Genomic DNA, 47983 nt, shown 5'->3' on the forward strand with positions numbered 1-47983 from the left:
GTGGCTCAATTAGTCTCACAGTAATTAGTTCGGATATGGTGATTCTTAGAATCTTCCCATTAGTTCGGATATGTGTAAATAATTCTGCATGGCTACTTATTGGCTTGGGTATCGCTCTTGATTGGGGTGATCACAAGAATGTCAAGAAAATTTTCACTTCTCTGATATACCCCGCAAAGATAGAATAAGTATCACAAGAAGATAAGCAATCTATTTCTCAATGGCAGTACCAGATTATCAAAGTCTCATGTTACCTCTGCTCAAGTATGCAGGAACTCATAATGGCGAGGTAACTACAAGTGAGGCAGTTGAGGTTTTAGCGCAAGAATTAAATTTATCAGAGGAAGACCTGAGAGAAATGCTGCCTAGTGGTACTCAGTCCACCTTTGGTAACCGAGTCGGTTGGGCTGCAACGCATATTAAAAAAGCTGGACTTCTAGAACCTACTCGCAGAGGGTACTACCAAATCACAACAAGAGGACGTGAACTTCTCGCCAAGCAGCCCAAGGTCTTAAATGTCAAATTCCTTGAAAAATATCCTGAATTTCTTGAATTTAAGAAATTAAAAGGCACAAGGACGAGAAATGGCAAAGGCAATACTGAAAACAAATCAATACCTGACATCTCGGTTGCTACTCCCTCCGAAGCTTTAGAAGCCGCCTATGAAAATCTTCGGGATGAATTAGCAGATGAGTTACTTGCCAAACTCAAGACAACCTCACCCGCATTTTTTGAGCGCGTAGTCGTCGAACTCTTGGTGAAAATGGGTTATGGCGGCTCTCGCACTGACGCTGGAAGAGCGATCGGGAAAAGTGGAGATGGCGGTATCGACGGCATTATCAAAGAGGATAAGCTTGGTCTTGACGTTGTTTATATTCAGGCAAAGCGCTGGGGTAGCACGTCTGTAGGTAGACCTGACGTAATGCAATTTGCTGGCGCACTGCAAGCCCAGAGAGCTAATAAGGGGATTTTTATCACTACATCCCGATTTACGGAAGAGGCAAGAAATTATGTATCTCAAATTGGCAGCAAAATTGTCTTGATTGATGGTGAGCAGTTAACCAGTTTAATGATCGAAAACGACGTTGGCGTTTCAACGATATCCCTCTATCCAGTTAAGAAGATAGACAGCGATTACTTTGATGAAAGCATCTAATCTCAAAAAGTGCCGCGCTACTTGCATCGCACAAAGCGCTGTATTGGGAGAAGATACAATGTAAATCTATCGTCTTGTTGATGGCAAATATTAATAGGCTAAGCTCATGACACAGACATTATTAGTTGAGCAACATTTATCCGACCTGTACGATCGTGACTTTAATTTGTGGCTTGTCATGACCGTAGAATTACTACGCCAAGGCAGGCTTGCGGAATTGGATGTGGCGAATCTATTAGAAGAGATTGAGACGATGGGTCGGAGTGAAAAATCAGCGCTAAAAAGCAACTTAGTTGTGGTTTTGTGGCATTTATTAAAGTGGAAATATCAACCAGAAAAGCGCTCAACCAGTTGGGAATTAACCATTGCCGAACATCGCCGTCGTCTCCGTGATGCCTTTGAGGACAGCCCTAGCCTTAAGCGATATTTTCATCAATATTTTGAGCAATGCTATCAAGACGCAAGGAGACAAGCCAAAATTGAAACACAATTGGCGATCGCCACATTTCCTGAAACTTCACCTTTTACCCCTGAACAATCCCTAGATCAAGATTTCTTGCCATAGACAAAAAAGAGAATGGCAGCGCTCCCGCGCTGCCATTCTCTTTAAACCTTAGCCACCACTTGCTCGACAACTGCATTTCTTGCCCATTTGTCAGCTTCGAGAATATCCTCAAGCTCTGGCTTAGACACACAATTGTGTCGATCGCAAACATGTTTAATCAAATCGGCAATCTGCACATAACGAATCCGCTCTTGCAGAAATAGTTCTACCACCTGCTCATTAGCAGCATTCAACACCGCAGGCATTGTGCCACCTGCGCGACCTGCGGCATAGGCGAGATCCATACAGGGATATTTCTGGTGGTCGGGTTCGCGGAAGGTGAGTGTGCCACATTTGACCAGATCGAGGCGCTCCCATTGGGTAGGGATGCGATCGGGATAGGAGAGGGAATAGAGCAGAGGTAAACGCATATCAGGAATACCAAGTTGCGCTAATACGGAAGTATCCTCTAGTTCGATCAGGGAATGAATAATACTTTGGGGATGAATCACAATCTCGATCTTGTCGTAATCGACACCAAAGAGATAATGCGCTTCGATGACTTCTAATCCTTTGTTCATCAAAGTTGCTGAGTCAATCGTGATTTTGCGACCCATTGCCCAGTTTGGATGCTTGAGGGCATCAGCAACAGTGACGGATGCTAGCTCCTCGGTGGGGCGATCGCGAAATGCACCACCCGAAGCCGTGAGAATAATCCGCCGCAGTCCACCTTCAGGTACTCCTTGCAAGCATTGGAAAATTGCCGAATGTTCGGAGTCCGCAGGCAATAGTTTTACACCATGTTTTTTGACCAATGGCACGACTACCTCGCCCCCTGCAATCAATGTCTCCTTATTGGCAAGGGCTATGTTTTTACCCGCCTTAATTGCCGCTATCGTCGGTAATAGTCCTGCACAACCCACGATTCCCGTTATCACTGCCTCAGAGTCTCCATAGGCTGCCACGGTTTCTACCCCTTCGGCTCCTGCTAGCAAAATTGGCTTCACGGCTAAATCTGCGATCGCATCCTTGAGTTCACTTAACCTAGACTCATTGGCAATTGCCACAATTTCGGGCTGAAACTGACGAATCTGTTGAGCGAATAGATCAATATTTCCTCCTGCGGTCATCCCCACTACTTGAAACTTTTCAGGGTATTCCGCCACGATGTCTAATGTTTGTGTGCCAATCGAGCCAGTGGAGCCAAGCAGGGTGATGCGTTTCATAGGAAATTTCTTATTAACATTTGTTATTTAATTATTTAAAGTCTTGCATAGTTTTTTGAGCGATCGCTTTAAAATCTGCAAAAAGGTGGGGCGGTGCTAAGCACCGCCCCACCTTTTTATAGCTATAGCCAAGCAAGTTAAGACCAAAACTCAAAATAGAGTAGCGCCGCAACTCTATTTTGGGTTTAACCTCGATCACAGCCTCAAATATTAATTTGTTTTAAGTTATCTCACAATCTGAGCATTGAATGTAAACCTCTACGATAAACTTGGTTTTAAACATCCCGTGCCTATTTTTTATTTTGAATAGGTACATATATTGATTGGAGCAATAGCAATATGTCGCATGCAGTCAAAATTTATGACACCTGTATCGGCTGCACACAATGCGTGCGTGCCTGTCCTTGTGATGTTTTGGAAATGGTTCCTTGGGATGGATGCAAAGCGGGTCAAATCGCTTCTTCTCCACGTACCGAGGACTGCATTGGTTGCAAACGTTGCGAAACTGCTTGCCCCACTGACTTCCTAAGCGTCCGTGTCTACTTGGGAGCTGAAACCTCCCGCAGCATGGGTCTTACCTACTAATTTCATAATATTTTTATTAAGCTTAGTTAGTAAGATTCTGGTTTATTTTTCATTAAGTGCAATTATTCTTTATCCTGCATTTAAATTTAGGCGCACCAATTGGCACGCCTAAATTGTTTTTAAAAAGCAAAAGGCACGCATAGCGTGCCTTTTGCTTTAATAGAGACGGCGCTACGCGCCGTCTCTATATGAATATATTTTTTATGCTTGATATTTTTGATCGCATTCCTGACGGTTTACTAGAACTCGACTCGACTCAACTTTGGCAATTACTTGAGCGCCCCACATTGATTCACCTCGAAGGTGAACGCCAACCACCCTTATTTGTTTCGATTTTGTTACATGGCAATGAAACCACAAGCTGGCTAGCCATGCGCGAGTTATTACACAAATATCAGCATCAAAAACTACCGCGATCGCTATCGTTATTTATCGGGAATATTGAGGGGGCAAGATATCGTCAAAGGCATTTAGTAAACCAGCCCGATTACAATCGCATTTGGCAAATGAGCGATTGCCCATTGCCAGAGCAAATTATGGCGCAAAAGGTAATTGCGGAGATGCGATCGCAAGGTGTATTTGCCAGTATCGACATTCACAACAATACGGGTAGAAATCCGCACTATGGCTGTATTACGCGCTTAGATAAACATTCTCGTCATTTGGCACGACTATTCGATAAAAATGTGGTGTATTACACCAATCCCAAAACCGTGCAGTCCTACGCCTTTGGTGAATTTTGTCCTGCGATTGTTTTGGAATGTGGACAGCCTGACAAAGCTGATGGCACGGCACACGCTTTGGAATATGTGGAGACTTGTCTCAATCTTGATAGCTTTGATAGTTTGCCCGACGGTGCGATCGCGGATATTGACCTGTTTCACACGGTGGCGATCGTCAAAGTACCTGAAGAGATTAACTTTAGTTTTACGGGTACTCCTAATGATGACATTACTTTTCCTGACGAGATGGATTGCTTGAATTTTTGCGAGTTACCAGTGGGCGCAAAATTTGGCAAAGCCAAAACGGAGCAAGCTCGCTTAATCGCTGTTAGTGAAGATGGGCAGGAAAATTGCGATCGCTATTTCCAGATTGTCGATGGCGAAATTATCCTCAAAACTGCCGTGATGCCATCAATGCTGACCCTCAACACCGACATCGTGCGCCAAGATTGTCTTTGTTACCTCATGGAAAGACTGACGGTTGAGCAAAAAAGATAAAGTATAAGTACCTTGCCACTATGGAGGTGACAGTATGACAGTTGCAGCACCAGTTAAAGTAATCTCTCCTGCAGAATATCTAAACTTGGAGGTCAAATCCACAAACCGCCATGAATATCGTCAAGGAGAAATTATTGAGATGACAGGCGGCACTCCTACCCATAATGAAATTATTGGCGCACTCACAGTAATTCTGAGGGTATCTCTGAAAGGTAAACCCTTACAGGTCTTTGTGACCGATCAAAGACTATTTATTCCCGATCGCCAAGCCTATACGTACCCCGATGTGATGGTTGTATCGCGCCCAATCGCCTTGCAAGAAGGACGCAAAGACACCGTAACAGAGCCAATCTTGATTGTGGAAGTGCTATCAAATTCCACCAAAAACTATGATCGCGGCGAAAAGTTTGCTGATTATCGCAGTATTCCCTCCTTTCAAGAATATTTACTGATTGACCAAACTAAGCCCCATGTTGAGCATTATCTGAAACAGGGGGCTAATCAATGGTTATTAAGGGAATATTCACAGTTAGAAAATCGACTTGAACTAACATCATTGGGTATTGAGATTAGCCTGTCAGAAATTTACGAAAATGTAGAGTTCTAACGTCCAAAGGGAAACTTAAAGGGCAAAGGCTTAACTAGTGACAACTCATCAATCATCTGTTGATGCAAATGACCATTAGTTGCTAACAACCTTCCTGAGTTGGGAATATGGGCGCTGCCATCGTAAGCCGTCACCATACCGCCCGCCTCGCGCACAATCACCACACCCGCCGCTAAGTCCCACAGCGACAGACCTCTTTCCCAATAACCATCTAAACGTCCACAAGCAACATAGGCTAAGTCCATCGCCGCCGATCCACCACGTCTTACGCCTTGGGTGAGATGGGTGAAATGGCAAAATTCAGCGTAATTGTTATCTTCAACAAGGGTGCGATCGTAGGCAAAACCAGTGACTAAGAGACTGCGGCTGAGTTCTGAGGTGTTAGAAACATGAATTGGCAAACGATTACGGGTTGCGCCCAAACCTGTGGCGGCTCGGAAAATCTCATCACGAAATGGGTCATAAATTGCCCCAACGGATGGCACTCCATCAATTAATAAAGCAATCGAAACCGAAGAAAAAGGATATTGGTGCGCGTAATTAGTTGTGCCATCAAGGGGATCAATTGCCCATAAATATCGGCTTTCGGTATTGCCTAATACCCCTGATTCTTCCGCCAAAATTCCATGATCAGGAAAATGACGCTGCAAAATTGATAACACCATGGCTTCCGATTGTTTATCGGCAATCGTCACCAAATCTCCAGGGCGTTTTTCTTCAATTTCCTGCAAATTTCCCCAGTAAGATTTTAAAATCGCTCCCCCCGCACAGGCAGCCTCAGTAGCAACATCTAAGCAGGTTTGTAGTAGCTCTTTACTAACAGAAGCCGAATTAGTCATATATTCCCAAATTTTATAGATCCTGTTTGTCAAGTTAGAACTTGACCCTCAAGACTGTCAAGCAAAATATGTACTGTGACGGCACAAATTACCGCCGCTCATTTCTTGGGTTTTACATCTTAAGCAAAACTTTAATTTCTATACAAAGATGGGTCAGTGCCTAGCACTGCCCCATCTTTGTAAGTTTTTTAAATATACTTTTGCAAAATCACTTTCAGTCGTTCACGGCTTTCCGTGGAAATCTGGCTCAAATCTGTGAGGATAGAAGTCTTTAGCGCATGGTGTGCTTCAGATTTAGGCGGATTTGCCGCAATCTTGGCAACTGCATTTTGAATTACCTGTTGGGCATTCACCGCGTTTTTATGTAAATTTTGAATGATCATATCGACAGTGACACTTTCATGATCATCATGCCAACAATCATAGTCAGTAACTAAAGCAATCGTGGCATAGGCAATTTCAGCTTCACGGGCGAGCTTTGCTTCAGTGAGATTAGTCATGCCAATCACCTTTGCCCCCCAACTGCGATATAGCACCGATTCGGCTTTAGTCGAAAAAGCTGGCCCCTCCATACATAGATAAATACCGCCTTTATGGACTTTATTACGACCAAGGTCAATCCCTTCAGCCGCCGCGGCAACAACCGATAGCAAAGACTTACAAATTGGCTCGCCAAAGGCAACGTGAGCAACTACCCCTTGACCAAAAAATGTCGAGGTGCGGCTCGTAGTGCGATCGATGAATTGATCGGGCAACACAATATCAAGGGGACGCGCATATTCCTGCAAAGAGCCAACTGCTGATGCAGAAATAATATATTCCACACCAAGACTCTTGAGCGCATAGATATTGGCACGATAGGGAACTTCCGAAGGCAATAGGTGATGTGAGCGACCATGCCTTGCGAGAAATAACACAGGAGTTCCTGATAACTTGCCATAGATAAAGGCATCGGAGGTTTTGCCAAAGGGAGTATCGATATTAACTTCTTGAATATCAGTCAGGGCAGACATTTTGTAGAGTCCACTGCCACCGATGATGCCAATTTGTGCATTAACTGTCATAGATTTGTAAATTATGCAAATTGTGATTAGAGACTGGGAGTCGGAATATCCGTAAATATAGCTGTCTTCAAGTGTATTAAGTAGCTAAACATAATTAAAACCCAAAATCGTGAGTCGCTCGCTTCGCGGGCGACTCACGATTTTGGGTTTTAAGCAGTTGCTCCGACCTGTGCATCTGGCAGTAAAGACTGCAACTGCTCGGTAGTAGCGTGATAAACCTCGCTGCAAAAATGACAAGTTGCTTCAGCGCCATTTCCCTCAGCAATCATTGACTCTAGCTCTTCCTTACCAAACATCCTCATGGCGGCTAACATGCGTTCAAAACTACAAGGGCAATGGAATTTGACATCTTTAGTCATTGGCAAAATATCTAAATTCATATCCGCAAATAACTCCGTCATTACCGCTTCGATTTCTTTGCCTTCAAGCAAGAGATCGGTAAGTTGTTGAGGATTATTTTTAGTTTCTAGTTGCGCCAATAGCTCCTCTTGCGATCGATTTTTAGCTTTGGCAGCCCGCAATGTTGCCTTAGGCATAATCTGCATTAAAATTCCTGCGGCAACCTTCACAGGCGACTGACTATCATTTTGATCGATTACTTCCGTTAGGATTAGCTTAGAAAAAGTTTGCTCCGAAGAAGCCAAATACCAAGCAACATCGTTGGCAATATCTCCTGTAATTAACTCAACGGTACTGCTATAGGGATCACCATAGCCAACATCACGCATTACTTTTAAGAGTCCTGTTTGACCGATACCCTGACTCACATTTTGCTGCCCATTCGCTAAGGGAGCTAAATCGTAATGGGCATTAGATACAAAGCCGCGTACCGTTCCATCAAAGCCAGCATCCGCATAAACAAGCCCAAGACCACTATCATCTCCTGCGGCCCTAACATTAACTCTTGCTTGGGCTTGTTTCATATTTGAGGCAAGCAATAGACTGGCGCTCATGGTACGTCCGAGGGCTGCTGTGGCTAAGGGCGAGAGCTTGTGCCGACGATGAGCTTCGGCAAGAGATTGGGCAATATTTACCCCAATGACACGAACTCGACCATCAGCGGTGAGAGCGCGAACTAAGCGATCAGTCATGAAATTTTCCTAACTTAATAAATAAGAAGCTAAATGTAAGAATAAACGTAAAACTCAATGCCCTATAGGGCAGTCCAAGTATTAACTGATTTAACATCTATGTTAGCTTGATGTTAGCTTGAGTTTGCGTATGCAAAGATTGAGCGTAAGCATACAGATCAGGCTTTAGGATAGAAAAATAGCCACCTTTGTGGATGATGTGAATGATTTGCTATGACCATAATTCCTCCTCCTTCTCAACCCAGTCGTCCAAACACATCTGTGGGAATCGTCAATAGCAATAATGTCAATTGCCAGAATATTAAGGGGTTTAAAATTCCGTTAAGTCTGTTGATTATTGTCCCTTTTTTGGTAAGCACTTTTGGCATTGTGGGGCTAATTGGCTGGCTATCTTTTCGGAATGGTCATGATGCCGTGACTCAACTCGCGGGGCAACTTCGCAGCAAGGTGACCGAGCAGGTCAAAAATCGCCTGCATTCATATTTAGAACTGCCCTATATCCTCAATGATCTCAATGCCAACAGTATTGATGTCGAGAATATGGATGCGGAACAGGGAAGCAAAATCCAGAATCACTTTTCCAAGCAGTTACGCAGCTTTTCACAGATTAATAATATCTATGTGGCAAATACTTCAGGACAGTATTTTGGGGTAAGACGCATCCATCAAAATTTAGCGTTAGAGAGTTTATCTTCAACTTACATGGCTGATACTAAGGGCAATCCACAGATGCTTCTATTGCCTAGGGGAGGATTTAATCTTGTTGAGCGACCTTGGTATCAGGAATTAGTAAAAGCTAAAAAAAACACATGGTATGAAATTTACACTGATTTAATCACCGAGGAAATGGCAATCACGGCGATTAAGACAATATATGAACCCACGGGGGAAATTCGAGGGGTGTTAGGGGTGTCGATGTTGTTGGGGGATATTAATCTATTTTTGCAAAACACTAAAGCTAGTGAACGTGGTCAGACTTTTATCATTGACCCATCAGGTAAGCTAGTGGCGACTTCTAGTTTTGACTTAATCAGAAATATCGCTATTTCTTGGAAAACTAAGCCTGAGCCGATTTTGGCAATTAACAGTCTAGATCCTTTAACAAGGGTAGCGGCGGCAAGTCTTGCGAGTGACTTTAAGCTCTCCAGTGTAAATTCTGATCAGATTCAACAGTCAAGTATTTATGTGGATGGAGAGAAATATTTTATTCAGGTGGGGAAACTCAATGATACCTATGGTCTGAATTGGCGAATTGTGGTGGTGGTTCCTGAATCTGAGTTTATGTCACAGATTTTCTTTAACACCCGATTTACGCTGGTATTGTGTGTGTTGGCATTGGGATTGACAACAGTTTGTGGGATTTTTGCCGCTCGGTGGATTAGCCGTCCGATTACGCAACTGAGCCTCGCCAGTCAATCGATTGCCAATGGGAATCTCGATCAAAAGGTGGAATATTCATGTTTGGTAAAGGAACTAGCAATATTGGCAACTTCTTTTAATCAGATGATTCGTCAAATGAAAAAAGATCACCTTCGTCAAGAGGAATATTCAGACCTATTGATGCAGAAGGTGGCGGAGCGAACGCAAGCTTTGCAACAGGAGATTTTGGAGCATGAAGTTACGGAAGCTGCCTTGAGGGCTTCGGAGGAAAAATTTGCGAAGGCTTTCCGCTCTAGCCCTGATGGAATGGCGTTACTATCGACGGAGACCCGCAAGCATATTGAGGTGAATGATAAGTGGAGCGAGATTACTGGCTATAGCCGCGAGGAGGCCATTGGTGCAAATCCCACAGAGTTAAATCTTTGGTTTGATTTGCAAGAACGCGATCGCATGTTGGAGATTTTAGAGCGCGAAAATCGGGTTGCGGATTTTGAAGCTACCTTTGTGTCTAAGAGTGGTAAGAAAATTATTGGTTTGGTTTCTTCGGAATGTATTGAATTTGGCGAAAGATCCTTTGCAATTTATGCCCTTAAAGATATTAGCGATCGCAAATCTATTGAAGAAAGTATTAAGGAAAGTGAAAAGAAATATCGTGACCTTGTGGAATCGGCAAACTGCATCATTTTACGCTGGGATGCCCAAGGGCATATTTGTTTTTTGAATGATTATGGCTTAAAGTTCTTTGGCTATCAATTAGAAGAGATCATCGGCACATATATATTAGATACGATTGTCTCTGTCCAAGATGTATCGGGGGAAGATCTACGGGGCATGATTGCAGATATATGTTGTGCGCCCGAAAAATATCAACTCAATGAGAATGAAAATATCTGTAAAGACGGTCGCAGGGTATGGGTAACTTGGTCAAACAAAGCAATTTATAACGATCAAGGTGAACTGATTGAAATTTTATCAGTGGGAACTGATATCACCGATCGCAAACGCGCTGAGAAGGAATTGCAGGCGGCTAAGGAAGTTGCGGATATGGCAAACCGTGCCAAGAGCGAATTTCTTGCCAACATGAGCCATGAATTACGCACGCCGCTCAATGGCATTCTTGGCTATGCCCAAATCCTCAAACGTAATTACGATCCTGATAAACACAAGGCAGGTTTAGAGATTATTCAACGCAGTGGTGAGCATTTGTTGACATTGCTTAATGATATTCTCGACCTTTCTAAAATTGAAGCTAAAAAATTGGAACTAAACCTCAGCGAGTTTGAGCTATCCAAATTGATGCAAAGCATTACGGATATGTTCCAATTGCAAGTTTCAACACAGGATGTGCAGTTGGTCTATCAGCAACTCAGTGACTTGCCAAGGGTGATGTATGGCGATGAAAAGCGGTTACGACAGGTATTAATCAATTTATTGGGCAATGCAGTGAAATTTACCGATCGTGGTACAGTTTCGCTGTCTGTGAGCGCTCAGCCCACGGGCAATGCCAATACTTATAAAGTATGTTTTGCGATCGCAGATACAGGTGTGGGAATTGCCCCCGATCGTTTGGAAGAGATCTTTTTGCCATTTCAACAGGTGGGCGATCGGGCGCGGCGCTATTCTGGCACAGGTTTGGGCTTACCAATTTGTCAAAAAATTGTCGAGATGATGGGCGGTAAGTTACAAGTTGAGAGTCAACTCAATGTTGGCAGTAAATTCTGGTTTGAAATTGAACTGGCGGAAGTTTCCCACTCTACCCCCAATCCCAAAATGGATAGCCGCACGATTACGGGTTATGTGGGTAAGCGGCGCAAAATCTTGATTGTGGATGACAAAGTTGAGAATCGGATGGTCTTGCAAGACTTGCTGAATCCCCTTGGTTTTATTTTGGCAGAAGCCGTTGATGGCGATGACTGCATTAGGCAAGCCCAGCAATTTCAGCCAGATCTGATCTTGCTTGATATGGTAATGCCCAATCTCGACGGGCATGAGACGACCAAGCAATTACGTCAATTGCCGATGTTCCAGAACACAGCAATTGTGATGGTTTCCGCCAGTGTCTTTAATCAAGATCGCAGTCTGAGTATGGCGGTGGGCTGTGATGACTTCATCGCGAAACCGATTGATCCTGATTCTTTGTTCTACACTTTGCGATCGCTATTACATTTGGAATGGCAACAGGAAGAATCAGGCCACAATTCTAACAATCAAAATAATCACTCGGAAATAAGTAACACTGCGATCACCCAACCCCTGATTTTTCCATCTGAGCCAACTATCGAGCAGCTATTAAAACTAGCGCGGATGGGTGATGTTTTGGCAATTCAGGATGAAGTGACGATACTTAAAGAGCATGACAGTAACTTGATTCCCTTTGCCAATCAAGTTCTCCATTATGCTCGTGATTTTCAAATCAAAAAGATTCGCGAGCTTTTGGAATCTCAAACCCTAAAAATTGCGATCGCGCCAAAAAAATAACTGAGCAAAAAAAAGTGGCGGCGCTTAGCGCCGCCACTTTTTTTATTTTCTAGGACATTGCTTGAATGATGTAATCAAAATAAGGCTCAGTGGTCGCAGCATCATCTTTGCTCAGCAATGCTAGAGACGCATTTTTGAGGCAACGAACAGCATCTGCCATACCCACCAAAGGCACACCCAGAGAGTTGTACATTTCACGGACACCAATGATGCCAATTTTTTCGATAGGATCTTTATCACCTGCCAATACGCCATAGGTGGTGAGGCGGATATACCATGTGAAATCTCTCAGACATTGATTGCGCTGTCTCTGACCATAGGCATTACCACCGGGGGCGATGTAGTCGGGATGGATTCTAAATAGTTCTTCGGTAGCCTTTTTGACGATTTTCTCTTCGCTTTCTGCCAAGATTGTCGCAATACGTACTCTTTGAGCACCAGTGGCGAGGAAGTTCTGCACGCCTTGCAACTCAGAAATGGTGGGATAACGCAGTTCTTCGTCGGCTCTTTCTAAAACTTGACTAACTACACTCATGATTAAAATAAAAAATTTAATATATTCGCCATCTAGTCTACCAAAAGCGGTGAATGAGCCAAGATATTGTAATAAAATCACAAATCTTCATCTAAAAGTAGTCACTTCATCTACTGACTTAGATCTTAGCTTTCAGTTGGTTCAGTAACATTTTTAGCTCTGTAGCTAGGTTATAGCCAATTTCCCGATCGCCATAGCGCCAGTCTTGATAGATCTGGGTGATTTTTGCGATCGCAGTTGCCTGTTGCTCAGATACGCGATTTCCAAGACTCGCCACATATTCTTGGGGGGTTTGATAGGAGGATTTTGGTTTACCCTGCTCCGATAGCCACTGCAACATCTGTTGATAGGTACGCTGCGGAATTGGCATTTTTTGAAGCCGACGCAGTTGCCACCACCAAATCATTAATTGCCACAGCGCCCAGCCACCAATGCCGAAACCAAAGGCGATCGCCAGTCCAAAGGCAATCCCAATCCAACCCATTTCGATCAACCAACTAATGATCCCGCCCACAAACTTGGCGATACTATTAAATAGATTTTCAAAAAAGTTATTGACAGGGCTAGGCAAAAATTGAGCAACCCAATTCCAAAAGGTTTGAATTACCCCAAAAGTGCGATTATTTTCGATGGAGGGGGGAAAGAGTGGTCGGTTGGGGACAGGATCGAAAGAAACCCAGCCATAAACGGGGAAAAATACTTCTACTAACGACTGCGTATCAATATTCTGGACTTCGTATAGTCCTGTAAATGGATTAAATTTTCCGGGAGCAAACCCAACCACATAGCGACTGGGAATGCCAATAGCACGCAACATCACCGCCATTGTGGACACAAAATGACTCTCTTCACCGCCACCCTGCTCAATAAATTGAGAAACAAGATCACCCCTAGACTCATCAAAATTGAGGGTTTTGACAGCATAGTTTTGCTTCAACCCTTGGGCAATCTGAATCACCCGATCGTAATTATTATTCAAAGCAATCGGCTTGCCAGACTGATCCTGAGCGCTCACTAGCAAACGTAGCGCCGCGTTCCTGACTTCAGGCGACAAATTGGCAGGAACATCCAAGTAATGTTCACGAATTGAGCGGGGATATTCGTCAGGCATTTGTCGCAATTGCTGAGGATTGCGAGCAATAACATTGGAAATGACGGTGTAGGTTAAATTTTCAGGCAATGGGCCGGGGCCTCGAATCATGCCTTCAGCATCAATATCTAGCTCTTCGCTAGGAAAATAAACCTGATTGGGAACAGCCGCCGCAGGCACAAGATTTGGAAAATTAGTTGAAGTAATTGTGTAGGTTTGCACCACCTCTCGGCGAGTGGGCGCTTGGATTTCTTTGTTTAAACCAATTGAGCTATGAATTGGCGATGGGATAAAGAATTCGTAATTAAAAGGATTGCGCTTGATTGTGCGAAGTTGGGATGGCTCATTGCGAGAAATCCGCCAACCCTTGCCCGTATATTCATCGTATGCCATCACTCGCCAAAATAACTCCGCTTGCGATCGCACTCGCATCACCAATTCGGGTGGACGCTGCGAACCTTTACCCCCCGATGAAGCCGTATCAATTTCAGGGGCAAATAAAGGTGGCAAAGTGTCCAATTCCCCACTTCCACCTGTGCCATCAGTGCCAGTTCCCGTGCCGTTATTACCCTGTTGCTGTTGATTTTGCTGTTGTTGTCTAGATAGGATTTCTCCACGCGGTACTTGGCGCTGTACCGAGAGATTCACACTGATAGGAAAGTTACGGAGCTGAAACCCTGGTAAACGGGGCAGAAAGGCAAAAATCGTCAAGCCCAACACCAATACGATCGCCAGTAGCCCTGATAAGGGCAGCAGGGAAATTCCCATTTTTTCGGGCTGAAAGCTCTCGGTTTTCACCCCCAGTCGTGAACGGTGATCGAGTAATAAAATGGGGACACCCACACATAAAAAGGCAATCAACCATAGGGCAAACACCATGGTTTGGCTGAGAGTTGCCGCCAATGCCATCAGAATCAAGCCAATGATGATCGAATAGCCTAAATCTTTGCGGCGCGGTAGGTCAAAGCTATGCAAAACCTGCAATTGGATCAGGAGTCTTGCCAGCAATAGCCTTGTTTCGTCAGTATTTCGCACCAAGTCATTCAGAAATATGACCAGCATCGCAATCATGGCGATCGCAATGAATAGTTTCACAATTACATTACGCTTGCGTCGGGCATACCATGCCCAGACTGCGGCAATCGCACTGAGGGGAATTGCCCAAACACTGTTACTAGAACTGGCGATCGTGTCCATTGCGCCAATGCTAATAAATACAAAAACCTGTACCAGAACCCGCAATGGAATCGAATCTTCAACCCCCGACACTGTAAATTCCGAGGCTTTTCGCAATTTCTCAAAAGCACCAACCTTGGGATGAGGCTGTCGAATTGTATTCATATTGGCTGAATTTCTTGACTATCAACAATCTTAGCGCCAGTTCTCAAGAACTGGCTGAATTTTGGCTCATGCTGCCATCAAAAAAGAGAGTTGCCTTGCACAAGGCAACTCTCTTTTCGTTACTTAAGACCCGTAAATCTGTGGCGCACGCTGCGCGTGCGCCACAGATTTACGGGTTTTATATTTAAAAATCATCTCGAACCGCAAAAGTGAGAGTCTGCTTAGTTACGACGTTAATAACTAGACTTGGCTCAATCACCGTCACCTGTGGCGCGGTGACATTACCGATAATTGCACCTGCGGCTGCACCACCAAGAATATCTATGATCTGCACATTGCCACGCAAGACACCACCCAGCACTGCACCTGCGGCTCCCCCCAGTCCAGAGTCAACTAGGATTGCACCTGCATTAGTTTCACGCGGATCTTTTACGTCATTAATTAATGCTGATTCAGCCTGCAAGGTGACAGTTGCGCCACGACTAGTAAATTTTTGCGCCACAAATTTAGAACCACCCTCAGCAGGGACAAACTGTCCCTCAATCACTGCCCCTGATGGAATTAAAACCGTGCCATTATTGGCAACCACATCTTTGGCAACGACAAGATTCGCACTAACAGTTTCCCCCTTGGCAATATACAGAGTCTCTTGCCGATTGATTTTTGTGGCAATCTCTTGACCCACAGGTAGGCTGACCGTAGAGCGAAAAACTTGGGCGATTTGATAATTTGGCGATGTTTGGAATATATCCGATTGGTTACGTGCAGCAGCAAAGATCGGACTCGCCATTAGTAAGGAAGTTGCAGCGAGGCTAATTGTCATACTTAGAGATGAAATGGCTGCAAACTTGATGTTTTGTGTAGCGCTCATACGTGCCTCTGGCAATGTCCATAGAGTTGAGATCTACCTAGGTATGACTAGCTCTGGCTCATTTTTGTTCCGATGCGATCGCAATTTAAATTATGTCAGCACTAACTTTTAGATTGATAATAATTCTTGCCAAGATACAATATTAAACAATTGAAGCAAACGCCCATACAGATGCGTAAATATTCATCCTTATTATTTAGTATCTATATAGGTTCATTTCTACTGCTTTTACTGGGTTTAGTAGTTATTTTTGGCTGGTTGACAGGTTCAGTTAATTTAATTCAGATTAATCCACAATTTGTGCCGATGCAGTTTAATACGGCATTGGGGTTTGTATTGATTAGCATCGCCATTATTGGAGTTGCGGATAAACTCAATAAACTAACTCGATATATTAGTATTGTTTTAATTTTGTTGGGTGGAAGTACCCTAATTCAACAAATATTTGGAATCAATCTTTTTATTGACGAATTATTCATCAAGCATTACATTACAGTCGCTACCTCTCAAGCGGGACGAATGGCTCCGAATACCGCTTTAAATTTTGTATTAAGTGGAATTACTCTTTATACCCTATCCCAAAACAAAATTCACTTAAATCATCTTTTGGTTGGCAGTTTACTAGGTGCGGTCACGATGGGGTTAGGAACCGTTGCTTTTTTAGGGTATTTGTCGAATGTCGAAACAGCTTATGGGTGGGGGCAACTAACCCGTATGGCGATCCATACTTCATTTGGATTTATGGTGGTAGGACTGCTCTTAATTCTGGAAACTAGGGAGTTGAGCCGACGCTTTCATCAGAAGATACCGACTTTAGTTTTGCCATTGACTTTAAATTTGGTAGGGATGACGATTACGGTCTGTCTATGGCAAGCCCTTTATAGTTCAGAAATGAACATCACCAATCGTTATGGCATTCAAACTACAACTTTGGTGATATCGGGCGTTTTAATTTTTGGATGTATATTTTCGGTGGTGATTGCGATCGCAACTTGGTTTGCGATGCGATCCCATGAGCAGTTACAAGCTTTAAGGTCAGCTCAGTCAGAGATTTTATTGCTTAATCAACAATTGGAAAAACTATCCTATCTCGATGGTCTAACGGAAATTGCCAACCGTCGTGCCTTTGATATTGCAATTCAGAAAGAATTAAGTCGTGCTTATCGTTATCAATATTCGATCTCTTTAATCCTGCTCGATATTGATTATTTCAAAGCCTACAATGATTACTATGGGCATCAGTTAGGCGATGAATGTATCAAAAAAATTGCCCATGCGCTGAATGTACTTGCCAAACGAACAACTGACATGGCAGCGCGTTATGGTGGCGAAGAATTTGTGCTGTTATTGCCTGAAGCTAAAGCTGAGGATGTCGAGAAAATTGTGGAGAAAACTTTAAATGCGATCGCAGATTTGAGGATTCCCCATGCCGTTTCCCCCATTAACTCCTTCGTGACAATTAGTGCGGGGATAGTGGCGCTAATTCCCGATGCGGATACCACCCCTGAAGTTTTAATTGAGCAGGCTGACCAAGCTCTATATCAAGCTAAAGCAAATGGGCGCAACTGTTTTGTGGCAGTTCGCAACCAATAAAAAAGCGGCGCTTCGCGCCGCTTTTTTATTGCATTCTAAAGACTCTTCACAGTCTCAAAGAAGAATCGAGCATTATCTTCAGGTGTGGTGGACAGGATGCCATGTCCAAGATTCATGATGTGGCCCTTCTTGCCAGCCTTCGCCACAACTTCCAGAATCCTCTCGCGAATGTAACTTTGATCTGCAAAGAGAACACAGGGATCGAGGTTGCCTTGCACAGGAATATGACGACCAATACGATCGCGAGCTTCTGCCATATCCACAGTCCAGTCAACGCTAACAATATCGACACCAGACTTGGGCATACGATCAAGAATGCCTGCACTGCCGCTAATGTAAAGAATCATTGGGGTATCAGGATACTTTGCCTTGACCTGATCCACGACCATCTTTTGATAGGGCAGAGCAAAAATTTCATAATCCGTTGGGCAGAGATGTCCAGCCCAAGAGTCAAACATCTGGACAACTTGAGCGCCACACTCGATCTGATGGATGACATACGCGCCAATCATATTAGCGAGCTTGGTCAAGAAGCTATGAATGATCGCAGGTTCTCTGTATGCCATCGACTTGATTACGGAATAGTCCTTAGAGCCTTTACCTTCGACGGAGTAAGCCGCTAAAGTCCAAGGTGCACCGACAAATCCGAGAATAGTTGCTTGATCCTTAACTTCTTCTTTAATAGCGCTGAGGATCTTGCGAATGAAGGGAACAGCGGTATCAGGATCAAAATCTTGGAGCGCGTCAACTTGAGCTTGGGTACGAATTGGTGACTCAATAATGGGGCCACGGCTTTCGATAATGTCAAAGTTAATACCAATGCCTGCGAGGGGAGTCAGGATATCGGAAAACATGATTACGCCATCGGGCTGGAAGGCGCGAAAGGGCTGTAAAGAAATTTCGGCGGCGAGTTCAGGGATCTCTGATCGCTCTCTAAATGTAGGATATTTTTCGCGCAAGTCACGATATACCTTCATGTATCTTCCTGCTTGGCGCATCATCCAGACTGGTGGACGATCCAGTTCTTCACCTCTTGCTGCCCTTAGCAAGCGATCATTTCCTCCCATAATTAACTCTTTCCTATGTTTTTAAACTTTATTTATGATTGTGCTTTTGAATTATAGAACGTCACGTACCAGACACTAACGCTTTAGCGGCTAGGCTGAGTCATGATTTTGCGATGTTATAGACTGTGATCACCTCACCAAATCTGAAGCTGAGACAACATTGGTCTAGAAAATTTAGGCTTTATTTAACCTCTAATTATGGTTTAGGTACTTATACTTTCTTTAAGATATGTTATTAATACTTAAGCTACTAACTTTTAACGATGAAGTATAGGCTCAGTAAAAGTTTGAGCGAATCAATGCATAGGTTTAAAAACTGTGAGTAATGAAGGGGCAAATTTGACAAAGGAAGCTTGTGTGGTGGCAGATACAGCAGAGCAGGTAACGATATCTCCTAAAAAGTCGCCTTTCAATTCAGGGATGGCGATCGCAGTGACTTGTTTGGTAGTTGTCGTTAGCATATTGCTATGGGTGATGCGCCCACCCCTAGATTTGTATACCCAGTCAGTCTTAAATCTATCGGGTGATCCCGTGCAGGGACGCTCTATTTTTGTGATGAATTGCGTTGCCTGTCATGGGCAATGGGCAAATGGCAAGGTTGGACCAAGTTTGCAGGGTGTATCCGATCGCAAATCTGACGCGAGACTGATTCAGCAGGTTGTTAGTGGCGAAACCCCACCAATGCCCCAGTTCCAGCCCAGTCCACAGGATATGGCAGATTTATTAAGCTATCTCAAACAGCTTTAAACCAAAAATCCTCGCAATGCGAGGATTTTTGGTTTAAAGCATAGCAATCAGAGTTTTAACAACTCACCGATTCCCTTTTCAGCAACATCAAGCATTTGGTTTAATTGCGATCGCGAAAATGTTTTGGATTCCGCAGTGCCTTGCACCTCGATCAGATTACCTGTGTCGTCCATCACCACATTTAGGTCAACACTAACCGCCAAGTCCTCTTTGTAGTTCAGATCTAAAATTGGCTGATCATCCCATAAACCCACAGATACTGCGGCTACGGCATTCCGAATTGGCGATCGCAGAATTTTGCCCTCTGCCAGTAAGCGATCGCAAGCAGCTTTTAGGGCGATAAATCCACCCGTGATCCCGCCTGTGCGTGTGCCGCCATCGGCTTGTAACACATCAATATCGACGGTGAAAGTATAATTTGCGATCGCAGTCATATCCAGAGCTGCCCGTAAGCTGCGCCCAATCAGTCGTTGAATTTCCTGAGTCCGCCCCGATAGTTTCGTAAACTCGCGCTGTTGCCGTGGAATCGTCGCCGCAGGGAGCATTCGATATTCTGCCGTCAGCCAGCCTTGATTGCTACCAGCCAAAAATTTGGGTACGCCTTCTTCGATGGAAACAGTGCAGATTAATTGGGTATCACCAAACTTTGCCAAGACTGAACCCGCAGGGGCTTGAGTAAATGGCATCTGTAACTGCACAGGGCGCAATTGATCCCAAGCTCTCCCATCAGGACGCTGGAGAATGGGTAAATCGCTCATGGGTCACTCTTCGTTAAGGTATGTCATCACAATCATATAGCAATGCAAGTTTTGCTTGCTTTTGCTTAGGTTTACTTTTTTTTGCCCTTTTTAGATGGCGGATCACGAAGGCGTGGAGGCGTAATTACTGGTTCGGTAGGAGCTATCTGTTCGGTAGGAGCAGTCTGTTCGGTAGGAGCTATCTGTTCTTGAGGACTAAGTTCTACTGCTTTTGCAAAGGCAGCGATCGCCTCCTCCTCCCGTCCTAGCCTTCTCAGTAATAACCCCTTCGCGCCCCAAATCTTTGGATTTGTTGGATCAATTTTTAGTGCTTCTTCTACTTTCGCCAAAGCTTCTTGAGGTTTATTGTTGCGATTAAGCACCAGTGCCTGAGCCAATAATTCTTCAACGGATAAAGGCGTTGGTGCAACAGTCGGAGTTGGCGTTGGGCTAGATGATGGCGTTGTTATGGGACTTATCGATGGAGTAGTTGCGGTGGGACTACTGGTAACTTCCGTAATTGGTGATTTGTTACTAAATTTAGCGAACACAAAGCTGATAATTAACAGAATTAAAGCGCTACTTCCCGCAATCCATAGCCAAAGTGGAAGCCGACGAGTTGCCACACTTTGGAACGGGATGGTATGCAGTTGACTCGGATGCTCTTTTTGCAAATAGACATCTGGCGACTGCGGCGAGACAACCACGGTTTCAAGGTTACTAACAGTATTGTTAGCATTGATTACAGTAGGTAAGTCATTGTCCTGAGCAATTGTGGCGATCGCTGCCAGTACCTGCTGGGCAGTTTGATAGCGCTGACGAAAATCATAGCGAACCATCTTGTCGAGAATGTCAAGAAATTTTGCTGAGTAAACACCCTGCGGGACGAGATCGCGCCAAAGTAGCTCGGCAGTTTCAGGATGTTCATGAAAGCGACGCGGCTCTGCGCCAGTGATCGCTTGAATACCCATCATCCCCACTGCATAGATATCGCTACTAAAGCGAGGCTTACCATTCAGTTGTTCTGTCGGCATGTACCCAGGGGAGCCGATCGCAATCGTCAGATTGGTATTTCCCTGTGAATCTCCTGCCAGACCACCAATTTCTTTAACTGCGCCAAAATCGATTAACACAATTTTTTGGTCAGACTTACGCCTGATTAAGTTCGCAGGCTTAATGTCACGGTGGACTACACCTTGACCATGGACAAAAACTAAAATTTCTAATAGCTCTTTTAGCAAGGTCAGCACTGTCGATTCAGGCAGGTGCTTGCCAGTCCCAATCTCTTTGCTGAGATCTGAACCATCAGCAAATTCTTGAACTAGATAAAATTCATTACCTTCTTGAAAATGGGCAAGTAAACGGGGAATGCGATCGTGATTGCCTAGGGCATAGAGAATTTCTGCTTCTTGATCAAACAAGCGCTTAGCAGTTTCCAAGACAAATGGCTCACTAGAGATCGGTTTGAGTTGCTTGACGACGCAAGTGGGCTGTGTTGGCAGATCAATGTCTTGGGCTAGATATGTTTGTCCAAAGCCACCACCACCAAGGTGACTCACGATTTTGTAATGCCCTCTAAGCGTTGTGTTTAGCACAATTAATCTGCATTACCTCTAGATCCAAAGTAAAAACCAAGTGCTGTACCTATTAATCCAGTCTGGGCAGTCAATATGAATGTGATTAGATCTTTCGCTAACGTACTAGTTTTATCAAACGAACTATTCTTTTTCTCATCAACAATAAATCCTGACATTATTATCAGGGAAATGATCAGACAAAAGCTAGCCGCTATAGTGCCAGCAAGTGTATAAGTTAAAAAGGTGGCTAACCATGAACGAGTTGTCTCTTGTCTAGCTGGAATATCAACTTCTTCGCCCTGTGTTGGAGTAATGTCTTTAAGACTAACTCCCTCAATATTTTTATTTGTCCGAATATAATCCCTATTTATTTCAACATCAGGTAAATTGGAAATCTTGTTTGTCTCCAAAGGTTGCGAAATAGGCGTATTTTTTTCTTCAGGATTCATGACCACAATTGCTGGTTGATATTCCAAATATATTTCTCTTACTTTAAGTCAATCCTACGAACTGAATTATCTTTGTGCTGGACTAAAAGCTTACCGCCTTGCTTAGCCGTAAGATCGTGAATATATGCGGCAATAGCGATCGCTTTTTTGAGAGCAACTTCTGGACTGATACCTTGCTCTTCTGCAAGCCAATTAATTAGATTTACTGTTTCGTTATCAATTTTGCTAGGGGTTGGAGAATCAACTGTCAAATGAGTCTCGCCTTGAGAAATTGAATAAACATTTCGATTAGATAAATCATCAGACATAAAATACATTTTATCGTCTGCAATTCTAGTCCCAGACCTTGTATATTTTGGCATAGGTTTACAAATTACATTCTTTGTACTTTCAGTATAGCCTTGGGTAATTACCACCAAGATAGATCTCTGACTTGTATCTTAAAACAAAAAATAGGAAAGCGTAAAACGCTTTCCTATTTTTTTGAGGTTAGTTTTTGAGGTTAGCTTTACAAAACACTTGCCAGCTTTACATAGAAGCAAGTGCGGCGATCTTAGAAATCTTGTCCGTGCTTAGCCCCTCTAGCTCATCAATGCTTAACCACCCGTCTTTAACCAACCCCGCAAACACAAACACCAACATCGACAACTGATAGTCATAGCGTCCATCGACTTCATGGCGTTTAATGCTCAAAAAGTCATGTAAGCGCCACATGTCATCAATTTCATTGACAGAGCTAGCTCTGTGACGCACTGAGTCAATCAGAGCGCCAATTTCACGCTTGTAGGCAATATCAAACGCCTTTCTAGCTGCGGTTTCTTCAGTCGTTGTCCATTCGGCATTCATTACTTGCATTTTAAAGTTGGTCTAATAGAAAAGATTTATTTATATTAAGAATAATAACAACTTATGCTTAGATCTTGCAATTACCACTAGATCTCTTTATTTTTTGCTGCCTTTTGGGGATCAATTTTAATTTTTGGGTTGTCCGCGTCTTTGGTGGAGAAAACCCCAAAATTTAGTTGCAACTTTTGTTATGTATTTGTGCAAACATTTGCTAGTATATAAATCGCTCTTTTGACGAACGAGCAAATTTAGGGTGACTGGCGCAGTGGTAGCGCATCGGACTCTTAATCCGCTGGTCCTGGGTTCGAATCCCAGGTCACCCATATTTACGATTTAAGTTAGAGGAAGCGCTTCCTCTAACTTTTGGCGAAACACTACAAAAATCAAAGCGATCGCATACACTAGTAACAAATCTTTACGATTATTGCTAGCGATGCCAGACCATACCCACATCCATGTTAGAGGTGCAAAACAGCACAATCTTAAAAATGTTGACCTCACCATTCCTCGGGACAAATTAATTGTATTTACAGGGGTGTCTGGCTCTGGCAAATCGTCTTTAGCCTTCGATACGATTTTTGCGGAGGGGCAACGGCGTTACGTGGAATCGCTGAGTGCCTATGCACGACAATTTTTAGGACAAGTTGATAAGCCCGATGTGGACTACATCGAGGGTTTGAGTCCTGCGATTTCGATTGACCAAAAATCGACTTCCCATAATCCCCGCTCTACGGTTGGCACGGTTACCGAGATTTATGATTATTTACGATTGCTATTTGGGCGGGCAGGTTCGCCCCATTGCCCGATTTGCGATCGCAATATTGCACCGCAAACCATTGATTGGATGGTTGATGCAATTATGGAAATTAGCGATCGCACTAAATTTCAACTACTTGCACCAGTTATTCGCGGTAAAAAGGGAACTCACAAAAAACTATTAGCCAGCCTTGCCTCTGAAGGATTTGGACGAGTGCGGATTGATGGCGAAGTGCGGGAACTCAGCGACAATATTGAACTTGATAAAAATAAGCTCCATGACATTGAAATTGTCGTTGATCGCCTTGCGCGAAAAGATGGCATTCAAGAACGATTAACCGATTCCTTAGCAACTTGTTTGAAACGTGCCGAAGGGATTGCGATGGTGGAGATTATGTCTGCATCTCCAGAGAACGATGGGAGCAAGAATCATATTCTTACTTTCTCGGAAAACTTTGCCTGTCCCGAACATGGCGCAGTAATGGAAGAACTATCGCCACGAATGTTTTCCTTCAATTCTCCCTATGGAGCTTGCCCTGCCTGTCACGGTTTGGGAAGTATTAAAACCTTTAATCCCGAATTGATTGTGCCTGATCCGTCACTACCCGTCTATGCCGCGATCGCGCCTTGGGCAGATAAGACCCATACCTATTACATTTCTTTGTTATCCAGTGTTGGCGAATATGCAGGTTTTGAGATTAATACCCCTTGGCAAGATCTGTCACAGGCGCAGATTGACATCATTTTGCATGGCACTACCGAAAAGATTTTAATTAAACCCGACTCGTTATATCGCGATCGCAGTGAGGGATATTACAAACGCTATGAGGGTGCGATCGCAATTTTAGAGCAACAGTACAAAGAGGCAGGGGAATCACAAAGGCAGAAGTTAGAGAACTACCTAATTGAGCAACCCTGCGCCACTTGTGAAGGCACGCGACTCAAGCCCGAATCCCTTGCAGTAAGGATTGGGGGCTATCATATTATTGATTTTGTCTCCGTTCCCATTGGCACTTGTTTAGAACGTCTACAAAATCTCAATCTTGATGCGCGAACAAGACAAATTGGCGATCGGGTATTACAGGAAATTGAAGCCAGACTGCAATTTCTCTTAGATGTTGGCTTAGACTATCTCACCCTCGATCGCTCCACGATGTCTCTCTCTGGCGGAGAAGCCCAACGGATTCGTCTCGCCACTCAGATTGGGTCAGGGCTAACAGGTGTTCTTTATGTATTAGATGAGCCGAGCATTGGACTGCATCAGAGGGATAATTCCCGACTCCTCGCCACCTTAACGAAACTACGCGATCTCGGTAACACCTTGATTGTGGTAGAACATGACGAGGAAACGATCCGTGCTGCCGACTATCTTGTCGATATTGGTCCTGGGGCAGGGGTGCATGGTGGTCGCGTCATCGCCCAAGGCAATGTCAAAGATATTGAGGAACATCCCGAATCCCTCACAGGGGCTTATCTCTCGAAACGGAAGCAGATCCATACACCCACAGAACGTCGTGAAGGAAATGGGAAGCACCTCGAAATTTGTAATGCCTACTTAAACAATCTCAAAAACATCAATGTCAAACTGCCTTTGGGAAAACTGGTCTGCATCACAGGCGTATCAGGCTCTGGCAAATCAACACTCATCAATGACCTGCTGCACCATTCCCTTGATCACCATTTCTCTCGCAAAGTACCAGCACCCAAAGGACTTGATGAGGTCAAAGGACTCCAAGCTCTTGATAAATTCATCGTCATTGATCAGTCCCCAATCGGACGGACTCCCCGTTCCAATCCTGCTACCTATACAGGGCTATTTGATGTCATTCGGGAAACCTTCGCCCTCACAACGGCGGCAAAAACTAGAGGCTATAAAGCAGGGCAGTTCTCTTTTAATGTCAAAGGTGGACGCTGTGAAGCCTGTGCAGGACAGGGGGTGAATATCATTTCCATGAATTTTCTACCCGATGTCTATGTGCAGTGCGATGTTTGCAAAGGGGCAAGATATAACCGTGAAACTTTGCAAGTGAAGTATAAAGACAAGACGATCGCCGATGTTTTAGATATGACGATCGAAGAGGCGAGACAATTCTTTGAAAATATTCCCTCAGCACATACGAAATTGGGAATGTTAGTGGATGTGGGGCTAGGCTATGTGAGGTTGGGACAGTCTGCACCGACCCTCTCTGGTGGTGAGGCGCAACGGGTGAAGCTAGCCACAGAGCTATCCCGTCGAGCGACGGGTAAAACCCTCTATCTGATTGATGAACCCACGACGGGTTTAAGTTTCTACGATGTCCATAAATTACTGGATGTGATGCAGCGCCTTGTTGATAAGGGCAATAGCATTATCACGATTGAGCATAATCTCGATGTGATTCGCTGTGCGGATTGGATTATTGATTTGGGGCCAGAGGGTGGCAATTTGGGTGGTGAAGTGATTGCTGAGGGAACACCTGAGCAGGTTGCCAAGGTGAAGAAATCCTATACAGGTAAATATCTAAAGCAAGTTTTAGCAGCATATCCACGCACAATATCCGCGACATGATGTCTTTACCCAAATAGATAAAAGCATAGCTTTTATCTATTTGGGTTTGAGCTCAAAGCGCTGTGTTTTAGATGTAATACATAGTGGTGGCAATTTGGCGTTGCCGCTGCCGATCGCAGAGATCTTTGAGGGTACAGCTATCTAAAACATTAGAAGCAGCCTTTTGCGAAGCCTCCCATATTTCATGAATTACCGAAAGAGATGCACTTGTATGTGTCGATTTGTGGTTTTGTTCTGCGATCGCATCATACCCCTCAATACCTCGGACAACCTCTAATACACTGATTTCCCAAGGATCACGGGCTAGGATATATCCACCCTTAGCTCCGCGCTGACTTTTGACTAAACCTTGACGCTTGAGGGTGGCAAGTAATTGCTCTAAATAGCGATCGGGAATATTTTGTTGGACGGCAATTTGACGAATCTGGAGAGGCTGATCGAGCGCAAAATGATTAGCTAGCTCAAGCATAGCCAAGATTGCATATTCACTTTTAAGAGAAAGTTCCACAACAGACCGTAATTCTTGTTTAAAAACATTTTTCTGAACTGCATTCTATGATACTACGGTATGTCACTGTAAATTTAGAGCAAATATTCTCTAAAAATCCAAAAGACAAAACGCATTATTCTCCTTTTTACTTAACTACTGGTCGAATAAATCGGCTATTTGCTCTTACATAACATGCCTCTTCTGAGGAAGAGACATCACGAACTGGCATCCAAGGTCTACCATTTTGATCTCGAGGGTTTATGAAAACTTCGTCAGATCCACCTCGATAGATTTGTACTTCTAAAATATCATTGGCAAAATAAGTACGTTTTACAGGACTATCTATCCTTGGCTCTTGACGACAATTGAGTCTATCAACAACAACTCGCCAGAGCGATCCTGTCCCAAATCTATCTCCTCTTGGAGATTGTACATTAGTTTCATTTCTGTGGTAGTTGCCCTGTTTATCTGGGACAGCAACCTGAGCTTGGATGGCGGTGGCTGACAATAATGTCACTGGCAAGACAACGAGCAGCAGCATAGAATGTTTCAGGGAGATAGAAACAGTATTCATATTATGAAGAGATCGCAGCATGGGCAGTGTATATGAACAGTTCTAAGGATGCGGTAACAGTAGCAGGGTTGACGCAGGCGATTACGCTTTTGTTGCGGGACGAAATTGGTATTGTCAAAGTCACGGGGGAAATATCAGGATTCACCACTGCCGCCTCTGGACATCGCTACTTTACGCTCAAGGATGAGTCTGCCCAGATCGACTGTGTGATGTGGGCAAGCCGCACTTTATCATTTCGTCCTAAAAGTGGAATGCAGGTGGTCGTGCAGGGGCGGCTGACAGTCTATGCCACCCGTGGCAAATATCAAATCGATTGCGATCGCATGACTGCCGCAGGACAGGGGGATCTATATCTAGCCTTTGCCGCTCTCAAGGAAGACCTTACTGAACGGGGCTATTTCGCCCCAGAACGGAAACGCGAACTGCCCATATTACCGCTCAAAATTGGGGTGGTAACTTCATCAACGGGAGCTGTAGTTCAGGATATCCTCAGCACCCTGAATAGACGCTCGCCCCATTGTCACATTTATCTTTGCCCTGCTACGGTGCAAGGTGAAACTGCCCCCGAAGAGATTGCGGCGGCGATCAATGCTTTACAAAATACAGATGCCGATGTGTTGATCGTCGGGCGTGGTGGTGGCTCCATTGAAGACCTATGGGCTTTTAATACCTTGGTGGTTGCTGAGGCGATCTATAAATCGAGAATTCCGATTATTTCAGCAGTGGGGCATGAAACCGACTTTACGATCGCAGATTTTGTCGCCGATGTCCGCGCTGCCACCCCCACTGCCGCCGCCGAGCTAGTCTCCCAATGCGATCGCGATATGCTGTGGCAACAGGTCACAGCTTGGGAAAATCGGTTAACGCAGGTGGTGCATTTACAAATGCAGCAATATCAACAACGTCTTCAGGGAATTGTTAATAGCTATGCGTTGCAAAATTTTAGCGATCGCTTGCATGATCGCGCCCAACAGCTAGATGAAGCCGATCGCGATATGCAAAAGTCTCTAGGGCGACATCTGCGCTTATCTAACACCAAGCTCGATAGTATCACTGCCCATTTGCGATCGCTATATCCCCTCTCACCATTGCAGCGAGGATTTGCCCTGTTGCGTAGCGCTAATCGCACGCTCAGCAATGAGGATTCCCTAGCTGATTTTGATAAAGTAGAAATCGTGCGGCGATCGGAAATTGCCCAAGCCAAGATTGAGAAAGTAACTGAAAAAGCATATGACCGACCTGAATAAATCGTCCAAAAAATCTACTAAAAGTTCTCAAGAGTTGACCTTTGAAGAACAAATGCGACGACTTGAAGAAATTGTGGAAATTCTGGATGATGGGGAGGCTTCTCTGGATGAAATGTTGTTACTCTATGAAGAAGGTATGAAGCGATCGCAATATTGTCGTGAATATCTGGAAAGAGCAGAGCAAAAAATCACCCTCATTCAAAGTCAGAATAGTTTTTAAAAGTCCATATTCAGCACAAATACACTACTGGATCTATAACTATGCCTCCTCAATTACCTCTCCATATCCAAATGATGCAGATGATTTCTGGATATTGGGTATCTCAATGTATTTATGTGGCAGCGAAACTTGCGATCGCGGATCATCTCACCAAGTCGCCTCAAACCTATCAATCTCTTGCCACTGCCACCCATAGCAATCCCAGCGCTCTCTACCGTGTTCTTCGCGCCCTAGCTAGTGTTGGTATTTTTACAGAAACAGAATCAGGCAACTTTGCGATGACTCCCCTTGCGGAGTTTTTACGCAGTGATAGTCCCCAATCGATGCAACCAACTGCAATTATGATGGGTGAACCAGAACATTATCAAGCTTGGGGAGACTTGCTGCACAGTGTCAAAACAGGTGAGCCAGCCTTTGATCATCGCTTTGGTAAGGGGGTATTTGAATATTTTGGGACTAATCCTGAAGCTGCCCAAATCTTTGAACGCTCGATGAATAATTTCTCGGAGATTGAATTAAGGGCAATTGCCCCAGTCTATGATTTCTCAGATTTTAAAGTATTGATTGATGTGGGCGGTGGCTATGGGGAGTTACTCGCTGAGATTTTACAACAACACCCTGACAGCAAAGGGATTCTCTTTGATGAAAAATATGTGATTGAAAACGCTGCCGCCACCCTTGCAAAACATGGTATTGCCGATCGTTGTGAATGTGTAAGTGGTAGCTTTTTTGACTCTATACCCAGTGGTGGCGATGCTTATCTACTTAAGCATATTGTCCATGACTGGGATGACGAAAGAGCGATCGCAATTCTCAAGACTTGTCAGCAGGCAATGGATGCTCACAGCAAAATTTTGGTCATTGAGCAGGTTGTCCCTCAAGGCAATGAACCCTCTGGCGCGAAGATGTTAGACATCAATATGCTGGTCATGTGTCCTGGAGGCAAAGAGCGCACCGAGTCAGAGTTTAAATATATTTTTGAGCAAGCAGGCTTAAAATTGCTCCGCATTATCCCCACTGCTGAGGATATTCATATTATTGAAGGTTGCAAAGCTTAAATTTAGTCCCAAAAATCCAAAAATATGGCTCACAAGGGTAATAAGTCTTTTTTACCGAGCAAAGATTGCCTTGTCTGCGGCAAACCCTTTTCATGGCGCAAAAAATGGGAAAAGTGCTGGGATGAAGTCAAATACTGTAGCGATCGCTGTCGTAAGCAGAAATAATCTCAGCTATAAAAACCGATTTCTTGAAAGACCGCCTCAGGCGATCTTTCAAGAAATCCGATCCGTTTTATCAATAAACAGCACATGATCAAAACCTACACACAATCCCCAAAAGCCCAAACTTGGCTCGAAAACTATCGTGGTAAACGCCCAGTCTTTGCCTGTGTGTTAGGTTTTACCGCCACGGGACTCATCCCCAATATTTCCGCCGCAGGCGCAACACCCGAAGACCGCAAATACACAGCGATCGCTGACGCTGAGTTTTTAGCAACAGGAAAAAACCTCAACTTCCCTCTACCTCCCCTAATGGCGGGTGCATCGCCCGTACTGATTTCCCGCGCCGTCGTGGCGGCTCAAGACTTGCCCCTATATATTTTTGATGCAGGTTTAGCGATCGCAGCTACCCCTGAGACTAAGGCGATTGGCCTTGGTGGCAAGCCCGCCAATTGCTTAAGTACAGGTGAAGCATTACCCATGGAAACGGTAATACATTTATTCAAACAGGGCTTGCTGTGGGGAGAAAAACTAGCCCAAGCAGGAGCCTATGTGATCTTGAGTGAATGTGTTGTCGGTGGTACGACTACTGCTTTGGCTGTTCTGACTGCCTTGGGGATTAACGCGAAGGATAAAGTCAATAGCTCTCATCCCACCTGTAACCATGCCCAAAAATGGGAAATTGTGCAGTCAGGATTGCAACATCTAGCACCATCGGCTAATCCCTTGGAAATCGTGGCAGCCGTGGGCGACCCCATGCAAATCGTGGTTGCAGGTATGGCGATCGCCGCCAGTTGTCATGGTGGCGCATTACTGGCTGGTGGTACACAGATGTTAGCGGTCTATGCCCTTGCCTTTGCGATCGCAAATTATCAAAATCGGCAATGGCATCCCGAAGCTATCGTCATCGGCACAACTCGATGGGTTGCGGAAGATCCCACAGGGAATACTGTTGATTTAGCCCTTGCCGTGGGCGATGTCCCCTTGATCGCTACTCAGTTAAGCTTTGCTCAGTCACAGTTTCCACAACTCCGTGCCTATGAGCAGGGCTTTGTCAAAGAAGGTGTTGGTGCTGGTGGTGCGGCGATCGCTGCTCATTTGTACCAAAATTGGACTCAAGAGAGATTGTTAACTGCGATCGAATCACAGTTATAGCTGGGGTTCAATTCCCGCCGCACGCAGTTGGGCAATCAAGATCTCATTTTTTTGACGCTCTTGCTCTGCCCGTTGACGCTCCTGCTCGGCAACTAACCTTTCCTGTTGCGCGATTAACTTTTCTTGCTCAGAAGTTTCCCAGCCTGTTAACAGCAAATTGCCATCAGCATCCCACCAACGCAGCCAAGGCAGGTCAGAATTTTGATAAACACCTTTCCAAATACCAAGTTCTACACCTAATTCTGCGATCGGGAAATGTCCTCTTTCATTAGCTTCGACTAATTCAAAATGGTTGGTGACATGGCGATATAATTCAATGCTCGATTTCTGCACCTCATAAATGCCATAAAAAGCAGGACGAATCACCTGCTCATAAATAAAAAATTTACCTGTCCAAGGAGTGCGATCGCGCTCTTCTTTGCCAGTACCAGACACAAATTCTAAAATGATCAGTGGGGCAATAAATTCTTGCCAAAGCACATAGGAGCGGCGAGACTGACCATCTAATGTCGGCGGTACATTCGGCACATAAAACCAATCAGGGGCTTCTGCACCTTTTTCGGGTGGTTCCGTCATCCGCCAATAGATGCCCGAATCTTGTCCAATCGCATACTGACCATCGGGATGATATTTTCGTAAAATCGGCTCAATCGAATCTGTGAGCAGGATACTTTGGGGATGCTCTTGAAAATTTTTCACAAATGTACCATCAGATTCGGGTAGTTGCGTATGGTCGGGAAGTGTGATGCGATCTCTAGATGGATCTAAGGTAAAAGTCATAGTTTTTCCTTTTGACGCATAGATAAATATTTCCCGCTATTTGTGCCGTGCTTTGATTGGTACAAATGGCATAGTCGAACTCATGTAAAAGCATCATAACTCAATACAAATCAATACTTCTGATCGTGAGATTACCTGAGAACTGAAGTATATATTTTCATTAATTGCTGATAATTGGTGGAGCGGGTATAAAGTTTTTCATAGGTTTGAGATGCATTCTTCCCTAAAATTGATAATGCTTCAGGATTTGTACCGCACCAATGTAATTTTTCTACCCATGCGCTAATGCGATCGCAAGAAATTAAAAAGCCGTTATGTTCTGAGGTAATTAATTCGGATAAAGCTCCTATGTCTGAGGCAAGGACAGGTTTGCCACAGGCAAAAGACTCAACTACTACTCGCCCGAAAGTTTCATGCCATTGTGACGGCACGGCGATTGCGGTTGCCGATTGGATTACTTCCATAATTTTAGTGGGCGGCAAATATCCTAGAAATTTAACATTCTTTAATCCTAACTCAAGAACAAACTGCTCTAGTTTTGATTTTTCTGCACCATCGCCAAGGATTTTTAATTGCCAGTCTGGTCTATCTAGAGCCGCCCAAGCTTTTAGCAATGTAAGTACGCCTTTCTCTGGGGATAGTCTACCAACAAATAAAAAATTAGGTTGATTAAAAATTTTTAATTCTAAGTCTTTCTGGACAGAGGAATTAATTACATTGGGTCTTACATGGAGGAGATTGCTATTAATGCCAATTTCTTTAAGTTTATCTGCGGCGAAGTGACTAGGTGTAATAAACCCACTGACATCTTTTTGCCAAGTGCGCCGCCAACGATTGAGGGTGATCATTGCCCAAACTGCTAAGGATGCGATCGCGGAGTCACGGTAACAACCATAAATCACGCCGCGCCAAGGATTTTGGCTCACACAGGCTTCGCAAATTTTGCCATTTCTTAATAAGTAGCCATTCAAGCAACCCAGTCGGAAATTGTGTAAATGTTGAATTGTGGGAATATTTAGCGATCGCGCTGCTGCATGGACAGAGGGTGAGAATAGCGGAAAAAAATTCTGGACATGGACAATATCTGGTTTAAGCTTTTGAAAATGCGATCGCATTTCCCAATAAACCTTAAAGTTCCAAGCTGTCTCTGCAAATAACTTTAGTTTTTTAAATGGCGAATAGGCTTTAATAATATCATTATGAACTTCAATGAGCGTCACTTGATGACCATATTCGCGTAACAATTCTACATCTGCATCGGTCGAGACATCTTCACCGCCAGCATATTGGTAGCGATTATGAATCATCACAATATGTAGAGGTTTAGACATAAAATTAATCACTTATTTTTGGCGAAAACACGACAGCTTGTAACGCTGCGCCCATACCAAAAACAGGCATTATTTTGTAGATAGAGCTTGCAATTATTTTTAATAGTTTGTTCCAAGTTGAGATAACTTCAATCTTGTAAGGAGCATTTGTAAATATTTTGAATTTATCAAATCCTGAAATTGTCAAACTGCTAGCAAGTGACTTGGAACTATAGTAGTTAATATGTTCAGGAGGGATAATATTTGACCAGTTTTTACCTCTAATTTTTGCTCCCAAACTATCTAAGTTCGGAGTTTCAATAAATAAGATTCCTTCAGGGCTGAGAAGTTTTTGTAGTTTTTTGAGAGTGGCAATAGGGTCGATTACATGTTCAATCACATGGTAGATCGTAATTAAATCAAAATGAGCTTCTGGTAGATCCAAGGATAAAATATCCCCAACTAAAATTTGCTCACGAATATTTATCTGAGCTTGCAGGACAGCTTTAGGAGAAATTTCAGTTCCATAGACCTGCCATCTGTCTGCGATCGCAAATTGCAATAGATCTCCTAAACCACAGCCAATGTCAAGAAATGTTTTATGTGGTTTATTGAATAAATTAGGTTGATGCTTAGAGACTATTTTCTTCAATTCTTGATATCTATTTTTCGTAAAGTCTTGACTAGACATGACACTTTGAGAGTAGTCCTGTCGATAGGATTGTTGATCGTAAAAATTGGCTAGTTCATCTTGTGTAGGTCGTGGCACATAAAACACTAATTGGCAATTTTGGCAAGTTAAGAGTTTTCCTTGGTCAATTGTATAAAGGTGTTTATGGTGGGTATGTTCACATACTGGGCATATATACATAGTTGAATCCATGTCTACAAATATTCTCTTAGCCTATTCTTAACTCGAGACCAGAGACTAAATAATTTTTTATGGGTAAAGTCATCAGCTTGGCGATCGCGCACGACAAATGGCGGATGTCTTAAGGGAAACTGCATAGTTTCTGTGGGCATATTTGCAAAAGGACTGTTTTTATTTTTTGTATGTGTACTTGATTCACGATCAAAACCAATATTAGAAACTAAGTTTTGATTTGGCAGAATAGTTAATCCACTTTGCATCCAGCAGCTTAATGTCCAAGGATAGCCCCAGTCATCAAACTTCCCTTTATGAGTCTGCTGAAGTTTATATTTCCAATACTTTACCGATGCATCATTTTGTAAAATATCATTCAGCCAACCCTCATCGCGAGCAGTTTCCCATAATTTCATTTCACCATCGTAATGTTGCCAAGCTCGCCGCCATGTAGCCCAACCCCAGACATGGGGATACAAAGAGTAATAATAGCTATAATCATTGCGCTTTCTGCCATCTTGAAAGTTATCACCTGATATGGCAAAAATACGCTGATCATCTCGATATTTTTCCAATAATTCTTCGCAAAATGGAAAGAAAGAGTGATCGGGTAAGCAATCATCATCAAAAATAATCGCTGAATCCACTTGACTAAATACCCAGTCTAGCCCTGTCGATGTTCTTATTTTGCATCCTAAATTAGTCTCTGAATAGTTCCTAAATACTTGGCAATTCCAATTAGTTTGTTCGAGAAATTGAATAACCGACTGACATTTGGCATGATCATCGTGCTTGAAATTTTTAGGGCCATCAGCAACCAAAAAAACTTGTGATGGTTTAGATTCTAAAATTCTAGAAACTACCATTTGAGTTTGCTTTAAGCGATTATAGACAATGAGAACGATGGGTGTATTAGTCATTTATCAAAATGTTTAAAATATTTATGATATAAATGTTTAAGAAATTTCAAAAAAAAGGTAGAGCGTAAACACGAATTATCTTTTCTGTAAACAAATTAAAATTTTCTCTGGCTTATATCTGTACCAAGGTGTTAGAGCTAAATATTTATAATATTCTTGCTTATAAGGATGATTGTCAACATAGTCTCAAGATTTCTCAAGAATCTTATGGTATAGGGCTAGAAAACTCTGTGATTGATTTAGTTCTGAAAAATATTCAGTTACCCTTTGCTTTCCCGCATCCCCCATGTGCTTCATTAAAGTTGTATTTTCTAGCAAGGTAAATAGCTTAGACACAAATTCATCAACATTTTGACTAGAACAAATGAATCCAGTTTTGCCATCTATAACTGATTCTGACAATCCGCCTACGTCAGAAACAACGCAGGGTAAACCGTAGCTCATAGCTTCCAAAACTGCAATCCCTTGACTTTCCACTAAACTAGGCTGAAGGTATATACAAGCTTCAACATAATACGAGTTAACGTCTTCACAACTACCTTTAAATAATATTTGATGACATAAACCAAGGTTATCAACCTCCTCTTTCATCTTATCCAATAGATCGCCCGTCCCTAACCAAATAAATTTTAGTGACGGCTTTCTCTGAATTGATTTTTGTGCTATCTTTAACCAAATATCAGGATTTTTGTACCACATAACATGACCTACAGTTAAAATCGTTTGTGAAGTTAGATTTGAGTAATTATCAGAATACGGCACTCCATTAGGTATAACGTCGATCAATTGACGAGGAATCTTAAAATATTTACTAATAATGACCGCTGAGGATTGAGACACAGTAACAAATTGCTTATTAAAACTCTTATTTTGTTTTGCAAAATGCGAAATTAAGTGATAGATTCCCACTAACAGAATTGATAGCTTACTAATAAACAATTTTGAGATGGGATAAGTATGCATGGTAAACACTACCGAACAAGGAAATAGAAGTACTCCCAACATCAATCCTGGAGTTCCGTTAGAAACATGGATGATATCTGGCTTAAATGTACTAAAGCAATTCCAGACAGTAAAAATATCAAAAGCTAGTGATAAGTAAGGAAGTTTAAATAACTTACTTCTATTAGATACTTCAAATATTTTAATATTCTGATCTTCTAATTGTTGAACTGGAGCAAAGCTTAATTGATATTTTTCTAGAATAACAGTCGTTTCAATTCCATCATTAATGTGGGTCTTTATTAGTGTCTTAAAAAAACGAAACGTCCCAGATTGTTGGGTACTAAATTCAGGAATAATTAGTACTTTCATTTTCTAAATCTTTGTTTAATCATTAAAATATCTTCTTGGATTTGAGCTTTATCCATGCTCGAAAATACCCATATGCTTCACCGATGTTAATAACTATCCATGACATCAGGTATATTTTGATTTTTGTGGCTAAAGATATTTGCTGATGAGGAAATGGCAACAGTTTCCAGTTTGGTTTACGAGGCGAGACTAGTATTTTAATGCATCTTAGTGGATGTTTCCATCCGTATTTACCAGCCCATTTGGAATTATGTTCACACAAGATAAAAGTTCCTTTCCCATTTCTTTTGGACTTATGCCACATTTCCTTAAAAGTTTGGCGAGGGGGATGCCAGACGATCGCCTTATCAGCATAGGCTAGAGTGATCCCCAATCGAGTCGCTCTCATCCCAAATTCCATGTCTTCAACTGATGCTTCAGGAAAAGTTTCGTTAAATGTACCAACCTTCTCAAAAACATCTCGTTTCACAAACAAGTTAGGTGTGATACAAGCACCTACACCATTTATTGCACTTTCTTGATCGTAGCAAAGTAGAGCCTCAATCAAAGAATAAATTGAACTGTTACAGGTAAGAGATCTAATATTAATTCGCCCACCTACTCTATCTACCTTGTTGTCTTGCATACATTGAATACCTTGTCGTAACCAGTCAGATTCTGGAATACAATCACCATCAATAAAAGCAAGTATATTTCCCGTAGCAATCTCAATACCTTTATTGCGAGTGGCGGCAACACTTTGGATTTGGATTTGATTAACGACTGTAATGTTAGAGAAATACGTGAATTTTTTAGCGATTTCTAATGAGTTATCGATTGAATTATTATCAACAATAATAATTTCTATTCTCTGTTCATTATCTGGATTATCTTGAGATTGTAATGCTAAAATAAGATCTACAATATTAAATGAACAATTATATATAGGTGTGATAATGCTGACCGTAGGGTATTGATCCATGTTGTTTAATTCTGCCTAAAAATATGTGATAAATCTGCGTTTGAACTCTGATACTCGCAATCGAAAAGACTGCGAGAAAAATCGCAGAAATGTTATAAATACAATTGGAACAAAATATTGACATCCGTAATATTTGATAAAACTTATGAGCCCTTTAAAATATGAGTATTCTGTTAAATGATAAACCAACCATACACGCCAAGATAAGAGAGATTGATGCGTAAACATTAGTCTAAAAATATCAAGAGTTTTCCCTTCTTGAATCAGCCAATTCTGAGGATTTAAATTAGAAAATCCTGACAACATATTAAGGATTAAATACTGGTTGCTTACATATATTTTAAATCTCTGCTTCTGAACTTGAGTAATATAAATAAAGTCTCCAAGATAGTGAGGATATAAGTTAGATTTTGGATATCCAGTTGTATCAATAACACTTCTGGGTAAGCATACAAAATTACCGTTCAACATATCACATTCCTCAATTTCATTCTGTGAACAATTGATGGGTTCAAATAGGGGTTTACTTGGATATTTTAAAATTTGTTTGTTTTTTCGATGTCCTCCAAAAGCAATTTGCTGATAGTTTGTAGATTGATAACCTTGATAGCCAATGATCGTCTTAGTATTTTGTTTGCAAAAAACAATTAGATTATTGATTGATTCTTTTGCTACTAAACAATCATCATTTAGCCAAATAAAATATTCTGCACCTTTTTCATAAGCATATTCCATCCCCTTTTTAATTGCACCTGTCCACCACAAATTACCATCTCCTTCTAATATAACCACTTCTGGATAAAGAGATTTGATAGCTTCACTAGTGCCATCTGTTGAACCATCATCAACAACAATCACATAATACTTTGCAAGATCACCGTTATGCTCTAAGGTATTTAAGCAATTCAGAGTAATATCCTTACGGTTATGGACGGGAATGATAATGTGGATATTTTCTTTGATCATACTTAAGATTTGTTATTAATTAGATATCTTTAATAATTTTATGAGTGGTATCTCAAACAAAAAATTTCCCAAGTTTTTTAAAATACTCTTGACGAAACAATAAATCTCTAATGACTAAAAAATATTTTCTCATCACAGCATCAGGTAAAGTCAATTTCCCCACCCCATTGTGCCCAATAATGCCAACCCTGTCCCCCTGCTTGATCTCAAAAGACACATCCTTCAGCGCCCAAAACTCCTCATGGGTAGGATTTGCAACCTTTTGATTAAAGTTAAAAATTCTTTGTGTTAAAGACCTTGCTCCATTTGCGATCGCATCCCGTAAAGTCACATTACTATTCTGCGCCTGATGTCCAATCACATAGCGCTTACTCAAATTTTCGACCTTGATCACAGTATCGGACATATTTAACTTAAAACCGCCAAAACTTGTTCAGGAAACCGATCTAATACCTTTAAAAGTGCCTTAGCCGTACCAACAGGATAGCGCTTGCCATGCTCCCAGTTATTTACAGTATCCACCGAAACACTAATCAACCGAGAAAATTCTATTTGACTTAACCCCAATCGAGATCGCACTCGACGCACAAATTTCGCCATTTCCTGCATCGTTTCCGCATCATCTAGAGCCTGTTGCAACGCAATCTCTTCATCCGTAGTTGCATCAACCCGCACAGGATCAATACGTCCGATTTCAAAAAAAGCAGTATCAGTAGGATCAATCCTTAGCCTTGTCATTTTCATATAGTTTGACCTCTCTAGAGTTGGCTTTACGGGCTGAAATAATCCGAATCACATCCTTACGGTAAGTATAGATCACAACAAACAAGCGATTATCGATCATCCCCATTAGTTGATAACGGTTTTCTCCATAGCTATACCTCCTATCAAGATGAATAATGCGATCGCGATCAAAAAATGCTCTTACTGCATAGGCAAAATCAAAACCCCTATCTCTGAAGCATCTTTCGTTCTTAAAATCGTCCCACTCGAAATCCATAGATCCCTATGTCAAATTAACATCGCATTTCAGTACATCCTTCAGCGCCCAAAACTCCTCATGGGTAGGATCTTCAAACTTTTGACTAGGGTTGAAAGACCTTTTTTTTAAAGACCTTGCACTATCTGCGATCGCATACCGCAAAGTCACATTACTATTCTGCGCCTGATGCCCAATCACATAGCGCTTACTCAGATTTTCAACCTTGATTACCGTATCCGACATATTTAGCTAGAAATTTTTTGGTAATAACTTAATCACAAAACTTAAAACCGAATCAGCCATTATCAAAGTCTCTTCTGCCTCAGATATATCAGGCGCAACTATATCACTAGGATATCGGAACTCTGTTGCATAGGGGGTAAGAACTTCTGCTGAAGTCCGTAATATCTCAAAACTAGGATCAAAATCAAGGCAACTTTCTAACAACACAACAAGATTATGTGTTTTTTACAAGGTAACTTGTTGATACACCAAATAAGCCTTTAACGCTTTCTCCGCAGATTGTTGGCAATGATAAACGACAACATCGAAAAATTCATGGTCAAACAATACTTTAGCTGATTCTAAATCTCGCTGACTTTTGAACAACCAATCTTGTATTTCCTGATAAAGCTCATCATCCATAGAGAATCTTCCCATCATGAATAACTCGACTTATCAAGGAACTTTTCACCTTGATCTTCCTTGTTACCTCCTCTCGCGTTACGACAATCACATCAGTAGGTATTCTAAGTCCACGCAAAGCCCTATAAGCTGAACGCGATCGCCGATAGCGTGGCTCATCAGAATGCGACACAATCACCATCAAGTCAATGTCGCTATCCTCATTAGGTTCACCATAGGCATAGGAGCCAAACAAAATTATCTGCTCTGGGTTCAGAGTTGCCGCCAGCTTTTGAGTAATCTGCCCTAATAACTCACTGGTTACTTGTTGCATCATCAAATCACTTTATAACTAAGTCAAATTAATATCACGTTCCAACACATCGGCGATCGCATAAGGACAAACCACAGGCATATCTAAATCTGTGTCAATGATTGCATCCAATCGAGCAATTTTGTACACATCGCACAAATATTCATCAGTTAAATATCGCTTTAAGCTGGGACTATCCCTTAGATAATCATCAATATGCAGTCTCTCTATTTGAATCGTTCCCAACCAACTCGGCACTGAACCGTTAAAGAATGATCGACGTATTTGCGTCTTTTTCGTTTGCATGAAATGGACGTTTCAGAACCCATCCCCGATTAGCTGACCAGTGCCCCTAAGAAGCGAGTTGCGGCGCAAAGCGCCGCAACTCATCTTCTGGTTTTGTGTCCTAATAAGATTGGCAACAGCTATAGCTTTACAAATAGTTGCGTACTAAAACTCTAACCCATACGCTCAAGCGTTAAGATAGTCATTGGTTCGTAGATGCGGTTTCGGGATATCCCAACTCAATGGCTGTTAAACTTGCGCTGAATGATAAACAAGAAATACTTCGCCTCTATCGTGAGTCTGATGCGACCACGACCCAGTTGGCGAAGCAGTTTGGCATTAGTACGAGTACAGTCTTGCGACTGCTACAAGAGCTAATTCCTGCTGAGGAGTATCGACAATTGGTCAGTCAGAAGAAGGCTGAAGGTAAAAGAGGATCGCGGATTAGTCATGAAGTGGTAAGTTTTCAGGTAAATCAACTGGCGTTGATTCCTGACGATTTGTCAATGGCTGCCGACGATCGCAATCATAATTTTGACCAAGGTGATGAAACGGCGATCGCAATGGATGACTTAGATGAGACCCTAGATATAACAGATAGCGACATCGAAGAAGAGTTAGATGATGATGACGATGAAGCTGAGGATGATTTAGTCGATGAAGATAACCTAGAAGATCTGGGTGAAGATGAGCTAGAAGACTTTGCCGACGAAGATAGCGAGTCTAGCTTGCCGATGTTTGCAGAGCTAAGTGGTGGTCATAGCCTCACCGAAAGCCTTGAAATACTGCCGCTCGATCGGGCAGATCTGCCATTGATTTGCTATATCGTTGTTGATCGCATTGCCGAGATTATTACCCGTCCACTCAAAGACTTTAAGGATCTTGGTGCAATTCCACCTGAAGAGTCCATGTCAAAGACGATTCCTATTTTTGACAATCATCGGGTGGCCAGAAGATTTTCGTATCACAATCAGCGTGTGATCAAGTTTCCTAGCAATTTGATTCATATTACCCGTCCCCAACTTGTGCAGAAGGGCATCACCCGCATTTTATTTAGCGGTCAAGTGTATACATTGAACTAGCGTTATCGCCACAAGTCCCACTTAATCGCGGGACTTGTGACAACAAGTATTGATAAGGATCTTGATAAGAATACTGTGTTAACTCTTTCGCCAGCGAGGCAGAAATTTTGGCAAATTGCCCATACGCCTGATTCCCAAATGACGGTTGACCATTTGCTCGAAGGGGCTTTGGCGATCGCATGGGAAGAATATCCACGTATGGATTTAGGGCATTATCGAGAAATTTGCGATCGCATGGTGGCGGATTTACAACCCCGCATTGCCAAAATCCCTTACCCGCTCAAGGTGGTACAGGAAATTAATCAATACCTATTTGTGGAGCTGGGCTTTAGGGGCAATGACCATGACTATTACGAGCCTCGCAATAGCTTTATTAATGATGTATTAGATCGGCGGTTGGGGATTCCCCTATCGCTATCATTGATTTACATATTGGTGGGCGATCGATTGGGTTTTCCCATGGATGGCGTGAGTTTCCCCGGCCATTTTATTATTCGTCCGCAACATCCTGACCTAGAGATTTTTATTGATCCTTACAATAAAGGCGAAATCCTTTTTCCTGAAGATTGTGCGGCAAAGCTGACGCAGCTCTATGGCTACGAAATTCCGTTGCAGCCTGAATATTTGCAGCCTGTTACGGTGCGCCGCATCCTCGATCGCATGTTGAATAACCTCAAGCTGATCTACTTGCGCCGCCGTGACCCTGCTAAAGCATTGGCAGCTATTGAACGATCGCTAATGCTTAATCCTGATGTGCCTACCCAGTGGCGCGATCGTGGCTTAATTTGCTATCAACTTGACCGCCACACTGAGGCAAGAATTGATCTGGAAAACTATTTGCAGCATGTCCCCTATGCCGAGGATAGCCGCATCATTTTGCAGCTAATTGCGGAAATGAAGGGTTAGACACTTTACTTTAATAAGTCTTGAAGTGCGATCGCAAATTTAGCGCGATCTTGCCAACCCGTATAGGCACTGTAAACACAGCGCTCATCAACGCTGATGAAAACATGAACTATTTGCAGAGGATTTGTCCATGTCCAGAGCTTGATTCCCTCTGGATAGGTTTTGAGCAACTTTGCCTTTTTAAAATTTTGATTATGCGTTTCCGTTAAATCTTGCGATCGCAATTTAGCGATTAGCTGTGAGGCAAGGTCATTCGCCATCGGTGCGATCGTCGGATTTGCCCAAAACTGACGGATTGCGGCGGCGACTCGCGGATGATTTTTGAGGGTGGCATGACGAATCCCATCCAGATAGACCATGCTGGCATGGGTAAACTGCGAACAACCCACTGGCACAGTACCATCGGTATGATTGCCAATATCGCCAACGATCGAAAGGGTGGGGACTTGGGCAGCAACTGCCTCCGCAATCAGGCGACGATTTGTGCCGAGGTCGCGGGCAATCAGGGGAAATAGGCGCAAAGGGTCGTAAAGTCGTCCTAGATCGGAGCCGCCCACAGGTGAACCGACCACAACGAGGCTATGGACTTGGGGCAACCATTCAGGATGCCGATGCAAAAGCTCTAGCCAGATCAGTCCGCCCATGGAATGCCCCACAATCCGCCATGGCAAATCGGGATGTTTAAGCAGCACCGACCGCGCCACTTGTTCCACCTTTGTGATTAACGGCTCAATCATCAACCAAGTATCGATGATGCCAAGATCGGGGGCATAGATCAGGGTGTTTTCCCGTGATAGGGCGCGAGCCAAGTTGGTAATGTCTTTGGGAATATCTGCCCAGCCATGCTGAGCAAATAACACAAAGGGCTGACTTGAATTGTGGGTTGACAAATTCGCAGACATAAATTTTAGCTAAATTTAATCGTTGCCATGCCCTCTTGCCAATCGGCGGGGCAGACTTCATTTTGATGACGCTGTGTGTGCTGAATGGCTTTAAGGGTGCGGATAGTTTCATCAATGCTGCGTCCAAAGGCAAGATTATTAATCGTTGCATGTTGAACGATCCCTGATTTATCAATGATAAACAAACCCCGCAGAGCCACACCTGCCACGGGATCAAGTACGTTAAAGGAAGTTGCGATCGCCTTTGTTAAATCGGAAACCAATGGACATTTAATATCGCCGCCCAAACCGCCATCGGCAAGAGATGTCTGAATCCAAGCCAGATGGGCGTATTGACTATCCACAGAAATACCAATTACCTCAGTATTGAGTCTCGCAAATTCGTCGTAGCGATCGCTAAAGGCAATTACTTCTGTGGGGCAGACGAAGGTAAAGTCGAGGGGATAAAAAAACAGCACCACATACTTTTGCTGTTGATAACTAGACAGCCGAATTTTTGTAAATTCCTGATCGACAACCGCATCCGCCTCAAAATCTGGAGCAGGATTGCCCACACGCAAAAATTCTGCCATAACGCATTTAATCTCAACAAACTGATCTAGATTTTCGCATTTGCAAGCCTGCCTGCGGTGGGCTTGCAAAAAACTGATTTTGGGATTTTTGCACCCAAGGCAATACTTCCCTAAACTTCCCTAAAATTATGGCGATATTTTGTCTTGGTGCTATCCTATAAATCAATCAGCTTTCTACAATTGCCGCTATGTCACCAGTACAAGAAGCTACTTCTGCGATCGCAACCATGGTCAGTCTTGGTGGCGAAAGCACTCACCATATCCACAACACTGTCGAACGCCCTTGGGGTACATTTACGACCTTAGAAGAAGGTCGCGGCTACAAAATTAAGCGGATCGAGGTGAAATCAGGGCATCGTCTCAGTTTACAAATGCACCATCACCGCAGTGAGCATTGGATCGTAGTTTCAGGAACAGCGAAAGTTACCTGCGGCGACAAAGAAATGATGATTAGCTCCAATCAATCCACCTATGTCCCCAAATGTACTGCCCATCGCCTCGAAAATCCGGGAGTAATTCCGTTGATCTTGATCGAGGTGCAGAATGGTGAATATTTAGGTGAAGACGATATTATTCGCTTCCAAGATGACTATGCTCGTCACGAAAAGGGCTAATTCGCGATAATCGCGTTTAAAATAGTTGAGGCAACCTAGAATCGTTTCAACGTGAATAAAATCCCTCCCTTTGATGCATCGCAACAGTATCAGCAAATTGGTGACCAACTAAACAAAGCCGCTTTAGATGTACTAGCATCGGGACAATATATTGGCGGACAGGCGGTAAGCCAGTTTGAGGATGAATTTGCTCAATATATTGGCTCCAATTATGGTATTGGCTGCAATTCAGGTACTGACGCTCTGTATCTGGCACTGCGTGCCTTAGACATTGGCGAGGGCGATGAGGTGATTACATCACCATTCACATTTTTTGCCAGTGCCGAAACGATTAGTATGACGGGGGCAAAGCCAGTATTTGTCGATATTGAGGCGCATAGCTTCAATATGAATATGGACTTGCTAGAGGCAGCCATTACCGATCGCACTAAGGCGATTATGCCCGTACATTTGTTTGGTCGCGCCGCCGATATGACCAAGTTAATGGCAATCGCTAGCAAAGATGATCTCTATGTGATCGAAGACTGCGCTCAGGCAACAGGTACAACCTTTGCAGGTAAAACCGTTGGTGATATTGGTGATGTAGGCTGTTTTAGTTTTTATCCCACCAAAAATTTGGGCGGTTGTGGCGATGGTGGCATGATGACCGTAAATAGCGCCCAAATTGCCGAAAAATTAAAAATTTTGCGCGAACATGGTAGCCCCAAGCGCTATTACCACGAATACATCGGCATGAACTCACGGCTTGATGCGATCCAAGCAGCGCTGTTGCGAGTAAAACTGCCCTATCTCGATCAATGGAATCAGCAACGTCGCCAAATTAGCGATCGCTACACGCAGTTACTCAAGGATGCAAATATTCCCCACCTTGTCACACCACACCATTGTCCCGGAAGTGTCTGGAATCAGTACACAGTCTGTATCGGCGATGGCAAGCGCGACTATGTGCAGGCGCAACTCCGCGAACAAAATATCATCACGATGATTTACTATCCTTTGCCCTTGCATTTGCAATCGGTTTATCGCCATCTTGGCTATCAGAAGGGTGATTTTCCTGTGACTGAAGATATTTGCGATCGCGTTTTGTCGTTGCCCATGTTCCCAGAATTAACCGAGGAACAACAACAGCGTGTCGTCAGCACTTTAGCAAATATTCTTAAATAAATTAAGCCCTGTGACACACTCTGCACGTGCGGCACAGGGCTTAGATCTGGTTTTGAATTCAGGATCAACCCATGACCAAATTTGACTTTCTATCGGATATCCAAAAATCTTGGCATTCCATGGGTGTGGAACAAGTGTTAGCGGCTTTGGAATCTTCGGTAGAAGGCTTGTCCTATGTAAATGCAAGGCAAAGACTCAGGCAACTGGGAACGAATAAATTGCCGCGATCGCGCCCCCTTAGCAAAATTCTCTTACAGCCTTGGCGTAGCCCTTTAACCTATATGCTGCTGGGCGCAGCAGCATATTTACAATGGCAAGGGGCAGAGGGTTGGGCAATTATTTTTGTGGGTGGATTCCATAGTGCGATCGGTATTGGCATCTCGCTGTGGTCTGCAAAAACTAGAGAGAAAGTCAGTCGAGATCGTCCGCAACGTCGCCAAAATGAGCCATCTACTTCAGTGATAGTCTTGCGCGATCGCGAGGAAATAGAACTACCCGCGAGGGATTTGGTGTTGGGGGATGTGTTGGTGCTGCGAGAAGGGGAGCGCCCCAATGTGGATTTGCGGGTGATTGAAACCTCAGAGGATCTACGGGTCAATCAGACTAATTTGGGCGGCGAGGCAATTTGCTATAAACAAGCTGATCTTACCTTCGAGGAAAAAACGCCACCCCTTGAATGCAGCAATATGATCTATGCAGGGACAGAAATTTCCGCAGGCATGGCAAAGGGGGTTGTAATTGCGACGAGTCGCTTTACCCAAGAACAGTCCGCCTTAAATCACGAAAAGCCTTTTTCGGTAATTCATGCTGAACTCCAAAAGCTACGCCAAGTCTGGCTAGGGGTGTTATTGTTGGTGATCACGGCTGCGATCGCATTTTCATGGCAAAAGGGGATCGTAATCAATGCAATGATGGCGGCAGTGCTGATGGTGAGTACCTATCCGCAAAATCTGTTACGCATCGCCACTCAGGTACAATTGTCGGGAATGCTTGATCTCGCCAAACAGCGGCTATGGGCAAGATTTCCTTCAGTTTTAGATGCGATCGCCAGAACAACAACCATTGTGCCGATCGTTGAGTCGGATGTGGTGCTGAGCTTTGATAATTTGAGTCGCGCAGGCATCGAATGGAAAGGGCTAATTAGAGCTTCGGCGGATGATGCGGAAGCCTTTGGGCTGGCGATTGGAATTGCCACCTATAGCTATTTTGATGCCCCGCAAGAACGGATTCGGCAATGGCAAGGCAATTACTCAACTTCCAATCATGCTGTAGCGATTATTGGTAGCGATGTTGAAGATATTCCTCTATTGAGAACTGCGGATGTCGGAATTTGTGATCGCACCTGTCGCAAAGAATTACAAGATAGTGCGGGGCTAATTTTGCCCAAAGAAGACTTCCATTATTTACCGATCGCAATTCTCGAAAGTCGCGCCACCTTTGATCGGTTGCAACGCACAGCTCTAATGACAGCCGCAAGTTCTTTTACGCTGGCGAGCCTGACCCTGATTGATGCCGCAGCGGGTTTCTCCGCAGTACCCTTACAGTTACTTTGGATTGGAGCGATCGCCACACCGCTTGTTGCCTTCCCCCTCGTGCTAGAGCCAACCCATGAAAGTCTCTTAGGTCAACCAGCCCATCGCTTTCAAACGATGCTGCGCCCCAGCAATTATCTCCGCATCTTGTTGGCTGTCACCGCAACTGTCACCGCAGTTTCTCTAGTTTTTTGGATGAAATATCAAGGACAACCGTCATTACTATCTCAGGCAAGGTCAATGGCATTTGTCACCCTTGGCTTTAGCCAAATTTTTCACGCCTGTGCGATCGCTCGTCAAAGTGTCCTTGGCAATTTACCGTTACTACTCAGCATTTCCTTTGTCAGCACTTGTCAAATTGCCTTTGTCCAAGTGCCTTGGTTTAGTGACTGGATGGTGACAGTGCCTCTCAATGGTATCGAATGGACGATCGCTATTCTTAGTGCTACATCTGTATTTTGGGTGCAAGAGTTGATTAAAAACTAAGCCATCAAAAATCTTGGCAACTGTCAAATTTAAATCCACTCCACTGAGAAAGGGTATAGAACCCATTTGGTATCTTAGGAAGCTTTGGCAAGGCGCTTAAGCATAAGCCTAATAAAGCAAAGATGAATTCTCGCATTAGCGTTGTCTAAAGTTCT

Annotated in this window: 49 protein-coding genes, 1 tRNA gene and 2 pseudogenes; 21 read left to right on the forward strand and 31 right to left on the reverse strand. The window is 43.3% G+C overall.

Features of this window, described 5'->3' with window-relative positions; genetic code table 11:
• The 3 genes from H6F41_RS18830 to H6F41_RS12500 form a co-directional block, all read left to right on the forward strand.
• The coding region (locus H6F41_RS18830) for a hypothetical protein (protein ID WP_206754051.1) at window positions 1-188 on the forward strand (188 nt) is incomplete at its 5' end.
• 32 nt (window positions 189-220) lie between these two features.
• Window positions 221-1156 (forward strand): restriction endonuclease, encoded by a 936-nt coding sequence (locus H6F41_RS12495; RefSeq protein WP_190403809.1) that lies wholly within the window; start codon window positions 221-223, stop codon window positions 1154-1156.
• Window positions 1157-1262: 106 nt separating this feature from the next.
• Window positions 1263-1721 carry a DUF29 domain-containing protein gene (locus H6F41_RS12500; RefSeq protein WP_190403810.1) on the forward strand — a complete coding sequence of 153 codons (459 nt, stop codon included), beginning with the start codon at window positions 1263-1265 and terminating at the stop codon, window positions 1719-1721.
• A 41-nt stretch (window positions 1722-1762) separates the two neighbouring features.
• On the opposite strand, the gene H6F41_RS12505 is transcribed toward H6F41_RS12500, so the two are convergent.
• Window positions 1763-2926 (reverse strand): 1-deoxy-D-xylulose-5-phosphate reductoisomerase, encoded by a 1164-nt coding sequence (locus tag H6F41_RS12505; RefSeq protein WP_190403811.1) that lies wholly within the window; start codon window positions 2924-2926, stop codon window positions 1763-1765.
• Between the two features lie 339 nt (window positions 2927-3265).
• On the opposite strand from H6F41_RS12505, the gene psaC reads away from it, so the two are divergent.
• The 3 genes from psaC (at window position 3266) to H6F41_RS12520 (ending at window position 5338) form a co-directional block, all read left to right on the forward strand.
• Window positions 3266-3511 carry a photosystem I iron-sulfur center protein PsaC gene (psaC, locus tag H6F41_RS12510; protein WP_190403812.1) on the forward strand — a complete coding sequence of 82 codons (246 nt, stop codon included), beginning with the start codon at window positions 3266-3268 and terminating at the stop codon, window positions 3509-3511.
• 203 nt (window positions 3512-3714) lie between these two features.
• On the forward strand, window positions 3715-4731 hold the full coding sequence (locus H6F41_RS12515; protein WP_190403813.1) for a M14 family metallopeptidase: 1017 nt from the start codon (window positions 3715-3717) through the stop codon (window positions 4729-4731).
• Between the two features lie 34 nt (window positions 4732-4765).
• A complete protein-coding gene (locus H6F41_RS12520; protein WP_190403814.1) occupies window positions 4766-5338 on the forward strand; it encodes a Uma2 family endonuclease in 573 nt (190 codons plus the stop codon).
• Here H6F41_RS12520 and H6F41_RS12525 read toward each other — a convergent pair.
• The 3 genes from H6F41_RS12525 to hslO form a co-directional block, all read right to left on the reverse strand.
• Window positions 5335-6177 (reverse strand): inositol monophosphatase family protein, encoded by an 843-nt coding sequence (locus H6F41_RS12525; RefSeq protein ID WP_190403815.1) that lies wholly within the window; start codon window positions 6175-6177, stop codon window positions 5335-5337. The two genes, H6F41_RS12520 and H6F41_RS12525, sit on opposite strands and share 4 nt — an antisense overlap.
• Before the next feature lie 188 nt (window positions 6178-6365).
• Entirely contained in the window at window positions 6366-7241 is an 876-nt protein-coding gene (locus H6F41_RS12530; protein ID WP_190403816.1) for an S-methyl-5'-thioadenosine phosphorylase, read from the reverse strand.
• Window positions 7242-7390: 149 nt separating this feature from the next.
• Window positions 7391-8332 (reverse strand): Hsp33 family molecular chaperone HslO, encoded by a 942-nt coding sequence (hslO, locus tag H6F41_RS12535; RefSeq protein WP_190403817.1) that lies wholly within the window; start codon window positions 8330-8332, stop codon window positions 7391-7393.
• A 213-nt stretch (window positions 8333-8545) separates the two neighbouring features.
• On the opposite strand from hslO, the gene H6F41_RS12540 reads away from it, so the two are divergent.
• A complete protein-coding gene (locus tag H6F41_RS12540; protein WP_190403818.1) occupies window positions 8546-12190 on the forward strand; it encodes a PAS domain S-box protein in 3645 nt (1214 codons plus the stop codon).
• A 49-nt stretch (window positions 12191-12239) separates the two neighbouring features.
• Here H6F41_RS12540 and apcD read toward each other — a convergent pair whose 3' ends face one another.
• From apcD to H6F41_RS12555, 3 genes are all read right to left on the reverse strand, one after another.
• Window positions 12240-12725 (reverse strand): allophycocyanin subunit alpha-B, encoded by a 486-nt coding sequence (apcD, locus tag H6F41_RS12545; protein ID WP_190403853.1) that lies wholly within the window; start codon window positions 12723-12725, stop codon window positions 12240-12242.
• A 118-nt stretch (window positions 12726-12843) separates the two neighbouring features.
• Window positions 12844-15156: a transglutaminase TgpA family protein gene (locus H6F41_RS12550; protein ID WP_190403819.1), complete on the reverse strand. Its 2313-nt coding sequence runs from the start codon at window positions 15154-15156 to the stop codon at window positions 12844-12846.
• Window positions 15157-15340: 184 nt separating this feature from the next.
• Window positions 15341-16027 carry a hypothetical protein gene (locus tag H6F41_RS12555; protein WP_190403820.1) on the reverse strand — a complete coding sequence of 229 codons (687 nt, stop codon included), beginning with the start codon at window positions 16025-16027 and terminating at the stop codon, window positions 15341-15343.
• A gap of 171 nt (window positions 16028-16198) precedes the next feature.
• On the opposite strand from H6F41_RS12555, the gene H6F41_RS12560 reads away from it, so the two are divergent.
• Window positions 16199-17620, forward strand: a complete 1422-nt coding sequence (locus H6F41_RS12560; protein ID WP_190403821.1) for a GGDEF domain-containing protein — start codon at window positions 16199-16201, stop codon at window positions 17618-17620.
• Between the two features lie 35 nt (window positions 17621-17655).
• Here H6F41_RS12560 and hemE read toward each other — a convergent pair whose 3' ends face one another.
• Entirely contained in the window at window positions 17656-18687 is a 1032-nt protein-coding gene (gene hemE / locus H6F41_RS12565) for a uroporphyrinogen decarboxylase (RefSeq protein WP_190403822.1), read from the reverse strand.
• A 318-nt stretch (window positions 18688-19005) separates the two neighbouring features.
• Here hemE and H6F41_RS12570 point away from each other — a divergent pair, with 318 nt between their 5' ends.
• Window positions 19006-19434, forward strand: coding sequence for a cytochrome c (locus H6F41_RS12570; protein ID WP_322095915.1), 429 nt, complete (start codon window positions 19006-19008; stop codon window positions 19432-19434).
• Between the two features lie 47 nt (window positions 19435-19481).
• Here H6F41_RS12570 and rph read toward each other — a convergent pair whose 3' ends face one another.
• From rph to H6F41_RS12595, 5 genes are all read right to left on the reverse strand, one after another.
• The gene (gene rph / locus H6F41_RS12575) at window positions 19482-20192 is read right to left on the reverse strand and encodes a ribonuclease PH (protein WP_190403823.1); all 711 of its coding nucleotides are present in this window, start codon (window positions 20190-20192) and stop codon (window positions 19482-19484) included.
• 71 nt (window positions 20193-20263) lie between these two features.
• The gene (locus tag H6F41_RS19270; protein ID WP_190403824.1) at window positions 20264-21766 is read right to left on the reverse strand and encodes a protein kinase domain-containing protein; all 1503 of its coding nucleotides are present in this window, start codon (window positions 21764-21766) and stop codon (window positions 20264-20266) included.
• 2 nt (window positions 21767-21768) lie between these two features.
• Window positions 21769-22224 carry a hypothetical protein gene (locus H6F41_RS12585; protein ID WP_190403825.1) on the reverse strand — a complete coding sequence of 152 codons (456 nt, stop codon included), beginning with the start codon at window positions 22222-22224 and terminating at the stop codon, window positions 21769-21771.
• Between the two features lie 11 nt (window positions 22225-22235).
• Complete coding sequence (locus tag H6F41_RS12590; RefSeq protein WP_190403826.1) at window positions 22236-22505, reverse strand: hypothetical protein; 270 nt, start codon at window positions 22503-22505, stop codon at window positions 22236-22238.
• Between the two features lie 220 nt (window positions 22506-22725).
• Window positions 22726-23052, reverse strand: a complete 327-nt coding sequence (locus H6F41_RS12595; RefSeq protein ID WP_190403827.1) for a hypothetical protein — start codon at window positions 23050-23052, stop codon at window positions 22726-22728.
• A gap of 242 nt (window positions 23053-23294) precedes the next feature.
• Between H6F41_RS12595 and H6F41_RS12600 the strand changes: the two genes are divergently transcribed.
• Both H6F41_RS12600 and uvrA read left to right on the forward strand, forming a co-directional pair.
• A tRNA-Lys gene (locus H6F41_RS12600) sits at window positions 23295-23366 on the forward strand.
• Between the two features lie 110 nt (window positions 23367-23476).
• Window positions 23477-26347: an excinuclease ABC subunit UvrA gene (uvrA, locus tag H6F41_RS12605; protein WP_190403828.1), complete on the forward strand. Its 2871-nt coding sequence runs from the start codon at window positions 23477-23479 to the stop codon at window positions 26345-26347.
• A gap of 67 nt (window positions 26348-26414) precedes the next feature.
• On the opposite strand, the gene H6F41_RS12610 is transcribed toward uvrA, so the two are convergent.
• Together H6F41_RS12610 and H6F41_RS12615 are read right to left on the reverse strand one after the other, a co-directional pair.
• A complete protein-coding gene (locus H6F41_RS12610; RefSeq protein WP_190403829.1) occupies window positions 26415-26855 on the reverse strand; it encodes an RrF2 family transcriptional regulator in 441 nt (146 codons plus the stop codon).
• 127 nt (window positions 26856-26982) lie between these two features.
• Window positions 26983-27378 carry a hypothetical protein gene (locus H6F41_RS12615; RefSeq protein WP_190403830.1) on the reverse strand — a complete coding sequence of 132 codons (396 nt, stop codon included), beginning with the start codon at window positions 27376-27378 and terminating at the stop codon, window positions 26983-26985.
• Between the two features lie 65 nt (window positions 27379-27443).
• On the opposite strand from H6F41_RS12615, the gene xseA reads away from it, so the two are divergent.
• From xseA to cobT, 5 genes are all read left to right on the forward strand, one after another.
• The gene (gene xseA / locus H6F41_RS12620) at window positions 27444-28658 is read left to right on the forward strand and encodes an exodeoxyribonuclease VII large subunit (RefSeq protein WP_190403831.1); all 1215 of its coding nucleotides are present in this window, start codon (window positions 27444-27446) and stop codon (window positions 28656-28658) included.
• On the forward strand, window positions 28642-28878 hold the full coding sequence (gene xseB, locus H6F41_RS12625) for an exodeoxyribonuclease VII small subunit (protein WP_190403832.1): 237 nt from the start codon (window positions 28642-28644) through the stop codon (window positions 28876-28878). The genes xseA and xseB overlap by 17 nt, the downstream gene beginning before the upstream one ends.
• Window positions 28879-28919: 41 nt before the next feature.
• Window positions 28920-29936 (forward strand): acetylserotonin O-methyltransferase, encoded by a 1017-nt coding sequence (locus H6F41_RS12630; RefSeq protein ID WP_242023032.1) that lies wholly within the window; start codon window positions 28920-28922, stop codon window positions 29934-29936.
• Between the two features lie 24 nt (window positions 29937-29960).
• The gene (locus H6F41_RS12635; protein WP_190403833.1) at window positions 29961-30101 is read left to right on the forward strand and encodes a DUF2256 domain-containing protein; all 141 of its coding nucleotides are present in this window, start codon (window positions 29961-29963) and stop codon (window positions 30099-30101) included.
• An 84-nt stretch (window positions 30102-30185) separates the two neighbouring features.
• Window positions 30186-31250 (forward strand): nicotinate mononucleotide-dependent phosphoribosyltransferase CobT, encoded by a 1065-nt coding sequence (gene cobT, locus H6F41_RS12640; RefSeq protein WP_190403834.1) that lies wholly within the window; start codon window positions 30186-30188, stop codon window positions 31248-31250.
• Here cobT and H6F41_RS12645 read toward each other — a convergent pair.
• From H6F41_RS12645 to H6F41_RS12710, 14 genes and pseudogenes are all read right to left on the reverse strand, one after another.
• Complete coding sequence (locus H6F41_RS12645; RefSeq protein WP_190403835.1) at window positions 31245-32030, reverse strand: Uma2 family endonuclease; 786 nt, start codon at window positions 32028-32030, stop codon at window positions 31245-31247. The two genes, cobT and H6F41_RS12645, sit on opposite strands and share 6 nt — an antisense overlap.
• Before the next feature lie 131 nt (window positions 32031-32161).
• On the reverse strand, window positions 32162-33361 hold the full coding sequence (locus tag H6F41_RS12650; RefSeq protein WP_190403836.1) for a glycosyltransferase family 4 protein: 1200 nt from the start codon (window positions 33359-33361) through the stop codon (window positions 32162-32164).
• 4 nt (window positions 33362-33365) lie between these two features.
• Window positions 33366-34223, reverse strand: a complete 858-nt coding sequence (locus tag H6F41_RS12655) for a class I SAM-dependent methyltransferase (protein ID WP_322095916.1) — start codon at window positions 34221-34223, stop codon at window positions 33366-33368.
• A gap of 2 nt (window positions 34224-34225) precedes the next feature.
• Window positions 34226-35125, reverse strand: a complete 900-nt coding sequence (locus H6F41_RS12660; protein ID WP_190403838.1) for a glycosyltransferase family protein — start codon at window positions 35123-35125, stop codon at window positions 34226-34228.
• A 186-nt stretch (window positions 35126-35311) separates the two neighbouring features.
• Window positions 35312-36439, reverse strand: coding sequence for a glycosyltransferase family 4 protein (locus H6F41_RS12665; RefSeq protein WP_190403839.1), 1128 nt, complete (start codon window positions 36437-36439; stop codon window positions 35312-35314).
• A gap of 22 nt (window positions 36440-36461) precedes the next feature.
• Window positions 36462-37400: a glycosyltransferase gene (locus H6F41_RS12670; protein WP_190403840.1), complete on the reverse strand. Its 939-nt coding sequence runs from the start codon at window positions 37398-37400 to the stop codon at window positions 36462-36464.
• A 15-nt stretch (window positions 37401-37415) separates the two neighbouring features.
• Entirely contained in the window at window positions 37416-38366 is a 951-nt protein-coding gene (locus tag H6F41_RS12675; RefSeq protein WP_190403841.1) for a glycosyltransferase family 2 protein, read from the reverse strand.
• Between the two features lie 127 nt (window positions 38367-38493).
• A pseudogene (locus H6F41_RS12680) lies at window positions 38494-38772 on the reverse strand (ATP-binding cassette domain-containing protein); the annotation flags it as partial.
• A gap of 2 nt (window positions 38773-38774) precedes the next feature.
• A complete protein-coding gene (locus H6F41_RS12685; RefSeq protein ID WP_190403843.1) occupies window positions 38775-39110 on the reverse strand; it encodes a helix-turn-helix domain-containing protein in 336 nt (111 codons plus the stop codon).
• Entirely contained in the window at window positions 39085-39366 is a 282-nt protein-coding gene (locus H6F41_RS12690) for a BrnT family toxin (protein ID WP_190403844.1), read from the reverse strand. Before H6F41_RS12690 ends, H6F41_RS12685 begins: the two co-directional genes overlap by 26 nt.
• Window positions 39367-39372: 6 nt before the next feature.
• Window positions 39373-39591: a hypothetical protein gene (locus H6F41_RS12695; protein WP_190403845.1), complete on the reverse strand. Its 219-nt coding sequence runs from the start codon at window positions 39589-39591 to the stop codon at window positions 39373-39375.
• Between the two features lie 6 nt (window positions 39592-39597).
• Window positions 39598-40011 (reverse strand): annotated as a pseudogene (locus H6F41_RS19020) (HEPN domain-containing protein).
• Window positions 39986-40309: a nucleotidyltransferase domain-containing protein gene (locus tag H6F41_RS12705; RefSeq protein WP_242023033.1), complete on the reverse strand. Its 324-nt coding sequence runs from the start codon at window positions 40307-40309 to the stop codon at window positions 39986-39988. The pseudogene H6F41_RS19020 and the gene H6F41_RS12705 overlap by 26 nt, the downstream one beginning before the upstream one ends.
• A 15-nt stretch (window positions 40310-40324) precedes the next feature.
• Window positions 40325-40591, reverse strand: coding sequence for a DUF29 family protein (locus H6F41_RS12710; RefSeq protein WP_190403846.1), 267 nt, complete (start codon window positions 40589-40591; stop codon window positions 40325-40327).
• A 221-nt stretch (window positions 40592-40812) separates the two neighbouring features.
• Here H6F41_RS12710 and H6F41_RS12715 point away from each other — a divergent pair, with 221 nt between their 5' ends.
• Both H6F41_RS12715 and H6F41_RS12720 read left to right on the forward strand, forming a co-directional pair.
• The gene (locus tag H6F41_RS12715) at window positions 40813-41652 is read left to right on the forward strand and encodes a helix-turn-helix domain-containing protein (RefSeq protein WP_190403847.1); all 840 of its coding nucleotides are present in this window, start codon (window positions 40813-40815) and stop codon (window positions 41650-41652) included.
• 36 nt (window positions 41653-41688) lie between these two features.
• Window positions 41689-42558: a SirB1 family protein gene (locus H6F41_RS12720; RefSeq protein WP_322095917.1), complete on the forward strand. Its 870-nt coding sequence runs from the start codon at window positions 41689-41691 to the stop codon at window positions 42556-42558.
• A 5-nt stretch (window positions 42559-42563) separates the two neighbouring features.
• Here H6F41_RS12720 and H6F41_RS12725 read toward each other — a convergent pair whose 3' ends face one another.
• Together H6F41_RS12725 and H6F41_RS12730 are read right to left on the reverse strand one after the other, a co-directional pair.
• Window positions 42564-43460 (reverse strand): alpha/beta hydrolase, encoded by an 897-nt coding sequence (locus H6F41_RS12725; RefSeq protein WP_190403848.1) that lies wholly within the window; start codon window positions 43458-43460, stop codon window positions 42564-42566.
• A gap of 5 nt (window positions 43461-43465) precedes the next feature.
• Complete coding sequence (locus tag H6F41_RS12730; RefSeq protein ID WP_190403849.1) at window positions 43466-44032, reverse strand: peroxiredoxin; 567 nt, start codon at window positions 44030-44032, stop codon at window positions 43466-43468.
• A 188-nt stretch (window positions 44033-44220) separates the two neighbouring features.
• Here H6F41_RS12730 and H6F41_RS12735 point away from each other — a divergent pair, with 188 nt between their 5' ends.
• The 3 genes from H6F41_RS12735 (at window position 44221) to H6F41_RS12745 (ending at window position 47828) form a co-directional block, all read left to right on the forward strand.
• Complete coding sequence (locus tag H6F41_RS12735) at window positions 44221-44646, forward strand: cupin domain-containing protein (RefSeq protein WP_190403850.1); 426 nt, start codon at window positions 44221-44223, stop codon at window positions 44644-44646.
• Window positions 44647-44697: 51 nt separating this feature from the next.
• Window positions 44698-45810 carry a DegT/DnrJ/EryC1/StrS family aminotransferase gene (locus H6F41_RS12740; protein WP_190403851.1) on the forward strand — a complete coding sequence of 371 codons (1113 nt, stop codon included), beginning with the start codon at window positions 44698-44700 and terminating at the stop codon, window positions 45808-45810.
• Window positions 45811-45881: 71 nt separating this feature from the next.
• Window positions 45882-47828 (forward strand): cation transporting ATPase C-terminal domain-containing protein, encoded by a 1947-nt coding sequence (locus H6F41_RS12745; protein WP_190403852.1) that lies wholly within the window; start codon window positions 45882-45884, stop codon window positions 47826-47828.
• Window positions 47829-47983: the final 155 nt, after the last annotated feature.

The sequence above is a fragment of the Pseudanabaena mucicola FACHB-723 genome (genome assembly GCF_014696385.1).
In the GTDB taxonomy this organism is placed as follows: Bacteria; Cyanobacteriota; Cyanobacteriia; order Pseudanabaenales; family Pseudanabaenaceae; genus Pseudanabaena.

Bases quoted from the DNA above. Each gene is read 5' to 3' on its own strand.
- H6F41_RS12635 (WP_190403833.1), top strand. From the start codon at position 29,961: ATGGCTCACAAGGGTAATAAGTCTTTTTTACCGAGCAAAGATTGCCTT.
- H6F41_RS12710 (WP_190403846.1), bottom strand. From the start codon at position 40,591: ATGCAAACGAAAAAGACGCAAATACGTCGATCATTCTTTAACGGTTCA.
- H6F41_RS12645 (WP_190403835.1), bottom strand. From the start codon at position 32,030: ATGACTTTTACCTTAGATCCATCTAGAGATCGCATCACACTTCCCGAC.
- hemE (WP_190403822.1), bottom strand. From the start codon at position 18,687: ATGGGAGGAAATGATCGCTTGCTAAGGGCAGCAAGAGGTGAAGAACTG.
- H6F41_RS12595 (WP_190403827.1), bottom strand. From the start codon at position 23,052: ATGCAAGTAATGAATGCCGAATGGACAACGACTGAAGAAACCGCAGCT.
- H6F41_RS12495 (WP_190403809.1), top strand. From the start codon at position 221: ATGGCAGTACCAGATTATCAAAGTCTCATGTTACCTCTGCTCAAGTAT.
- H6F41_RS12745 (WP_190403852.1), top strand. From the start codon at position 45,882: ATGACCAAATTTGACTTTCTATCGGATATCCAAAAATCTTGGCATTCC.
- rph (WP_190403823.1), bottom strand. From the start codon at position 20,192: ATGAGCGATTTACCCATTCTCCAGCGTCCTGATGGGAGAGCTTGGGAT.
- H6F41_RS12630 (WP_242023032.1), top strand. From the start codon at position 28,920: ATGCCTCCTCAATTACCTCTCCATATCCAAATGATGCAGATGATTTCT.
- H6F41_RS12670 (WP_190403840.1), bottom strand. From the start codon at position 37,400: ATGGATCAATACCCTACGGTCAGCATTATCACACCTATATATAATTGT.
- psaC (WP_190403812.1), top strand. From the start codon at position 3,266: ATGTCGCATGCAGTCAAAATTTATGACACCTGTATCGGCTGCACACAA.
- cobT (WP_190403834.1), top strand. From the start codon at position 30,186: ATGATCAAAACCTACACACAATCCCCAAAAGCCCAAACTTGGCTCGAA.
- H6F41_RS12690 (WP_190403844.1), bottom strand. From the start codon at position 39,366: ATGGATTTCGAGTGGGACGATTTTAAGAACGAAAGATGCTTCAGAGAT.
- H6F41_RS12725 (WP_190403848.1), bottom strand. From the start codon at position 43,460: ATGTCTGCGAATTTGTCAACCCACAATTCAAGTCAGCCCTTTGTGTTA.
- H6F41_RS12555 (WP_190403820.1), bottom strand. From the start codon at position 16,027: ATGAGCGCTACACAAAACATCAAGTTTGCAGCCATTTCATCTCTAAGT.
- H6F41_RS12615 (WP_190403830.1), bottom strand. From the start codon at position 27,378: ATGCTGCTGCTCGTTGTCTTGCCAGTGACATTATTGTCAGCCACCGCC.
- H6F41_RS12540 (WP_190403818.1), top strand. From the start codon at position 8,546: ATGACCATAATTCCTCCTCCTTCTCAACCCAGTCGTCCAAACACATCT.
- H6F41_RS12530 (WP_190403816.1), bottom strand. From the start codon at position 7,241: ATGACAGTTAATGCACAAATTGGCATCATCGGTGGCAGTGGACTCTAC.
- H6F41_RS12525 (WP_190403815.1), bottom strand. From the start codon at position 6,177: ATGACTAATTCGGCTTCTGTTAGTAAAGAGCTACTACAAACCTGCTTA.
- H6F41_RS12675 (WP_190403841.1), bottom strand. From the start codon at position 38,366: ATGATCAAAGAAAATATCCACATTATCATTCCCGTCCATAACCGTAAG.
- xseA (WP_190403831.1), top strand. From the start codon at position 27,444: ATGAACAGTTCTAAGGATGCGGTAACAGTAGCAGGGTTGACGCAGGCG.
- H6F41_RS12520 (WP_190403814.1), top strand. From the start codon at position 4,766: ATGACAGTTGCAGCACCAGTTAAAGTAATCTCTCCTGCAGAATATCTA.
- H6F41_RS12665 (WP_190403839.1), bottom strand. From the start codon at position 36,439: ATGAAAGTACTAATTATTCCTGAATTTAGTACCCAACAATCTGGGACG.
- apcD (WP_190403853.1), bottom strand. From the start codon at position 12,725: ATGAGTGTAGTTAGTCAAGTTTTAGAAAGAGCCGACGAAGAACTGCGT.
- H6F41_RS12515 (WP_190403813.1), top strand. From the start codon at position 3,715: ATGCTTGATATTTTTGATCGCATTCCTGACGGTTTACTAGAACTCGAC.
- H6F41_RS12695 (WP_190403845.1), bottom strand. From the start codon at position 39,591: ATGTCGGATACGGTAATCAAGGTTGAAAATCTGAGTAAGCGCTATGTG.
- H6F41_RS12715 (WP_190403847.1), top strand. From the start codon at position 40,813: ATGGCTGTTAAACTTGCGCTGAATGATAAACAAGAAATACTTCGCCTC.
- H6F41_RS12590 (WP_190403826.1), bottom strand. From the start codon at position 22,505: ATGTCTGATGATTTATCTAATCGAAATGTTTATTCAATTTCTCAAGGC.
- H6F41_RS12500 (WP_190403810.1), top strand. From the start codon at position 1,263: ATGACACAGACATTATTAGTTGAGCAACATTTATCCGACCTGTACGAT.
- H6F41_RS12655 (WP_322095916.1), bottom strand. From the start codon at position 34,223: ATGGATTCAACTATGTATATATGCCCAGTATGTGAACATACCCACCAT.
- H6F41_RS12560 (WP_190403821.1), top strand. From the start codon at position 16,199: ATGCGTAAATATTCATCCTTATTATTTAGTATCTATATAGGTTCATTT.
- H6F41_RS12685 (WP_190403843.1), bottom strand. From the start codon at position 39,110: ATGAAAATGACAAGGCTAAGGATTGATCCTACTGATACTGCTTTTTTT.
- H6F41_RS12660 (WP_190403838.1), bottom strand. From the start codon at position 35,125: ATGACTAATACACCCATCGTTCTCATTGTCTATAATCGCTTAAAGCAA.
- hslO (WP_190403817.1), bottom strand. From the start codon at position 8,332: ATGACTGATCGCTTAGTTCGCGCTCTCACCGCTGATGGTCGAGTTCGT.
- xseB (WP_190403832.1), top strand. From the start codon at position 28,642: ATGACCGACCTGAATAAATCGTCCAAAAAATCTACTAAAAGTTCTCAA.
- H6F41_RS12550 (WP_190403819.1), bottom strand. From the start codon at position 15,156: ATGAATACAATTCGACAGCCTCATCCCAAGGTTGGTGCTTTTGAGAAA.
- H6F41_RS12735 (WP_190403850.1), top strand. From the start codon at position 44,221: ATGTCACCAGTACAAGAAGCTACTTCTGCGATCGCAACCATGGTCAGT.
- H6F41_RS12730 (WP_190403849.1), bottom strand. From the start codon at position 44,032: ATGGCAGAATTTTTGCGTGTGGGCAATCCTGCTCCAGATTTTGAGGCG.
- H6F41_RS12705 (WP_242023033.1), bottom strand. From the start codon at position 40,309: ATGATGCAACAAGTAACCAGTGAGTTATTAGGGCAGATTACTCAAAAG.
- uvrA (WP_190403828.1), top strand. From the start codon at position 23,477: ATGCCAGACCATACCCACATCCATGTTAGAGGTGCAAAACAGCACAAT.
- H6F41_RS12505 (WP_190403811.1), bottom strand. From the start codon at position 2,926: ATGAAACGCATCACCCTGCTTGGCTCCACTGGCTCGATTGGCACACAA.
- H6F41_RS12650 (WP_190403836.1), bottom strand. From the start codon at position 33,361: ATGTCTAAACCTCTACATATTGTGATGATTCATAATCGCTACCAATAT.